This is a genomic window from Stenotrophomonas sp. STK16_22 (assembly GCF_051984505.1).
Taxonomy (GTDB): Bacteria; Pseudomonadota; Gammaproteobacteria; order Xanthomonadales; family Xanthomonadaceae; genus Stenotrophomonas; species Stenotrophomonas maltophilia_A.
The window spans coordinates 113,905-169,309 of record NZ_CP196972.1; the positions used below are offsets into that span (position 1 = coordinate 113,905).

Here is a 55,405-nt window from a genome sequence, read left to right on the forward strand (position 1 = left end):
GTCGGCGTTGAGCTGGCGCCGGCCCAGGTGCAGCCGCAGCAGTTCCACGCGCACGTCGGGCGAGGGCAGATCGACGAAGAAGATCTCGTCGAAGCGGCCCTTGCGCAGCAGCTCGGCGGGCAGCTCGTGCACCTGGTTGGCGGTGGCGACGATGAACACCGGCGCTTTGCGTTCGGCCATCCAGGTCAGCAGGTAACCGAGCACGCGGCGTGACACGCCGCCGTCCTCGCCTCCGCTGGCCAGGCCCTTCTCGATCTCATCCATCCACAGCACGCACGGCGCCAGCTGCTCGGCCGAGGCCAGTGCCTGGCGCAGGTTGGCTTCGGTCTCGCCGTGGTACTTGTTGTACAGCGCGCCCACGTCCAGGCGCAGCAGGGGCACGCCGAAGCCGGCGGCGGTGGCCTTGGCCAGCATCGACTTGCCACAGCCCTGTACGCCCAGCAGCAGCATGCCGCGCGGCGGGTCCAGCCCGGCCGGGGCGGAGCCGGCAATGAACGCCACCCGCCGCTGGTTGATCCAGCGCTTGAGCCGGTTGGCACCGGCCACATCGCCGAAGCGCGCGCTGTCATGTTCGAAGAACAGGTGGCCGCTGCGGTTGAGCAGCTCGAACTTCAGCCGCGCCAGCTGTGGCAGGTCGTCGTCGCGCAGTGCGCCATCGGCGTAGATCAGCTGGCGCGCGATGCGCCGGGCATCGACCAGGCTCAAGCCCTGCAGGTTCTTCAGGATTTTCTTCACCGCCTCGCTGTCGACTTCAACCCGGCGGCCGCCATGCTCGCGCGCATAGGCGTCGGCCTCCTCGCGCAGCATCTTCAGCAGGGCATTGGCATCGGGCAGGCGCGGGTTGAAGCGCACGGCCAGTGCTTCCAGCTCGGCCGGCAGTTCCACCTTGGCACCGATCAGCACCAGCACATGCGGCTCGCTGTGGCGGCGCTGGATCAGGTCGCGAAGGGCGCGCTGGTGGCTGGCATAGCCCAGGTAGGGATGGAAATCGAGCAGCAGGTAGACGCCGCGCTGGTCGGCTTGGCGGATCATCTGCAGGGCCGCGCTGGCATCGGGTGGCCCGACCGGCGGGTCCTCGCTGTCCAGGTCGATCCGGCGCAGGCCCTCGGTGATCGACCAGCGGTGCAGCGCCCGCCATACGTGCATCAGCGTCTGCCGGAACAGCTCGACGATGCGACCCTCGTCCTGGGTCTCGATGACGATCAGTGGGGTATTGGCGCGGATCAACGCGCTCAGATCCTGCAGTTCGCTCATGCCGGTTCGATCCTTCGGGGGCGCCACGATAGCAAAGGCGATGGCCGCTGGTTCAGCACGACGCTACCTCCCGTCACCATCACCGGTGTACGCTCGGGGCACGTACCCGGAAGCGAGGCTGGCATGAAGACGATCCTGGTGGCCGGTTCCAAGGGCGGGGTGGGCAAGACCACCGTCGCCACCCACCTGGCCGCGTACGCGGCATTGCAGGGCAAGGCCACGGTGATTGCCGATGCCGACCCGCAGGGTTCCAGCACCCGCTGGGCACAACGCCGTGCCGGGCTGGAAAGCGCGGTGCTCCCCATCGACGTGTACCGGAAGAAGCAGTGGGCGCAGAAGCTGCCCGACGGCACCGACACCGTCATCATCGATGCGCCGGCCGGTGCCCTGGCTGACGATATTCCCCATTTCCTCGACGCTGCCGACGCGGTGGTGGTACCGGTGCTGCCCTCGGCGCTGGACATCGAAGCGATCGTCGGCTTCCTCAACAGCCTGGCCCAGAACCCGCGCGTGCACAGCCGCAAGCTGCCGGTGGGGCTGGTGCTCAACCGTACCAAACCATGGACCCAGACCTCGCAGCAGGCGCTGCAGATGCTGGGTGAATGGCCGTACCCGGTGGTCGCGCAGCTGCGCGACAGCCAGAGCTATGTGGTCATGACCGGCCTGGGCCGCAGCCTGTTCGACTACCGCTCGGCCCAGGTGCGCGAGCACCAGGCCGACTGGGAGCCGCTGCTGTCCTGGCTGAAGCTTTGATGCCTGCGTCACTCTTTCTGCTGCATCCTCTTCTTCATGGAAACCCGCGATGCGTGAACTGATCCTGCTGCGCCATGCCCATGCCGAACCGGCTACCCCCGGCCAGGCCGACCTCGACCGGCCGTTGTCGCCGGTGGGGCTCGCCGAAGCCGAAGCCGCCGGCAAGTGGCTGAAGGAGAACAACCTGCTGCCGGACTGCGTGCTGTGCTCACCGGCGCGGCGCACCCGCGAGACCCTGGAAGCCGTGCTCGGCACCATCGGCTATGTCGAGAAGCGCCTGGAAGACCGCATCTACGAGGCCACCCCCGGCACCCTGGCGGCGCTGGTGGACGACCGCCGTGACCTCGACCGGGTGCTGATCGTCGGCCACAACCCCGGCCTGGAGCGCCTGGTGGCGTTGATGACGGAAGGCACCAGCAGCGACTATCGCGGCATGCCGCCGGCCGGCATTGCCGTGCTCGGCTTCCCGCGCGAGGCCTCGATCGAGCCGGGCGTGGCCAGCCTGAACGCGTTCTGGTGGCCGTGATCCAATGACCCTGGCGCGGCGCAGCCGCTTTCTGCTGCCCGTGCTGCTGGCTTCCGGCGCGGCCTGGGCTGCCGCGCCACCGCCAACGCCCTTGCCGCCGGTGGTCGCTGAAGCGCACCGGGTCCTGCACCTGGATACCCAGCGCTCGCAGATCGGTTTCGAGGTGCGCACCCGCTTCGGGCAGCGCATCGAAGGCCTGTTCCCGCACTTCGAGGGTCGCATCGAGATCCTCTCCGACGGCCGCCACCAGGTGCACCTGAAGATGTTCACGCGCTCGGTCGAGATCCCCGGCAAGGCGCGCTACACCGGCTGGATGCGTGGCGAGGAGTTCTTCGACGCAGGCCGCCACCCGGTGGTCGAGTTCGACTCGCTGCCGTACTGGCCGGAGACCGTGGAAGACGGGGGCGACATCAACGGGCGGCTGACCCTGCGCGGGATCAGCCACCCCGAGACACTGAAGGTCGAGAAAGCGGATTGCGCCCGACCCGGCTATGATTGCGACGTCGTCAGCCGCGGTACCGTGCAGCGAGGCCGGTATGGAATGGACAGCTGGCAGCTTGCCTTGAGTGACCGAGTGACCTTCGTATTGCGAGCGCGCCTGAGCGAGGCGCCGAAACCGTGAACCTCCTGCTGCGTGTACTGGCGCTGGCAACCGTGTTGCTGGGCAGCGGTTGTGCATCGCTGTCCAATGCCGAGCGCGACCGCGCCGAAGCGATCGCCGTGCAGGCGCGCTCGATCCAGGTCGACTGCCAGCGCGCCGACCGCTGCGCACAGGATTCGCCGCTGCGGGCGTTGGCCGGCCGGGCGTTCACCGAATCCACCCCGGAGCAGCCGCGCCACTACGCCACCCTGCTGGACGAGGGGGAGGGCGCCCTGGTGGCGCGCCTGAACCTGCTGCGCAGTGCCACCCGCAGCATCGACCTGCAGACCTACATCTTCGACAAGGACGACAGCGCGCGGCTGGTCATCGACGAACTGCTGGCCGCGTCGCGGCGCGGGGTGAAGGTGCGGGTGCTGATCGACCAGCTCTCGGCGATCTCCGACCTGCAGATCCTCGGCGCATTGTCCGGCGCCCACCAGAACTTCCAGCTGCGGGTCTACAACCCGACCTTCGGCAAGGCCCGGCTGAACTACTTCGATTACGCCGGCAGCGTGCTGTGCTGCTTCCGTCGCTTCAACCAGCGCATGCACAACAAGCTGCTGGTGATCGACGATGCGATCGGCGTGGTCGGCGGCCGCAACTACCAGGACGACTATTACGACTGGGATCGCGAGTACAACTTCCGCGATCGCGACGTCATGATCGCCGGCCCGGAAGCGCGGGCGATGGCGGCCAACTTCGATGCGTTCTGGCGCGCCAAGCGCAGCGTGCCGGCCGAGCGCCTGAATGACGTGGGCCGCACCCTGCTGCGCGAAGGCGTGCCGGTGCTGCCGCCCGCCACGTTCCGCCGCCCGGAGCGGGTGCAGCGGGTCAGCGCTGAAGCCAATGACATGGAGTTCGTCACCCGTTCCTTCGTGGATACCGCGCTGCCGGTGGCCTCGGTGCGCTACGTCGCCGACCTGCCGCGCAAGCACCGCCGCGAGAAGGCCGATGCCCCGCTGGCCGGCCAGCATGTGACCGAGCCGCAGCTGGATGCACTGATCGCCGGCGCGCAGAAGGAAGTGATCCTGCAGACGCCGTACCTGGTGCTGTCCAAGCCGGCGCAGAAGCTGTTCCGCGAGCTGCGCAAGCGCCCGCAGCCGCCGCGCGTGGTGGTGTCCAGCAACAGCCTGGCGGCCACCGACAACCCGATCGTGTATGCGCTGTCGTACAAGTACAAGCGGCGCAACATGCGCGAACTGGGCTTCAACATCTTCGAATACAAGCCGTTCCCGCTGGATGCACCGGTCGACTACCGCAATCTGCTGCCCGACCCGATCGCCGCGCCCGGAGGCGACGACGACGGTGGGCGCAATCCGCTGATCGGCGGCAGCGCCGCTGGCAGCAATGCCGGTGGTGGCAGCGACGGGGATCTGGCCGCGCCCCGCAAGCAGGTGGCGGTGCATCATCCGCGTACCGGCAGTGCCTACCAGAACGCGCGCGAACGTCGCCGCGCCGCCGGCAGCGAGGTGGAAACGCGCCTGCTGCGCACCGAGACGCGTCCGTCGTTCCTGGGCAGCAAGGCGGTCAACAAGCCGTTGCCGGTCACCCGCAAGGGCGCCCGCATGGGCCTGCACGCCAAGTCGCTGGTGGTCGATCGCCGCATCGGCGTGGTCGGCACCCACAACTTCGATCCGCGCAGCGAGAACTACAACACCGAAGGCGCGGTGATCATCGACGATCCGGTGTTTGCCGAGCAGCTGGCCGAGAGCATCCTGCGCGATACCCATCCGCAGAACTCGTGGACAGTGGCGCCGCGGGCCAAGCCGCCAGTGCTGTCGGGCCTGAACTACAGCGTCGGCAAAGCCTCCGAAGCGCTGCCGATCCTCGACTTCTGGCCGTGGCGCTACGCCACCGACTACGAGTTCAAGCCCGGTCCGGACTGCCCGCAGCCGCTGCCACGGCAGGACCCGGCGTTCCACAACTGCTACGTCGCCGTCGGCGACTTCCCCGAAGTCAACGTCGGCCCGAAGTGGCTGCTGGTGCGCATGCTGACTGCATTCGGCGCCGGCCTCGTTCCCATCCTCTGAAGGTGCCCGCATGACCCAGGTATTCCGCGAAGCCGTTTCCATCGAGCAGCTCAACGCGCTCAGCCGCAACACGGCGATCGAATCCCTCGGCATCGTCTTCAGCGCTGCGGGCGAAGACTGGCTGCAGGCCACCATGCCGGTGGATGAGCGCACCCGGCAGCCGTACGGCATCCTGCACGGCGGCGCCTCGGTGGTGCTGGCCGAGACCCTGGGCAGCAGCGCCGGCAACCTGTGCGTGGATACCGGCAAGCAGATCTGCGTGGGCCTGGAAATCAACGCCAACCACGTGCGCGCCGTGCGCTCGGGCACGGTCACCGGCACCGCCCGCGCGCTGCACGTCGGCCGCAGCACCCAGCTGTGGGAGATCCGCATCGAAGACGAGCAGGGCCGGCTGGTGTGCATCTCTCGGCTGACCCTGGCGGTGGTGGCCGCCGGCCACGGTTGAGCCCCCGGCGGGCGTGTTGACGGCGGCAGAACCCAGCGTTCCCCGCCGATTGCCCCGGTCAATGGCGGTTATGGCCTAAATCGGCTGGCAGCTGCTGCGGCGCTCCGGTATCGTGCGCGGATGACTTCCCCCACTCCGGCCCCCCGTGGCGGCGTGGCGCGTGTGTGCCGTTACCTGTACCGCGTACCGCTGCTGTTGGTCCACATCATCGTGTTCCTGCCGCTGATCCTGATCGGCATGCTCCCGCCGTGGGGCGAGCTGCGCGTGGGCGAGGATACCTTCGGGGCGAAGGTGGTGAACTGGTGGCAGGGCGGCCTGATGTGGATCTTCGGCTTCCGCCTGTCACGGGTGGGCCAGCCCTTGCCCGGTGCCGTGCTGTTCGTCGCCAACCACGTCAGCTGGGTCGACATCTCCATCCTGCACAGCCAGCGCATGATGGGCTTCGTCGCCAAGCGCGAAATCGCCAGCTGGCCGCTGGTCGGTTGGCTCGCCGCGCGCGGGCAGACCATCTTCCACCAGCGCGGCAATACCGAATCGCTCGGTGGCGTGATGCAGGTGATGGCCGATCGCCTGCGTGCCGGCAAGGCAGTAGGCGTGTTCCCGGAAGGGCGCACCCGCGGTGGTCATGAAGTGGGGCCGTTCCATGCCCGCATCTTCCAGGCCGCGGTCGAAACCGGTGTTCCGGTGCAGCCTGTGGCGCTGGTCTATGGGTTCAAGGGTGACGCACAGACCATCGTGGCATTCGGCCCGGGCGAGAGTTTCGCCGCCAATTTCCTGCGCCTGCTGGGTGAGCCGGCGCGGCATACCGAAGTGCATTTCCTGGAGCCGATCGGTACCCAGGACCTGGAAGGCCGTCGACGCATCGCGGAAACCTCGCGCGCGCGCATCGTGGCGGCCATGAGCACCGGCTGAGGGCACGGTGGCCCTGGTCCCGCCACCCGTCCTGGACGCCGGTACACCGACGTTGCATGCGACTGACTACCAGCCGCCGCGCTGGCTGCGCAATCCGCACCTGCAGTCGATGCTCAGCTCCAGCCGCATGCGCCTGCAGCGCGGCCTGCTGCTGCTGGCCGCCACCGGTGCGGTCAGCGAAGAGCTGATCCTCGATGGTGGTGATGGCGTGCGCCTGCAGGGCTGGCACAGCCATGTCGAAGGCCGCGAGCCCAAGGGCATCGCGCTGCTGCTGCATGGCTGGGAAGGCAGTGCCGAATCCAGCTACATGCGCATGGCCGCCGCGCGCATGATCGAGCAGGGCTTCGACGTGGTGCGGCTGAACTTCCGCGACCACGGCAACACCCATCACCTGAACCCCGGCATCTTCCACTCCAATCTCATCGATGAAGTGGTGCACGCCGCGGGCGATATCGCCCAGCGCTGGCCGCAGCTGCCGCTGGTGGCCGCCGGTTATTCGCTGGGTGGCAACTTCGTGCTGCGCCTGGCCCTGCGCGCGCCGGCGGCCGGCGTGCCGCTGCTGCGCGTCGCCTCGGTGTGCCCGGTGCTGGACCCGGCGCTGACGATGGAGAGCATCGAGAACGGCCCGGCGATGTACGACTGGTACTTCCGCCGCAAGTGGGCCGGCTCGCTGCGCCGCAAGCGCGATCTGTTCCCCGAGCTGAGCGACTGCGACGACCGCGTGCTGAAGCTGGACATCCGCGCGCTGACCGCCTGGCTGGTCGAGCGCCACACCAGCTTCGGTTCGCTGCAGGCCTATTTCGACGGCTACTCGATCGCCGGCGACCGCCTGTCGTCCCTGCAGGTACCGGCCGACATCCTGATGGCGCAGGATGACCCGGTGATTCCGTACGCGACCTTCAGCAACTGGCAGCTGCCGGGCCAGGCGCGCCTGGAAACCGCCTGCTGGGGCGGCCACTGCGGGTTCATCGAAAACTGGCGCGGCGACGGCTTCTCCGAGCGCTGGGTGGCGCAGCGCCTGCAGCGGGTGCTGGCGGGCTGAACCGGCACCGGTGCGTGGACCGCTACAATGCGGGTTTGCACTTGAACCGGACCGCCATGCAAGACCAGATCATCCAAGCGTTGCGCCAGAACCAGGCCGACCAGGCCGTGCAGCTGGCCCAGGCGTGGACCCGTGATGAACCCGGCCAGGCCGAAGCCCACCGCTGGCTGGCGCTTGCGCTGCAGCAGCAGGGCAAGGCCGAGGATGCGATGGAGGCGCTGCAGCAGGCGTTGCAGCTGGCCCCCGATGATGCCCAGCTGCACCTGCAGCACGCTGGCCTGCTGCTCGCCCTGCGCCAGTATCAGCGCGCTGACGAAGCGCTGGCACGTACCACCGGGCTTGACCCGAATTCCTTCGCCGCCTATCTGATGCAGGCGCACCTGGCGATCGGCCGCAACGACTTCGATGAAGCCCAGCGCCTGTCCACGCTGGCCTCGCGCGTAGAGCCGGACCACCCGGAACTGCTGACCATCGACGGCATGATCGCGCTGCGCCGCGACGACCCGGATCGTGCGCTGACGCTGCTGTCGGCGGCCAACCAGGCGCAGCCCAACGACACCCGCGTGCTGTACGCACTGGGCTTCGCCTACCTGGGCAAGGACATGCTTGCCTTCGCCGAGCAGGCGTTCCGCCGCGTGCTGGAACTGAACCCGGCCATCAGCTCGCTGCATGGCCTGGTAGTGCAGTTGGCGCTGCGCCAGGGCAACCTGGAGGCGGCTGCCGAAGCGATGCAGATCGCGCTTCAGCAGGAAGGCATGGATACGCCGTCGATGCGTCGCCTGGCCGGTGAACTGTCGCTGCGCGGCGGCCAGCCGCTGCAGGCGCTGGACCATCTGCTGCCGTTGCTGGAATCGATCCCCGACGACCGCCAGGTGCTGCAGCTGCTGCTGATGTCCTGGCAGCGCCTGGGCCGCGAAGACGAGGCCCGCGCGCGCCTGGACACTGCCCTGGAACAGCATCCGCAGCTGCACGACCTGTGGCTGGCACGCCTGGCCGTGGAAGAAGTCGGCAGCCCGACCGCCGCGGCGACCGTGGAGCGCTGGATGGACGCGATGCCGGGTCATCTGCCGGCACTGGAAGCACGCCTGCGCCTGCATGACATGGTGGGCGAACACGAACAGGCCGAAGCCATCGCCGAACGTATCGTCAGCCTCGAACCGGGCCGCGTCAGTGGCGAAACACGCCTGGTCGAAGGCCTGCTGCAGCGTGATCCGGTCGCCGCGATCGCGCGCGTGCAGGCGCTGATCGACAGGGCGCCGGACAGCCATCGCGCCGACCTGCGTACCTGGCTGGGTGAAATCCAGGACCGCGCTGGCCAGCCGGAACAGGCGCTGCAGACGTGGATGGCGCTGCAGGCCGACCAGGCACCGCAGCGCCTGCCGCTTCCGCCACAGGCCAAGGCGCCGCCGAGCTGGCCGGAGAAGGGCGAGATCGACAGTGATGCCAGCTCCGCGCCGATCTTCCTGTGGGGTGCGCCGGGTTCGGGTGTGGAGCGGGTTGCGACCGGCCTGGCGGCCGCCAGCCCGGTGCTGCGCAGCGACCGCTACACCAGCAATCCGCCGGATGATGCCTTCCAGAACTACCACACGCTGCAGGACCTCGCCTCCGGCGTGCTGACCCCGGAGCGGCTGGTGCAGCGCTGGCGCGAGCAGCTGCCGGCGCGTGGCCTGCAGGGCGATGCCGTCATCGACTGGCTGCTGTGGTGGGACAACGCCCTGCTGTGGGCGCTGCGCCCGCAGCTGCCGCAGGGACGACTGGTGCTCGTGCTGCGTGACCCGCGCGACATGCTGCTGGACTGGGTGGCCTACGGCGCTGCCGCTCCGCTGGCGATGACCTCGCTGGCTGAAGCCAGCGAATGGCTGGCGCGCGGGCTGGCGCAGGTTGCCACCCTGCATGAGGAAGAACTGTATCCGCACGTGCTGCTGCGCATCGACCAGATCGGCAATGATCCGCACGCGATGGCCGAGCTGCTGGGACGCCTGTTCGAGCGGCAGATGCCGCCGGCCGCACAGCTGGGCGCACCGCGCTTCCCGCCGGGCCACTGGCGCAACTACCGCGACGTGATGAGCGCCGCCTTTGCCAAGCTCACCCCGATTGCGGTGCGCCTGGGTTACCCGGAAGAGTAAGGAGAAGCCGATGCAAGTGAGCAGCCACAGCCTGACCAACGGCGCGCCGATCGACCGCGCGTTCGCCGCCGGCGATGCCACCGGCTTCGCGCCGGACCGCAATCCGCACCTGGCCTGGAACGGCGCACCGGAAGGCACGCGTTCGTTCCTGCTGGTGTGCGTGGACCCGGATGTGCCGACCGTTGCGGAAACGGTCGGCCGCAGCGACATGACCGTGCCGCGCGACCAGCCGCGCTGCGACTTCGTGCACTGGGTGATGGTCGATATTCCGGCCTCGGTGCAGGAGATCGCCGCCGGCAGCTGCAGCGATGGCTTCGTGGTGAAGGGCAAGACCGCACCGGCTGGCCCGGCGGGCAGCCGCCAGGGCCTGAATGACTTCACCGGCTGGTTTGCGGGCAACCCGGACATGGCCGGCGATTACCTGGGCTATGACGGCCCGTATCCGCCGTTCAACGACGAACGCGTGCACCGCTATTTCTTCCGCGTGTTCGCGCTGGATGTGGCCTCGCTGGCGCTTCCGGCGCGCTTCACTGCCGCCGACGCATATCGCGCCATGCACGGCCACGTGCTGGCCGAAGCCGCACTGCATGGCACCTACACGTTGAACCCGGCGCTGGGCTGAGCGGCGCGATGGGGGAGAGCCGGCCGCTGGCCGGCTTTGCTTCTGTAGTGTCGAGCCACCATGAAAAGGGGCAGCCGGCCAGCGGCCGGCTCTACCCACCACGAAGAAGGGCGACCTCGCGGCCGCCCTTCTGTCGTCTTACTTCTTCTCGATGGCCGACTCGACCACCATGTCCAGCACGTACGCCTGCGACGGCGCATCGGCCGGCGGGTTCTTCACTTCGTAGCGCTTCACGCGCACCACGTTGCGCACGCCGTCCTCGTGGGTGTAACCCTCGATGTTGCCGTAGAAGTTCTCGAACTTGCCCGGCTCACCCTGCTTCAGGCCCTTGTCGTCGAACTTCACTTCACGCACCTGCAGGCACTGGTAGTCCGGGATCAGCGGGTGCGAGCACTTCTCGGTCTTGGCGGCCACTTCCAGGAATACGGTTTCGCCGGCGCCGCCGTAGCGGGTTTCAGCGGTCGGTTCCGGGTTGAACACCAGCACGTCGCCCTTCGCGTTGGTCAGGGTCAGCTTGCCATCGGCATCCTGCTCGGCCTTCAGCTCGCCCTGCAGGCGGCTCGACACGGCCTCGTCCAGCGCCATCAGCGCCTTGTCGGTGCAGGCCATCATGGTCGAGGCCATCGCACTGACCGTCAGCTTGCCGTCGGCCAGGGTGTAGCCGCCACCCATGTGGTTGCAGGCGTTGCTGACCGACAGGCGGCCATCAGCGAAGTCCAGGGTGACCGGCTTGTCTTCGCGGGCGAACAGCGCGTCGATGCGCTTGCCGTCGGCGGCAGTGGCCTGCTGCAGCAGCCAGTGCTGGCTCTGCAGGCGCTGCGCGTCCAGGTGCGCCAGCGTCTGCTGGTCTGCTGCCTTGGCCGCGGCCGGGGCCACGTCGTCGCCGCCGGTGCCGGCCGGGGCCGGGGTCTGGCTGCAGGCGGCCAGCAGGGCCAGCGGGAGGAGCAGGGTGAGCTTGCGGTTCATGGTGATTCTCCTTGGGGAACCGTGGGGGAAACGGGGTGGGGCCGGCAACGGGGTTACCGTGCCCCGGCGCTGTTCAGCTGCCGGACGGCAACCACAGCAGCAGCGCGGCGCCCAGCGCGATTCGGTAAAGCGCGAACGCGGTGAACCTGTGCGATTTGATGTAGCCCATCAGCCACTTCACTACGACGAAGCCGGTGACGGCCGCGGCAAGGAAGGCCACGCCCACCTCGGTCCAGTTCTCGCTGCCCAGCTGTCCGGCCTTGGCCATTTCCAGGAAGGTGTAGGCGCTGGCGGCGAACATGGTGGGAATGCCAACCAGGAACACGAACTCGGCGGCGGCCGCGCGGCGGCTCAGGCCCAGCAGCATGGCCAGGAAGATCGCCGAGGCCGAACGCGAGGTGCCGGGGAACACGCCGGCCACCACCTGCGCCAGGCCGACGCCGATCGCCACGGTCCAGGTCACCTGGTCGCGGTCGGGCAGGCGCGCGGTGTAGGCCTCCACCAGCAGCATCCAGATGCCACCGATGATCAGTGCCCAGGCCACCGGGCTGACCGTCTCGGGCAGCGACCAGCCGGCTTTGCGCACCACCAGGCCGACCACGGCGGTGACCAGGAAGGCCGCGCCCAGCTTGAAAACGTACTCGCGGTTCTCGCGCTGCCCGAAACCGGTGGCCAACTGCAGCAGGCGCTGGCGGAACACCAGTACCACCGCCACGATCGCGCCGGCCTGGATGACGATGTTGAAGAAGTCCGAACGGGCACCCAGCCAGTGCTGGGCGATGAGCAGGTGGCCGGTGCTGGAGATCGGCAGGAACTCGGTCAAGCCTTCGAGGATGCCCAGCAACAGGGCGGAGAGCAGGTCGGACATGGACGGTGCGGGCACGCGCGGCAGGAAGGAAGAAGGTCGAGAGGATAGACGATCACTGCCGCACCAAACGGGTGCGTCCGCTGTCGGCTGCACCCATTTGGTGCGCACGGTTCTGCACCGCTGCGGGGCGGCCTTTTTGAAATCAATGACTTGCAGCCTGCGAAAAGTTGGCACGGTCGTTGCTGTACCTCAGCAGGCATTCATCCCCATCCGAGGTCGTACCGATGTCCGTGGAAAACGTTGAGAAGCTGATCAAGGACAACCAGATCGAGTTCGTCGACCTGCGCTTTGTCGACATGCGTGGTGTCGAGCAGCACGTGACCTTCCCGGTCAGCATCGTCGAGCCGTCGCTGTTCGAAGAAGGCAAGATGTTCGATGGCAGCTCGATCGCCGGCTGGAAGGGCATCGCCGAATCGGACATGGTGCTGCTGCCGGATACCGCCAGCGCCTACGTCGACCCGTTCTACGCCGATCCGACCATCGTGATCAGCTGCGACATCCTCGATCCGGCCACCATGCAGCCGTATGGCCGTTGCCCGCGCGGCATCGCCAAGCGCGCCGAGGCCTACCTGAAGTCCTCCGGCATCGCCGAAACCGCGTTCTTCGGCCCGGAGCCGGAATTCTTCATCTTCGATTCGGTCCGCTTCGCCAATGAAATGGGCCACACCTTCTTCCAGGTCGACTCGGAAGAAGCGGCGTGGAACAGCGGCGCCAAGTACGACGGCGCCAACAGCGGCTACCGTCCGGGCGTGAAGGGCGGTTACTTCCCGGTGCCGCCGACCGACACCCTGCACGACCTGCGCGCCGAGATGTGCAAGACCCTGGAACAGGTCGGCATCGAAGTGGAAGTGCAGCACCACGAAGTGGCCACCGCCGGCCAGTGCGAAATCGGCACCAAGTTCAGCACCCTGGTGCAGAAGGCCGACGAACTGCTGCGCATGAAGTACGTGATCAAGAACGTCGCGCACCGCAACGGCAAGACCGTCACCTTCATGCCCAAGCCGATCGTCGGCGACAACGGCAGCGGCATGCACGTGCACCAGTCGCTGTCCAAGGGCGGCACCAACCTGTTCTCCGGTGACGGCTACGGCGGCCTGAGCCAGCTGGCGCTGTGGTACATCGGCGGCATCTTCAAGCACGCCAAGGCCATCAACGCCTTCGCCAACTCGGGCACCAACAGCTACAAGCGCCTGGTGCCGGGCTACGAAGCACCGGTGATGCTGGCCTACTCGGCCCGCAACCGTTCGGCTTCGTGCCGCATTCCGTGGGTGTCCAACCCGAAGGCACGCCGCATCGAAATGCGCTTCCCGGATCCGATCCAGTCCGGCTACCTCACCTTCACCGCGCTGATGATGGCCGGCCTGGACGGCATCAAGAACCAGATCGACCCGGGCGCACCGAGCGACAAGGACCTGTACGACCTGCCGCCGGAAGAAGAGAAGCTGATCCCGCAGGTCTGCTCCTCGCTGGACCAGGCGCTGGAAGCGCTGGACAAGGACCGCGAGTTCCTGAAGGCCGGCGGCGTGATGAGCGATGACTTCATCGACGGCTACATCGCGCTGAAGATGCAGGAAGTGACCAAGTTCCGCGCGGCCACCCACCCGCTGGAATACCAGCTGTACTACGCCAGCTGACCGGTGGCGATGGCGGTGGGCTTCCCCCTCCCACCCGCCGCCATCGCTTCCGTCTTCGCGGCTGGGGAGCCGCAGGGCGGGCCCCGGTCCGCCGTGGTAGAGCGGACCCCGACCCGCCGTGGCAGAGTGGGCCGCTGGCCCGCCGTGGTAGAGCGGGCCGCTGGCCCGCTGCAGTAGAGCGGACTGTTAGTCCGCTGAAACAGGGGCAAGAGAGACCGGATACGCGACCAGGGCCGCCCTCCCTCCCGCGTCGGTCGTGCAAGGAGAGAGGCACGGCCGTCCCGGCCCTGTACGTGTCCGGTGCAACAGCCACGGCCATCATCCTGATGGCCGCTGGTTGCCTGATGCCAACGCGCGCTGGCGCGCTGGCCCCATCCACCCTCGGGACATGCGCATGAAACTGATCTCCGCCATCATCCGGCCGTTCAAGCTCGACGAGGTCCGCGAGGCCCTCTCCGACGCAGGCGTGTCGGGCATCACCGTGACCGAAGTGAAAGGCTTCGGCCGCCAGAAGGGCCACACCGAGCTGTATCGCGGCGCCGAGTACGTCGTCGACTTCCTGCCCAAGATCAAGATCGAAACCGTGGTCACCGACGAGCGTGCCGACGCGGTGATCGAAGCGATCCAGTCGTCGGCAGGCACCGGCAAGATCGGTGACGGCAAGATCTTCGTCACCGCCGTCGAACAGGTCATCCGCATCCGCACCGGCGAAATCGGTGCCGACGCGCTGTAACCCCTTTCCGGAGACTCCCCCATGAAGATGCGCCTTCTCACCGGGTGGCAAGCCCGGTTCCACTTCGTGTGCCTGTTGATGCTGCTCAGCGCGCTGGCCGCCGGTGCGTGGCCGGGCAGTGCCCACGCTCAGGCCCAGATCTCGCCGCTGCCGAGCGAAAGCGTGGCGGTCGAACCACTGCAGGACCCGGTCGCTCCGGCCGCCGCACCGGCCGCGGCTGAAGCCGCCGCGACCTACGACCATGGCGACGTGGCCTGGATGCTGACGTCCACCCTGCTGGTGCTGCTGATGGTGGTGCCGGGCCTGGCCTTGTTCTATGGCGGCCTCGTGCGTTCGAAGAACGTGCTGTCGGTGCTCAGCCAGATCCTGGTGGTGTTCTCGCTGGTGCTGCTGCTGTGGGTGGCCTATGGCTACAGCGCGGTGTTCAGCACGGGCAACCCGTTCTTCGGCTCGTTCACCGAATTCGCCTTCCTCAAGGGCTTCACTCCGGAGTCGGTCGGCAACACCCCGATCAAGGGCCTGCCGGACTACCTGTTCGTCGCCTTCCAGTCGACGTTTGCTGGCATCACCACCGCGCTGATCGTCGGCGCGTTCGCCGAGCGCATCAAGTTCCGTGCGGTGCTGCTGTTCTCGGCGCTGTGGTTCACCCTCAGCTACATCCCGATGGCGCACATCGTCTGGGGTGGCGGCTACCTGGGTGAGATGGGCGCGATCGATTTCGCCGGTGGCACCGTGGTCCACATCAATGCGGGCGTTGCCGGCCTAGTGGCTGCCTGGTTTGTCGGCAAGCGCCTGGGCTACGGCCAGACCGCGCTGAAGCCGCACAACGTACCGTTCACCTACATCGGCGCGATGCTGCTGTGGGTGGGCTGGTTCGGCTTCAATGCCGGTTCCGCCGCCGCCGCCGATACCGTGGCCTCGCTGGCCTTCCTCAATACCGTGCTGGCCACCGCCGCAGCGGTGCTCGGCTGGACGCTGGTGGAAGCGATCAGCAAGGGCAAGCCGTCGGCACTGGGCGCGGCCTCGGGCGCAGTGGCCGGCCTGGTCGGCATCACCCCGGCCTGCGGCACCGTCGGCCCGCTCGGCGCGATCATCATCGGTTTCGTCGCCGGCGTGGTCTGCGTGTGGGGTGTGACTGGTTTGAAGCGCCTGCTGAAGGTGGACGACACCGCCGACGTGTTCGGTGTGCATGGTGTCGGCGGCATCGTCGGCGCGATTCTCACCGGTGTGTTCAGCGCGCAGTCGCTGGGCGGCACCAAGGCCGATCTGGATATCGCCCATCAGGTCTGGGTGCAGGTGGTCAGCGTCGGCTTGACCGTGGTCTGGTCGGCGGTAGTGACCACGCTGATCCTGCTGGTGGTGCGCAGCGTGGTCGGCCTGCGCGTGACCGAGGAAGCAGAGCGCACCGGCCTGGATGTGACCTCGCACGGCGAGTCCGCGTACGAGGCCTGATGCATGGCGGGCGGCCCTGTGGGGCCGCCTTTGCATTTGGTGGGTGCCAGGCTTGCCTGGCACTGCTCCTGCTCTGGTGGGTGCCGACCGTTGGTCGGCACAGCGGGTAGACCATCCACGCATGGCGTGGATCTACCGCATCCTCTCTGGTGGGTGCCAAGCTTGCTCGGCACGGCGGCATGCATCATCGCGCCTGATCGCGCACAATCGGGCCATGCACCCGATCCGCACCGCCCTGATGCTCTCGGCCTGCCTGCTGCTGGCCGCCTGTGCCTCCGCGCCGCAGGAAACCCACAACCCGCTCGCCACCTGGGTGCCGTCACCCAACCAGAACGCGCGCACGCCCGTCATCATCGTCATTCACCACACCGAACAGAAATCGGTGCAGCAGAGCCTGCGTACGTTGCGCACGGCCAACAGCGGTGGACCGGTCAGCGCGCACTACCTGATCGGTGCCGATGGCCATCGCTATCAGCTGGTTGCCGATGAGCGCCGCGCCTGGCACGCCGGCGCCGGGCGTTGGGGCACCATCACCGACCTCAACTCGGCATCGATCGGCATCGAGCTCGACAACGATGGCCGCAGCCCGTTCAGTGCGGCGCAGATCGAATCGCTGATTGTGCTGCTGCGCGATCTCACCGCCCGCCTGAACATTCCGCCGCGGCAGGTGATTGGCCACGCCGACCTGGCGCCGACGCGCAAGCAGGATCCGAGCCGGTTCTTCCCGTGGCAGCAGCTGGCCGAGGCCGGTTTCGGCGTCTGGCCGCGCGCGGCCGACGGTGCGGCACCGGAAGGCTTTGACGCGTGGAGTGCGCTGGCCCGCTTTGGCTATCCGCTCGACAACCGGGACGCCACCGTCGCAGCCTTCCACCGCCGTTTCCGTGGCCGCGACGACCTGCCGAAGACACTGGATGCCGAAGACGCCCGCATCCTGCATTCCCTGCTGCTGCAGACGCCGTGAACCATGCCTGGCGCGTTCCAGCGCAGGCATCTCCATGCGGCTCCCGCTCCCCGGTAGTGCCAGGCCGTGCGTGGCATCCTCTGGCGATCACCCCAGTCCCAACGCATCGCGTAGCGCCACGATGTGCGCGCGGCCAACAACCAGCTCGCTACCGTCGCTCAGCACCAGCCAGTAGCGGCTGCCGGAACCGGCATGCAACGTACGCACGTGCCGCAGGTTGACCAGGTGCGAGCGATGGCAGCGCACGAAATCCTGAGGCAGTACTGAGGCCAGTGCAGTCAGGGATTTGTCATGCAGTTCGCTGCGGCCATCGCGCATGCGCACCTGGCTGTAGTCGCCATCTGCCGCGATCCACATCACTTCCGAGAGCTCGACGGTTGCCGTTCCCTGCGCACGCCAGATGCCCAGGTAGCGCGCCCGGCCTGAACGCATACCGCCGGTATCGAACAAGCGTTCCAGCGCCTGACCAAGGCGTTCGCGCGAAAAGGGCTTGGGAACGAAGTCGAGCACGCCGTGTTCAAATGCCTGCAGCGCACGATCACGGTGGGCCGACACCACTACGCACTGGTAGCGGCCGGCTACCGCACGCCGCAGCAGTTCGAAACCGTCCTCGCCCCCAAGGTTGAGGTCCAGCAGCAGGCCGTCGTAGACATTGCGCTGCAGGCGGTCGCCGGCTGCCTCCAGATCGGCCACGGCATCGAAGCGTGCGCGCGTTCCTGCCAGCTCGGCGCACAGCCGCTGCAGGCGTTGGCGTATCAGCGGTTCGTCTTCAACGATCAGGATGCGCATGTCAGTTCGATCCGTCCGCACCATTGGTTGCCGTCGATGCCTTGCACGAAGCTCCATCCGCCGGGGCTGGCGGCCGCCAGACTGGCTTCGATGTAGCGCGTGCCCGTGCCGCGACCGCGATGCGAGGACGAGCCGTGCGCGCTGTGCAGTTCCAGCACCCAGCGTCCACCGCCGCGCTGCACGCGCAGACGGAACGGGTGCTGCGCGCATGCCAGCGCACCGGCATGCGTCAGCGCGTTTTCCACCTGTGCATGCAGGATGCCGGGCGGCAGCATCAGCGGCGCATCCTCGCCATCCACGTCCAGCACCAGGGGCTGGCCCAGTGCCTGGCCAACGATGTCCAGGTGGCTGCGGCACAGGGCCAGCTCGTCCTGCAACGGAATGCTCTGCCGGCTGCTGCTGTCACGCAGCCGATCGAACTGATCGGCCAACGACTCCACCAGGCGGCTGGCACGTGAAGGTGCCTGCTCGATCAGTTCCTGCAGACTTGTGAGGGTGTTCATCAGCCAATGTGGCTGGATGCCTCGCTGCAACAGCTGCAATGAAAGCCGTGCGCGCTCTTCACGCAGCAACGCATTGTGCCGGTCCAGTGCCTGCAGCTGTGCCGCATGACGCAGCAGCAGGAACACCATCAGCACCGCCAGCAGCAGGAAGTACGGCCCATCAAGGAAAGCGCCGCGCGCGACCAGCAACGCCAGCAGGCCGGCCAGCAGCAGGACCAGGATCGGCCATCGATCCTCTGTGTCGCTGCGCGCACGCAACAGCAGCCACACTGAAGCGAGCAGGCTCAACAACAGCACCGTGGCCGAGCGGGTGTCAAAGCCAGGCAGGACGATGGCGAGCACCGCGATCACGGACAGATAGACGAAGCACCCGGCACGCGGAACCGCCACCTGGAATCGCCGCGCCAGATAGGCTGGCAGGAGCATGGCCGCGGCTACGTGCAATGCCAGCAGTGCAATCAGGCGCGGGACATGCCACGGGTAGTCATACCCCAGCAGGGAGCGCCACGCTTCCACTGCAGGCAACGCCAGTCCCACCACGCCCAGTGCCAGCAGAAGGCGAGCGCCGGGCGTGCGGGTCTGGCCACGCAGTACCGCCAGGAAATACAGGCTGGCTGCCGCCAGTGCGCCGATGGCGAAGGCCGCAACCAGCCATGGCAGGATGATCTGGCCATACAGCACAGCTGCGGGCGCGATCAGTGCCATCGCGTCGGCGCCATGCAGGGTGAAATGTTGTCGCTGGCTGGATGCAAGCACGACCAGCTCATCGGTGGCATTGCCAGAAGCGGGGGGAAGCACGTGGACAAGGTCGATGCGTCCTGGTTGTTCTTCTTCAGCGGTGCGGCCCACGACGCCATTGCTGATCCAGGGCGTGCCGTTCCAGTACAGCTGGCTGGCAGCGCGCAGCGACAGCCGCAACGTGCGGTCATGATCGTCGGTGCCGGTTGGCGCCGGCACCTGCCAGCGCAGCCAGTACGGGCCGCGCCACTGCGCCAGCTGCTGCTGATCCAGCGGACGCCAGGCCAGGTCCTGCGGCGGCCGCGCAGGCAGGGGGCTGGATGCCCCGGCGTCCGCAGGTGCCATCTGCGCCCCCTGCACGAACACCACGCCGGCGGGTGGCGTCGACACGACCAGCCATGCGGCCACCGCCGCAAGCAGCAGAGCAAGAACAGCCAGGGTACGTGGGATCTGCATGGCGGCCATCGTATCGGTTGCGTGGAGCCATTGGACCGCCTTTTGGAGACGTTCGGCAGGCGGGTGCCCCCACAGCCCTGTGATCGAGCCGATGCTGACCGCGCACGTCCCTCCTTTGGAGTCCACCATGAGCCGCAACGCCTGCACATCGTCCAGCAGTCTCCATCCTCGTCGCTCTGCCCTGGTCGCCACGGTGGCCACGTTCTGTCTGGCGCTCGCTGCGGCCATGCCGGCGCAGGCCACGCCTAGGGCATTGGTGTTCGAGCCGTACACGCTGCAGACCAAAGCACATGGCGCCATCCCTGCAGAGATCGCCGTGCTGGAGGTGCCGCGCCGACACAGCGAGCCAGACGGACCGCGCATGGGGCTGAAGGTGGTACGCCTGCGTGCAACCGGTGGCAATGGCCGCAGCGCCCCCGTGGTTTATCTGGCCGGTGGCCCGGGTGGTTCCGGCATCGATACCGCGCGCGGCCCGCGCTGGCCGGTGTTCGACCAGGTCCGACGCGAAGCCGACGTGCTGCTGCTCGACCAGCGAGGTGCCGGTCTGTCTGAACCACCGCCGGAGTGTCCGCATGAAACCCGCTTCGACGATGGCCAACCACTGCAGCGCGATGCGGCCCTGGCCGCATTGCAGGCGACGGCTGCCAAGTGCGTGGAATTCTGGCGTCAGGCTGGCGTCGATCTGGGCGCCTATACGACCGCCGAGAGTGCCGATGACCTGGATGATCTGCGGCGCGCACTGGGTGTGCCCAGGATCAGCTTGTGGGGCATGAGCTACGGCACCCACCTGGCGCTTGCGACGGTGCGCCTGCACGGCAAAGATCTGGAACGCGTCGTGCTGATGGGCACCGAAGGCCCCGATGACACACTGAAGCTGCCGCTCAGCAGCGATGCGCTGCTACAGGAACTGACGCCACTGGCCCGCAGGGACGGCTTCGATGATCTGGCCGGATCGGCAAAGCGCGTGCTGCAGGCATTGCGTGAGCAGCCGCGACAGGGTCGCAGCCGCATGCATGACGGTCGCCAGGTGACCATCGGTGAATTCGATGCGCAGATCCTGATTGCCAATACTCTTGGCCAGCGGCATACCCAGCAGTGGCTGCCGTTGATACTCCGCGAGGCCGAGCGCGGCAACTACGACCCGCTGGCCGATCTGGTGCTGATCGTGCGCGCACAGTTCGCCCAGTACCCGGCGATGGGGCTGGCCATGGACGTTGCTTCCGGGCAGAGCCCGCAGCGCCTGGCGCGGGTGGAGGCGCAGGCACGCGAAAGCCTGTTCGGCGACGCCCTGAACTTCCCGTTCCCCGCCATCGGCAACGGCCTGGGCCTGGCCGATCTGGGCGAATCCTTCCGCGGGCCGCTGCGCAGCGACGTGCCGGTGCTGTTCATCAGCGGCACGCTGGATGGGCGCACGCCACCGGCCAATGCAGATGCGCTGCGTCCAGGCTTCAGCCATGGCCGCTCGCTACTGGTGCGCAACGCCAGCCATCACCACGAGCTGTGGACCGGCAATCCTGCCATTGCCCGCAGCATCGTCGACTTCCTGGCCGGTCGCATCGTGAACGATGCCGAGCTGGACGTACCGCCGCCGGTGTTCGCCACCAGCAACAGTGGCCTGCTGGGCAGTGGCGGACGCTGAAGGGAGAGCGTGGTGCCGGGCACCCGGCGCGTCCGGCACCGTGCTGTTTCCTCTACATTGGGGCAATGAAAGACATCATTGCCCCCCTGAACCGCACGAGCCTGGGCCTTGTTGCGCTGGCCGTGCTCGCCGGCTGCTCCACCACCGCTCCCCGCACCGGAACCGCAGTGCCGACGCCGGTCACGCCGCCCGCGGCCACCTATGCCAAGGCCGCATGGAGTGCACTGCCACCGGTCTCCGACAGCGACCTGCAGGCCGGTTTCGTCGCCTGGCGCAGCAGCTGCACCCGCCTGAAGAACGATGCGGTCTGGGCCAAACCCTGCGCCACCGCCGCGACGGTTTCGGACAAGGACCCCGCGGCGATCCGCCAGTTCCTGCAGCGCGATCTGGATGTCTATGCATTGCGTGCCGGCGGCCACCAGGCCGACGGGCTGATTACCGGCTACTACGAGCCGATCTACCCCGGCAGCCTCACCCGCACGGCTGCTGCCACCGTACCGGTGTACGGCACGCCCGATGATCTGGTGGTGGTGCAGCTGGACAGCCTCTACCCGGAACTGAAGGGCAAGCGCCTGCGCGGGCGCGTCGAGGGCAAGGTGCTCAAGCCCTATGACGACGCCGGCACCATCGCGTCCAAGGGCGCCAACGCCCCGGTGCTGGCCTGGCTGACCGACCCGATGGACCTGCAGCTGCTGCAGATCCAAGGCTCCGGCCGGGTGCGCCTGGCCGATGGCAAGCAGGTGCGGCTGGCCTACGCCGAGCAGAACGGCCACCCCTACCGCGCGATCGGTCGCTGGCTGGTCGACCAGGGCCAGCTGAAGAAGGAAGACGTCACCATGGATGCGATCCGCGCCTGGGCCCGGGCCAATCCCGCGCGCGTGCCGGAACTGCTGCGCAGCAACCCCAGCTACGTGTTCTTCGTGCGCAACCCGGACAGCCCGGAAGGCCCGCGTGGTTCACTGAACGTGCCGCTCACCGCCGGCTACAGCGTCGCAGTGGATCGCACCGTGGTGCCGCTGGGTAGCCTGCTGTGGCTGTCCACCACGCGCCCGGACGGCACCCCGGTGGTGCGCCCGGTGGCCGCGCAGGACACCGGCGGCGCCATTGCCGGCGAAGTGCGCGCGGACCTGTACTGGGGCAGTGGCGATGCCGCCGGCAAGCTGGCCGGCGACATGAAGCAGAAGGGCAACATCTGGATGCTGTGGCCGAAGGGCGTGGCGCTGCCGAACTGAACCGGCAGGGGTCGGATCCCTTTCCGCAGGAAAGGGTTCTGACCCCGGATGCCTGATAATGGCGCCATTCCGAACTCTCCGGCCGCGCCTGCGGCCAGGACCCCTGCAATGAAGAACATCAAGAACAACAACGCAAAGAAGTACTACAAGCACTGGGCCGAATCGGGCCTGGGCAAGGGCAACGTGCTGATGGAAGCCCGTGGCGAGAAGATCGTGCGCCAGGTGGAGATCTACGGCACCAAGATGGTCTGGGCCGACGAGCATGCCCACAGCGATGACCGCTTCCTGCTGGCCGACCAGCCGGTGTCGTTCCTGGATTTCGACGAAGACGACGAGATCAGCGCGCGCGAATTCGAAAGCGCCTGGAAGAAGGCCCGGGAAGCCACCGGCTACCCGGTGTAACGCTGCCCGCCCGGGCTCGGGTCCCTTTCCGCAGGGAAAGGGCTCTGCCCCCGGGCCAAGGCTCGGGCAGCCGCGTTGTAGGGTTCGATCCGGGCAAGCACGTCGGCCAGCTTTTCCTTGGTCATCGCGGCATCGAAGTCGGCCTGCAGGCCGATCCAGAACTTGTCGGAAACGCCGAAGTAGCGGGACAGGCGCAGCCCGGTGTCCGCAGTGACTGCGCGATCACCGGAGACAATCTCGCCGATACGGCGTTGTGAGACGCCAATTGCCTTGGCCAGCCGGTATTGGGTGATGCCCAGAGGCTCCAGGAATTCATGCAACAGGATCTCGCCGGGAGCGGGGTAGGGGGCGGTTCGCATGGGGTGGATCGCTCAGAAGATTGACGCTGGGAGCAGTGTGGCAATCCCGTGTGCCTGCGGAAATTGGGTTATGCGACCACGTACGACGCATTCGGCCTGAGGGGTCAGGGCCCTTTCCTGACGGAAAGGGATCCGACCCCGGACCCGCGTTTTGCACTACATTGGTGCAATGTCCGACCTCGCACCCCCGCCGTCCCTCGATGCCCTGGGCACGCCGTTGGCCTGGGCCGGGGCCGATGGCTGCATTGCCGGCTGCAACCCGGCCTTCGCCCGCTGGCTGGGCGTCAGCGTCCGGCGCCTGCTGGGGCGGCCGCTGGCCGCACTGGAAGTGCAGGGCGAAGCACTGGCCCATTTCCTGGCTCGCGATGAGCGCGACAGCCTGCGCCTGAACCGGTTGGCGCTGGCGGTGCCCGGCGAGGCCCCGCGCTTCGCCGAGGGCTGGATGAGCCGCCGCGACGATGGCGGTTGGCTGCTGGAGGCGCATCCGGTCGATGAATTCCCCGGGCTCGACCCGACCCAGGCCCTGCCCAGTGCGCTCAGTGCGGCGCTGAAGGGACTGGCCCACGAGTTGCGCAACCCACTGGCCGGGCTGAAGGGCGCGGCCCAGCTGCTGGCCCGCCGCGCGGCCCAGCGCGATGCCAGCGAACGTGAGCTGATCGAATTGATCGGGTCCGAGATCGAGCGCCTCAACGGCCTGCTCGACCAGCTGCTGTCGCCGGCCCCGGCCGCACCGCATGCCGAACTGAACATCCATGCCGCGCTGGAGCGCGTGCTGCGCCTGGCCGAGAACGAGGCCGGCTGGGCGGTACGCCTGCAGCGCGACTACGACCCCAGCATTCCCGAATTCCACGGCGACGCCGACCGCCTCACCCAGGCGGTGTGGAACCTGGTGCGCAACGCGATCCAGGCCGGTGCCGGCAACATCACCCTGCGCACCCGCGTGGAGCATGGCGTGCGCATCGCCGAGCAGCTGCACACGCTGGCGCTGCGCCTGGAGATCGCCGACGACGGCCGTGGCGTGCCCGAGGAACTGGCCGAGCACCTGTTCCTGCCCCTGGTCAGTGGCCGAGCCGAAGGCACTGGCTTGGGCCTGGCGCTGGCCCAGCAGGTCGCACGCGAACATCGCGGCACACTGACCTACCGCTCGCGCCCGGGCCATACCGTGTTCACCCTGCTGCTGCCGATCGGCAACGGCGCCGCCCCGGCCGAGGAGGCCCCACGCGATGTCTGAGTCCTCTTCGTCCCCGCAGCGCATCTGGGTGGTCGATGACGATCGGGCCGTGCGTTTCGTGCTGTGCACCGCGCTGCGCGAGGCGGGCTACCAGGTCGTCGATTTCGACAGCGCCGCCCCCGCCCTGCAGGCGTTGAGCGAAGGCCCGCCGCCGGCGCTGCTGTTCACCGATGTGCGCATGCCGGGTGACGATGGCCTGGTGCTGTTGGACAAGCTCAAGGCCGCGCTGCCGCAGCTGCCGGTGGTGGTGATGTCGGCCTACACCGACGTGGCCAGCACGGCCGGTGCGTTCCGCGGTGGCGCGCATGAATTCCTGTCCAAGCCGTTCGATCTGGACGACGCCGTGGCGCTGGCGCAGCGTGTGCTGCCGGCCGTTGCACCGGCACTGGCGGCGCCCACACCTGCGGCGGAAGCGCATGGCGACCAGCCACCGCAACTGGTGGGCGATACCCCGCCGATGCGCGCGCTGTTCCGTGCCATCGGCCGCCTGGCGCAGGCGCCGCTGGCGGTGCTGATCACCGGCGAAACCGGCACCGGCAAGGAGCTGGTGGCCAATGCGCTGCATCGCGAATCGCCGCGCGCGCAGGGGCCGTTCGTCGCGCTCAATACTGCTGCAATCCCGTCCGAGCTGCTGGAAAGCGAGTTGTTCGGCCACGAAGCCGGCGCCTTCACCGGTGCCCAGCGCCGCCATATCGGTCGCTTCGAGCAGGCCAACGGCGGCACCCTGTTCCTGGATGAGATCGGCGACATGCCGTTGCCGCTGCAGACCCGCCTGCTGCGCGTGCTGGCACAGGGCGAGTTCTTCCGCGTCGGTGGCCGCGAGTTGATCCGCGTCGACGTGCGGGTGATTGCCGCCACCCACCAGGATCTGGAAGGACTGGTCGCGCAGGGGAAGTTCCGTGCCGATCTGCTGCATCGCCTGGACGTGGTGCGCCTGCAGCTGCCGCCGCTGCGCGAGCGTCGCGAGGACATCGCACAACTGGCAAGTACGTTCCTGGGCGCCGCCGCACGCAAGTTGGATACGCCGCCGAAGCGCCTGACCGCTGCCGCACTGCAGGCGCTGCGCGAACACGACTGGCCGGGCAACGTGCGCGAACTGGAAAACGTGTGCTGGCGGATGGCGGCGCTGGCCGCCGCTGACACCATTGGCGTGGCCGACGTCGATACCGCGCTCAACCGTACGCGCGGTCGTCGCAGCAGCACCACCAACGCCGATCCGGGGCAGTGGGAGGCGCTGCTGGCCGAATGGGCACGCCGTCAGCTGGCCGAAGGCGTGGAAGGGCTGCACGCGCAGGTGCGTGAGCGGGTCGACCATGCCCTGCTGGAGGCCGCGCTGCAGATCACCCATGGCCGCCGTGCCGAAGCCGCGGCCCGCCTGGGCCTTGGCCGCAATACCCTTACCCGCAAGCTGGGCGCCGGGCGCCGTCGCGGGGGCCATTGAACGGTCCCTGCACGCGATCCTCGCGCCCGCTTGCCGAACCGTTGATCGTTCATGGACGATGCCGTCCGTAGTGTCACCTGCAAGGAGTCTTCGATGCGTCTGTCCTTTGCCATCCTGCCGTTGTCCGCCGCCGTGCTGCTGTCTGCCTGTGGCAGCGCACCGAAGAAGGCCGAACCCACCCCGCCACCGCCGACCGTGGTCAGCGCCGCCAAGCAGGCCGAGGCCAATCTGTCGCCGGCCTCGGCCAGCATCGTCAGTGGCCGCATCGCGCTGATGGTGGAGCCCGGTGGCATCCACATCACCGGGCTGATCGGTGGCCTGCAGCCGATGCAGCAGGCCGGTTTCCACATCCACGAGCGCGGTGACTGCAGCGCGGTGGATGCCAGCAGTGCCGGCAATCACTTCAATCCCGGTGGCGCTGCGCATGGCCGCGCCGGCACCGGCAAGCACCACCTGGGCGACATGGACAATCTGCGTGCCGACGCCCAGGGCCGCGCCAACGTCGATATCCACCTCAAGGGCGTTACCCTTGGCGGAGGCGCCGCCACCGATATCGCCGGACGTGCACTGGTCGTGCATGCCAACGCCGACGACTATCGCAGCCAGCCCGCCGGCAATGCCGGCGTCCGCATCGCCTGTGGCGTGATCCGGGTTGTCCGCTGATCACTGCAGGCATCATCCAGGGAGAGATTCCATGCGTTTGATCCACACTTCGCTGTTCGCAGCCATTGCTGCACTGGGCCTGGCGGCCTGCAACCAGCAGCCGGCCGCGCCGCAGGCTGAAACCGCGCCGGCCGCTCCGGCCGACGGCGCCACCGCCGAACCGGCCGCAGCACCTGCACCGGCTGCCGATGCCTCGGCCACGGCCGAGCTGGCGCCGACCCAGGGCAATGAGACCAAGGGCAGCGTCACCTTCAAGGTGGTTGACGGCAAGGTCCACGTGACCGGCCAGATCAGCGGCCTGAAGCCGGGCAGCGAGCACGGCTTCCACATCCACGAGAAGGGCGACTGCAGCGCGCCGGACGGCATGAGCGCCGGTGGCCACTTCAACCCGGGCAAGCAGGATCACGGCAGCGTGTCCGCCGATCCGCACCACGGTGGCGACATGCCCAACATCAAGGCCGACGACAAGGGCGTGGCCACCATCGACGGCCCGGTGTCGAGCAACGTCAACATCGGCAAGGGCGATGACTTCGACATCATCGGCCGCGGCCTGATCGTCCATGCCGATGCGGATGACTACAAGACCCAGCCGACCGGCAACGCCGGTGCGCGCCTGGCCTGCGCAGTGATCCAGAAGGCGCAGTAAGCCATCAGAAAACGCCGGCGCAAGCCGGCGTTTTTTCTTTATCGGTAGTGCCGGCCGCTGGCCGGCAATCGCAGATCCGGAGGTCGCCGGCCAGCGGCCGGCACTACCAACACCCGCATCAGCGCGCCAGCAACTCGCGCGCGTCCTGACCGGCCTCGCAGTGCACGAACAGCACCGGCACGCCGTGCGCTTCCAGCACCGCGGCCATCTGCCGCTGGCGCATCAGGAACTGCTCGTAGATGCCCTTCAGGCGGTCGCAGTCGTTCTTGCCGTGGTTGTAGTGCGCGCACCAGCCGGCCGGATCGAACAGCGCCATGCGTGCCTCGCCATGGGTATAGCGCAGCAGCGGCTCCGGCGCGGCATTGAGCCACTCGTCCTCGCCCGGCGCCATGATCGCGGTCTCGATCAGCGGCCACAGCGCGGCCAGGCCCTGGTTGTCGTACTGCATCGACATCATCGCGGCCAGATCATTCACGGTGAAATAGCGCGCATGCTCGATGCGGGCACCGAAGGTGTTCTGCGCCATCAACGCGGTGTCGGCATGCGCCATGCCGTTGGCCAGCAGCGTGTCTTCCAGCGCCTCGGCCACTGCATTGGTCGTCGCCACGTCGCTGCCGGTCAGCAGGAACGGCACCACGCGCAGGCCACCGCCCACCAGGCTGGCATCGGCCTGGAACGGCAGCGGCACATCACCAGTGGCGTCGGTACCGAAGGCCAGCAGGCGCGGGCCCTGGTTACGGCCCGGCGCACGCATCTGCAGTTCTTCCAGGCGGCGATGGATCGGCCAGCCCGGACGCAGTACTTCGGCCGGGTCGAAATGGGCGGCGGCGAACACCAGGTCCAGCTCGGCCACCTGCGGCACCAGCTTGGACAGGTCGCGGCCGACGCGATCGGCCAGTTCACCGGCCTGTTCGGCGCTGAGCACCGCCTGGCGGGGGATTTCGCCGCCGGCCAGTTCCAGGGCCAGCACGCCAAGGGCATTCATCGCGGGGTCGGGTTTGCTCATGGTTCCACGGTTGGCCCATCACAGGGCGGCAGCTACACTTGGCTCCATTATGCCTGCTCCGTCGTGCAGGCCATGTTGCAGACACCCTCATCCATGCCAGGTATCTCCATGCCCAACGCTCGTCCCGTCGCCATCCTCGGTGGCGTCCGCATTCCGTTCTGCCGCCAGAACACCGCGTATTCGGATGTCGGCAACCTCGGCATGTCGGTCCGTACGCTGGGCGCGCTGGTTGAACGTTTCGGCCTGCATGGCCAGCAGCTGGGTGAAGTGGCGATGGGTGCGGTGATCAAGCACTCCAGCGACTGGAACCTGGGCCGCGAAGCCACGCTGTCCTCCGGCCTGTCGCCCTTGACCCCGGGCATCACCCTGCAGCGCGCCTGCGGCACTTCGCTGGACAGCATCATCACGGTTGCCAACAAGATCGCGCTGGGCCAGATCGAATCGGGTATCGGTGGCGGTTCGGATACCACCTCCGACGTGCCGATCGTCTACGGCAAGAAGCTGCGCGCGCGCCTGCTGGCCGCCAACCGTGCCAAGAGCACTGGCGACAAGATCCGCGCGCTGACCGCTGGCTTCAAGTTCTCCGAGCTCAAGCCCGAGTTCCCGGGCGTGGCCGAGCCGCGCACCGGCAAGAGCATGGGCGACCACTGCGAGGACATGGCCAAGGAATGGAACATCTCGCGTGACTCGCAGGACGAGTGGGCGGTGTCGTCGCACAAGAAGCTGGCTGCCGCCTATGAGCGCGGTTTCTTCAACGACCTGATCGCACCGTTCCGTGGTGTCGAGCGTGACAACATCCTGCGCCCGGATACTTCGCTGGAGAAGCTGGCCACGCTGAAGCCGGCGTTCGACAAGGTTTCCGGCCGCGGCACGCTCACCGCCGCCAACTCCACGCCGCTGACCGACGGCGCCGCCGCCGTGCTGCTGGCCAGCGAAGAGTGGGCGCGTGCCCACGGCCATGAGCCGCAGGCCTATCTGCGTGACGCGCACGTCTCGGCGGTGGACTTCGTGCATGGCGAAGGCCTGCTGATGGCGCCGACCGTGGCCGTGCCGGAGATGCTCAAGCGCAACGGCCTGACCCTGCAGGACTTCGACATCTACGAGATCCACGAAGCTTTTGCCGCGCAGGTGCTGTGCACCCTGCGTGCGTGGGAGAGCGAGGATTACTGCCGCAATCGCCTGGGCCTGGATGCACCGCTGGGTCGCATCGACCCGGACAAGATCAACTTGCTGGGCTCGTCGCTGGCCACTGGCCACCCGTTCGCGGCGACTGGCGCACGCGTCATCGCCACCGCAGCCAAGCAGCTGGCCGAACGCGGCGGTGGCCGCGCGCTGGTGTCGATCTGCACCGCCGGCGGCATGGGCGTAGTGGCGATCGTCGAGCGCTGATCGTTGCGACCGCGCGCCAACCAAGGTTGGCGACTACCGGGTTCCATAGATGAAAACGCCGCCCATCGGGCGGCGTTTTTTCTTGCTCAAGTGGGTGCCGACCGTGGGTCGGCACGCTTCACGGCAACCGTGGATTGCCGAATTCGTCGCGCTCTTCGTTGGCGTCATACACCGGCGGCTGCACCGTAACCGGCTGCTCCTCCACCGTGGCACGCAGCGGCGCTTCGGTGCCGCGCACCAGTTCCACGCTGTCCTCGCCACGCTGCAGTCGCAGCGCATTGGCCAGGCACTGCGCGGCCAGCGCGTGCTCGCCACGCTGTGCGAACAGCTCACCCAGTGCCTCCCACGCCGGGGCACCGGCGCCCGCGGCGATGGCCTCGTGCAGGAACGCATCGGCGGCATCCCACTGCTGCTGGGCCAGGGCCACGCGGCCCTGTGCCAGGCGCAGCGCAGCCGAGCTGTCGTGCACGTTGCGCCAGCGCGCGAGGTTGGCCTGACGCGTGGCCAGGCGCTCGGCCGGCAGGCGGCCATACAGCGCCACCAGTTCGTCATCCCAACGCTGGTCCAGTGCCTGTTCCAACGCCAGCAGCGCCGGTTCGTCCCAGTTCAATGCAACCGCACGGCTGGCATACGCACCCACCACGTCCGGGGTTGGCCGCAGCGCCTTCGGCGTGGCTTCCCACTGCGCGGCCAGCGCATTGACGTCGGCTGCTTCCAGCAGCGCCTGTGCGGCCAGGCGTGCTTCCAGTTCGCTGTTGGCGTCGGCCGGCAGCACCTTGCTCTGGCGCAGTGCACCCAGCTGGCCATACGCCTCGTGGGCGCGGCCGGCCTGTGCCAGCGCTTCGGTACGCAGCCACAGGCCGCGCGGCGGCAGCGGCTGGATCGTCGCCACATCCAACGCGTTGATCGCATCCACCGGCAGATCGCGCGCCAGCAGCTGTTCGGCGCGCAGAAGCGCCTGCAGGGTGGCATCGCTCTCGCCCAGGCGCTGCAGCAGGGCTTCACCGGCGGGGCCGTCGGCACGTGCCTGCGCACTGCGCACGGCGTTGGCCAGCGCCACCGCGCTCACTTCCGGATCCTTGGCGGCACCGTCCAGCAGCTTTTCGGCACGCTGCCACTGACCGTGCTCATAGGCCTGCAGGCCGTCGATCAGGCGCACCCGGCCCTGCTTGCGGCGGTAGCGGCCCCAGGCGCGGAACGGTGCTGCGATCAGGCTCCACAGCAGCCACAGCACCAGCACCGCGATCACCGACAGCAGTGCCACCTTGGGCAGGTTGCTGTGGTAGTCGTAGCCGCCGTAGCGCAGGGTCACTTCGCCGAAGCGGTTGAGGTCATCGGCGCCGAGCCATTGCGCGGCCACCACGCCGATGGCCACGGCCAGCAACAGCACGACCAGGGATTGCAGGGGTTTCATGGGGGATTACCTCCGGTCGGTCTGGGTGCGCAGTTGCTGCAGGGTGCTGCCAAGAACGCTGTTGCTGGCCTGCAGCGGAAGCTCGCGCAAGGCCTTCAGTTCAGCACGTTGCGCGCGCAGGGCCGGTGAATCCGGCCAACGCCGCTGTGCCCAGTGTTCCACGCGCGCCAACGCGGTATCGCGACCGGTGCGGTCGCCACGTTCGATTGCGGCACGCGCCAGGGTCAGTTCCAGCTGCAGCGCATCGTCGGCATTGCGGCGTTCGGCGGCGGTCAGCGGGCCATTCTGGCGGCTAGGGGTGATATCCACGAACGGTGCCAGCGTGGCCTGCCACCAGGGCTTGCCGGCGCCGGGCGCGGTGCCACCCGTCACCTGCGAGGGCAGGCCCTGCAGGGCCTTGGCCAGGGCATCCAGGCGTTGCAGCGATTGCACGCGCGGGCCGGTGCCCAGCGCATCCAGTGCATCGCGTTCCTGTACCAGTGCCTGGCGCAGGTTCAGGCCGTCGCTGTCGGGCAGATCGGCCAGCGCGGTGGCGGCCTGTGCATACAGGCGGCGTGCGCCTTCCACGTCGTCGGCGTAGTTCAGGCGTTGCGCCGCCTGGGTCAGCAGCAGTTCGGCCTCATCGCGCTGTACCGCCTGACGGCCCTGGTTGGCGCTGTCGGCCAGCTTGGCCAGGTTCTCTTCCAGCAGCGCACTGCGCTGGGAAAGGCCCAGCATCTCGTCGCGCAGCACGCGGTTGGTGGTCGCCGCATCCTGCAGGCGCTGGCTGGTTGCGCGCTGGTCGCGGCGCAATGCATCCAGCGTCGCCTGCAGGCCCTGCAGTTGTACGGCCGTGGTCTGCGCCTGGGCTTCCTGTTCGTGCTGTTGCTGCTGCCAGACGTACCAGCCGGCATAGCCGCCCACGCCAAGCACGACCACCCCGGCCAGCGGCAGCAGCCAGCGCACGGGTCGACGGGGCGGGGAAACGGGCGGAGTCTCGTTCATGGGGCTTCCTTGTCGGCACCGTCGCCGGTCAGGTTCCGGCAGGCCGCGTTGTGCACAGCATCACTGTTGCCGACCACAGCGGCAAGCGTGACCCACGTCCCTGTTCAGTTCGCTGCCGGGACGGTGAGCGTGGCGTGTGCAGCCGCCACCAGCTGCGCGGTGGTGGGCCCGGCCGCGCGCACCACGCGCTGCAGCCCCAATGCGTGCGCCTGTTCGCCCAGCCGTTCGCTGGCCACGACGGCGGTGGCATGTGCCTGACAGCGTTGCTGCAATGCCGGCGGAAGCTGCTGCCAGAAATGCAGCAACGCCTCACCACTGCTGACCGCCAGCACCCACGGATACGCTGAATGCGCCAATCGAGCCAGCGTGCGTGGCGACAGGCGCAGCAGGCGACGCTGATAGACATCGGCGCGCTCGATGCTGCCGCCGGCCGCCTGCAGTTGCGCAGCAATCAGGCCGCGCCCGCCGGGGGCGGTCACCAGCCCGATGCGCAGGCCGCGTACGTCCGCCAGTACCGGCAGCGCCAGCAGGCCCTCGCTGTCCATCCGCTGCGGCGCATGCACCTCGGCGACACCCTGCGCCCGCAGCGCGCGCGCGGTGCCTTCGCCCACGGTCAGCCACGGGCTGCGTTGTGCCTCGGCCAGTGGCAACAGGGTGGCGGCTGCGGTAACGGCGGCCGGGCTGGTGAACACCACCCGATCGCAGTTCAGCGCGCGTTGCAGCTGGTGCACCACTGGCGTGCCGTTCAGGCGCTGCAGGCGCCAGGGTGGCAGGGCCAGCACATGCCCGCCCAGCCCAGCAACGGCGCGGCGCAGCGCGGAATTCTGGCCCTGCGGTCGCAGCGAAATGAAGGTCCAGCCCGGCTCGGAACCGGCGGCGCCAGTGGGTATCGTATGGTCGGCCATTGCCTGCATTATGCGGGCCCTTCGTTGTCGTGGTCCCTGCTCCGATGTCCGTTGATGCTCTGACTTCCTCGCTGGCCGCCCTGCAGGACGTGCTTGACTGCATGCCGGCGGTCCGCGCCATGCAGATCCAGCTCGACGGCTATGCCGATGGCGTGCTGCGCATCACCGCGCCGCTGGCCGCCAACGTCAACGACAAGGGCAACGCCTTCGGTGGCAGCCTGGCCTCGGTGCTGACCCTGTCCGGCTGGGCGCTGGTCAGCCTGCGCCTGCGCCTGGCCGGCCACGATGCCGAGGTCTACGTGGCCGACAGCAACCTGCGCTACCTGGCACCGGTCTACGAAGACCTGCACGCCCATGCCGAAGCGGCCGAGGCCACTGGCTGGGATGCCTTCCTGAACACCTTCCGCCAGCGCCGCAAGGCCCGCATCAGCATCATCGCCACCCAGCCCGGTGCCGATGGCAAGCCCGCCGCCGAGTTCAGCGGTCGCTTCGTTGCCTTCGCCAAAGGGTAGGATGGCAGGCTGACGTTCTGGGGAAACCACCGATGCGCCGCCTCATCCAGTTCCTGATGTGTTCCCTGCTGCTGGCCAGCGCCGTGGCTTCGGCCGACGACCTGAGCCGCAAGCAGCGCAAGCTGCTGGAAGAGACCCAGATCGCCTACGGCGCCACCATCCGCTGGGGCAGCATGGACGATGCCATCGGCTATCTGGACCCCAAGCTGCGCAAGGAAAAGCCGCCCACCGAGTTCGAGCTCAACCGCTACGCGCAGCTGCGCGTGTCGTCCTACCGCGAGCGCAGCAGCGCCGCGCTGGAAGGCGGCCTGGTCGAGCGCCGGGTCGAAATCGGGGTGATCAACCAGAACACCCAGGCCGAACGCACCGTGGTGGTGGTCGAGCGCTGGCGCTGGGATCCGGAGGCCAAGCGCTGGTGGCAGACCGCCGGCCTGCCGGACCTGTGGAAGGGGCAGTGACGGGCCGCGTCCGGCTTGTGCGACAATCGGCGCCCGCTTAATCGACCCGTGACCTGAGTGAATTACGAAGAGTTGCTGGCCTTTGCAGGCCGAAACCCGATGCTGTCCGCGGCCCTGGTCGGCCTGACCGTGGCCATCATCGTCACCGAGATCCGCCGCCTGTTCCGGGGCTTCAAGGGCATCAAGCCCGTCGAACTGACCCAGCTGATCAACGCGGGTGGCACGGTGGTGGTCGACCTGTCGGCCAGCGGTGACTTCGAGAAGGGCCATATTGCCGGCAGCCGCAATGCCCAGGCCAGTGCCTTCGGCCCGGACAACAAGCTGGTGGCCAACGCCAAGCAGTCGCCGGTGGTGCTGGTGTGCCGCAGCGGCAACGCCTCGGAAACCGCCGCCAAGGCGCTGAAGAAGGCCGGCTTCGAAAAGGTCTACGTGCTCGACGGCGGCATTCCCGCCTGGCAGCAGGCCGAGCTGCCGCTGGTCAAGGGCCGCAACTGATTGCCGCAGGTGGCGGATCCGGCCTTGTATGGGCCTGATCCCGCCCCCATCGCAGTAGTTCGACCATCGTTTTCATTGCATTCACCTGGAGTTACTGGAAATGTCCGAAGAGATCACCAACGGCGCCGCTGCGCCGGTCGATGCCGCTACCGGCCCTGCTTTCACCGTCGAGAAGATCTACGTCAAGGACGTCTCCTTCGAGTCGCCGAACGCTCCGACCATCTTCAATGACCAGGTGCAGCCGGAACTGCAGCTCAACCTGAACCAGCAGGTGCAGCGCCTGGGCGAGAACGCCTTCGAAGTGGTGCTGGCCGTGACCCTGACCTGCCAGGCCGGTGAGCGCACCGCCTACGTGGCCGAAGTGAAGCAGGCCGGCGTGTTCGGCCTGGTCGGCCTGGACCCGCAGTCGATCGACGTGCTGCTCGGCACCCAGTGCCCGAACATCCTGTTCCCGTACGTGCGTCAGCTGATCAGCGACCTGATCCAGGCCGGCGGCTTCCCGCCGTTCTTCCTGCAGCCGATCAACTTCGAAGGCCTGTACGCAGAAACCCTGCGCCAGCGCCAGGAGCAGGGCGACGCACCGTCGCTGGCTGACTCCGAGCCGGCTGGCAACGCCTGATTCCTGCCGCGATGTCACGGATGAGCACTACCGCTGACAAGATCGCCGTGCTTGGCGCCGGTTCCTGGGGAACCGCGCTGGCCAGCCTGCTCGCACGGCACGGTCACCCGACCGTGCTGTGGGGGCGCGACGCTGCCGTGGTCGAGGCCATCGACCAGCGCCACGAGAACCCGCGCTACCTGCCGGGCATCCCGCTGCCGGACAGCCTGCGTGCCACCACCGACCTGGCGTCGGCAGTGGAGGGCGCCGCCTGGATCCTGGTGGTCACCCCGTCGCATGCCTTCGGTGAAACCGTGCGTGCGCTGGCGCCGCTGCGTCCGGCCGGTGCCGGCGTGGCCTGGGCCACCAAGGGCTTCGAACCTGGTTCGGGCCGCTTCCTGCATGAAGTGGCGCGCGAAGTGCTGGGTGAGGACGTGCCGCTGGCCGTCGTCACCGGTCCGTCGTTCGCCAAGGAAGTGACCCAGGGCCTGCCGACCGCGATCACCGTGCACGGCGACGTGCCCGAGTTCGCGCAGACGGTGGCCGAGGCAATGCATGGCCCGGCGTTCCGCGCCTACACCGGCGACGACATGGTCGGTGCCGAGCTGGGCGGCGCGATGAAGAACGTGCTGGCCGTGGCTACTGGTGTGGCCGACGGCATGCAGCTGGGCCTCAACGCCCGTGCCGGCCTGATCACCCGTGGCCTCAACGAGATGCTGCGCCTGGCCGCGGCGATCGGCGCCAAGCCGGAAACGCTGATGGGCCTGGCGGGCCTGGGCGATCTGGTGCTGACCTGCACCGGCGACCTGTCGCGCAACCGCCGCCTGGGCCTGGCCCTGGGCCGTGGCCAGACGCTGCAGGATGCCGTGCGCGAAATCGGCCAGGTGGTCGAGTCGGTGCAGACCGCCGACGAAGTGATGCGACAGGCACGCCGTCATGGCATCGACCTGCCGATCTCGGACCGCGTGCGTGCCGTGCTGCACGGCGAGCAGACGCCTGAGGAAGGCCTGCGCGCGCTGCTGGCGCGGGAACAGAAACCGGAGTATCCGGATACGCTGTTCAAGTGAATCGAAAAACCCCGGCTACGTGCCGGGGTTTTTTTATGTGTGCGCCCCATCCACGCATGGCGTGGATCTACTCCGGAATCCGCTTCTGGTAGCAGCCAACCTTGATTGGCGCCCGGTAGCGCCGGGCCATGCCCGGCGGAATCCATCACCGCGCCCGCGGCGGTGCGTTGCCGTTGTCCATGTCCGAGAAGATCAACCACGGCCCGTCGCCCACGCGCTTCAGCGTCAGCGTGAACTTGCCGGTGTCCCCCACGTTGTTGCCGTAGCGGTAGGCACCAATGATGTAGCCCGTGCTGCCCTCCACCGAGTACGCCAGCGCGCACAGCCGCAACGGGCTGCCGCCCTGGCCGGCATACGCGACTTCGATCGCGCTGCGCCCACGCACCGGTAGCTGGTTGCTCTGCAGCACAAAACCATCCTCGGCGAACAGCGCAGCCAGTGCCCTGGCATCGCCCGTGCGCCAGGCCTGCTCGTAGTCGCGCAGTACGCGATCCAGTGTCGCGGGCAGGGCCGCATCGGGAAGCGGCTGTGCCGCCTTCGTGCTTTCGGCATCGTGGGCGATTGCCGGAATTGCCAGCAGCAGGGCACTGCAGAAAATCACGGCGAGTCGTGTGCGGCGCATGCGTCCAGGCCCTTGGGATGACAGGAAGTCGACGAACGCATCCTAGCGCGGCGCTGGTTAGAATCACGGAGGCGCCCGCGCAGCTGCATGCACCGCAGATCAGACAAGGACACGGAATGAAGATTCGAATCACAGGGATGGTACTGACGGTCGCACTGCTGGCCGCCTGCGGGCAGGCACCGGCACCCGATGCAGCACCAGCCGCACCGGCACCGGCCACCGAAGCACCGGCCGCCACGGCAACGGTGGTCGAGAAGGAACCGTCCATCGAAGACGGCGTAGACCCTTCGGTGTGGGACAACGAAGGCGAACCGGAAGACCCGAGCGCCGGCGGAGAACTCACCTGTGCGGACAACCCGCTGGCGACCCACTTCTTCACCCTGGTGGGCGGCAACACCGTGGACGACTGCGGCCGCAAGGACCCGAAGGTGCTGGCCGCGTTCAACGCCCTGATGAAGAACACAGCCGCGGCCGAATCTGCTGACAAGGAGATTCCGTCGCTGCGCGAACGCCTGTTGAGCGGGCCCAGCGGGCCCGGCGAGCTGGTGGTGCTGCAGGGCGAGCCATGGTGGTTCTACACCGCCTGCCAGGCCCACGACTGCCCCGGCACCGCGCTGGCGATGCTGTACTCGCCCGATCAGTCGAAGATGGTCGGCCGTCTTACCGCGCGCTGCAGAATCTGGTGGCTGGGTGAACCCAGCGACGAGCAGCGCGCGCTGATCGAGCGCGAGCAGCCGGTGGACAAAGCGATGCTGAAGGAAGAAGGCGAGTCCTGCGAGTAATCGGTGGTGACGCCGGATGATGTTCCGGCGGCCGCATCATGCGGGTGAAAGCTGCCTCACCATGTCGGCGATGATCACGTGGACCAGCGTTCTCAGGAAATGCACCTCGCCTTCCAGGGTTGGGCCGATGTCGAAACGGGTCAACCATTGCTGGTTTTCCTGCAGCACCTCCGCGTAAAGCGCCTGGGCTTCGCCTGCGATGCGGTCGATCTGATGGCGCAGCTGCCGGGTGGCGGCTGGTCTTCCCAGGCCCAGGGCTTCACCGGCAGAAACCAGATGCTCGAAACGAAGGTCGTGGAAGCGCGCGACACCGAGAATGGGCCACGACAGTTCCGAGCGTTCTGGCCAACGTGCGCCCTCGTCGGCATACGCGCGGGTCTCGTAACATGCGGTGGACAGCAGGTCGTAGTGGGGGGCCAGTTCGATGCCCCTGCTGTCGACCAGGAAGCTCAGGTTCTTCAGGTGCGCATCGTTGTTGCCGGTGAGTACATTGAAGATCAACCAGTCGAACAGGCGGACGCGCGTCTTGAGCTTGCTTCTGCATTGCTCGACGATGACCTTCAGGGTGTCGATGCTGCCGAGCGTGTACTTGAACTGCCGGTCGAGGTTGAGCAGCTGGCAGGCGTCGATGGCATGACGGCGATGGATGGCATCGGCGGTGATTTCGCGATCAAAGCGCTCGATGATGAAGACCGGCTCCGGTACGTAGCGGCGCTCGATCTTCGGCACCTGCAGCCCCAAGCGCTGTGCAAGGCGCATCACGAACCACTCGTTGGCCACGCTGTGGGGATAACTGCTGCTGGTGCTGTCAGGCTTGAGGATGTGGGTCGAGGGCTCGGCGCCCAGAGGTTGGTAGAGTTCTCCCCCTGTCTCGATGATTGCCAGCTTGTGCTGGGCACCTGCCAGTGACATGCGCTTGGCGGCACCCGCCGCAAGCGACGTGCGTGGCAGGCCTTGGATACGCGTGGAGAGTTCCGCATCGGGTAGTGGTTTTCTGCCGCCGGGTGGCAGGCGCTCGCCTGGAGGCAGCAGCGTCAACGAGCCTGCCGATTCCGCGCCATAGGCGGCCAGCAATGCGAACGCGTCCGCGCCATCCACCCTGGCATCGGTTGCCATCAGCGTGCGTTGCTGCTCTTCCGGCAGCAGATTGTCGAAGTACCACTGCACGGGGCGTTGGCTGGAGCCATCGAGGATGGCGGTGTCTTGCAGTGGCAACGCAGGCGCCAGTGGAAACCGATGTGCGCTGCCGAGCCACTCCGGCGTATAGGTGAAGCGCCACAGGTTTGCTGCTTCGGTCAGGCGGCCCACCGGCGCTTCGTCGATGCTGACCTGCAGTTCGCGTGGTGGAAGCGGATAGTGCAGTCCAGACAGGACGGTCGTTGTAATGACGTCCTTGAGATCGATACGGGGGGCGCTCATGGCACCTTCCCGTTGGCACGTTTGGCCAGCAGGGCCATCGCTTCGTCCGGCACGTCGATTTCGACATGCAGCCCCAGCTCGTCAAGCACGGTGAACAACTTGCCCCATTGCACCGTGGTACCGCCGCGTTCGACCTTGGCCAGGAAATTCTCGCTGACCCCGATGCCTTCGGCGGTTGCATCCTGGCGCAGTCCCTGATGCTTGCGGGCGGCTCTCACCAGTGGTCCCAAGGCCTCAGCCTTCTCAAGCCTGATCTTCAATGGGAACTCCCCCAGCAGAGCCTGACGCTCTGGATTCGACCCATCGTCTATACCATACAATCCTCACTGCAGTGAGGATTCTTCGCGCAAAGCCCAGGATTCCTTAGAATCCTTTCGGTCTTGAGGATTTCTTGGCAAAAGAGCTGGATGCAAGAAAATCCTCATTGAAATAAGGATTTATCTGCAAAGGCGTCCAGCGCCCAAAAAATCCTCATGAACTCAAGGATTCTTTGACGTCGTGGGAGCGCGATGCCTCATCCGGTCCATATGGGCAGCGCCACGAGGGTGGGACGTCCGCGATGAGTGGGGTCCAGGTGGGGCCTGCCAGGAGCGTGCCCGGGAACCTCTGCCTGCAGCGCAGGCTCGCAACGTCAACAGGCCTGGCCGCACCCCGGCCACAACCAGCCATGGCCGCAGGCAAAGCGTCTGTTACTTGCTCGCGCGCCGCGCGCCTTTCTCGTCTTCGTCCTTTGCATCGCCCCGGCTCTGCGCGAACTCCGGGAACGTCTTCGCGATCGAATCCTTGTCCGGAAGGATGTAGAACACGCCGCCCTTTTCGAACGTGGATTGCACGATCTGCTCGTAGAACGCAGGCGTGACGTTGATGCAGCCGTGCGTAACGCGGTTGTCGTCCGGCGAAGGTGATGCCAGCCGTTCGGCGCGCTTCTCTTTCGGAGTGCCTGGCGGCAGCGGGTGCATCGACACGGCGGAATCGTAGTCCACCCACAGCACGCGACCGGCATCGTCGGAGGGGCCATAGCCACCAATGAAACGGCCCGCCGGGGTAGTGCGGTCATGGCCTGGAATCGCACTCAGCGCGAGCTTGGCAACGCCGGGTGCGGAGTGATCGCCGATGGCCGAACCGAACAGCGCCGGTGCGGCACCGCGCAGCTTGCCGTCTCCACCGAAGACCAGTACCTGCGCAGCCGCCTTGTCCATGATCGCGAACGGATAACCCTGGTTGTCCTTGCTGGCGACTACCCAGCCGGCCAGTTCGATCACCGTCTCGGACACGCTCTGGTCAGCGGGCAGTTCATCGACTGCGGCGACCGGGGGTGCAGGTGCGTCCTTGTCCCTGGCGTTGGCTACGCCGCTGCACGCAACGGCCAGTGCCATGGCCAGTGCGGCATGGAGGGCGCGGCGCGCAGGGGAGGAGGAGGTACGAATGGGACGGCTCCTTGCAGTGCAATCTTGGTGGAAGGATGCCAGTGGCCGGCGAAGGCCACTGGTTCCCGATACAGAGATGGATCAGTTCAAACGGTGAGGGAGGATCAGCCGCGCGGCTTGCGGCCCGCTGGTGCCCTTTCAAGCTGCTGCACGCGACCTTCGATCTGGTCCAGACGCTGGTTGGCCTGCTGCGCCGACTGGTTGGCGGACTCGGCACTCTGGGCGGCGCCCTGCACCTTTACATCGAGCTGGTCGAGACGCGAGTTGATCGTTGCAAACTCGTTCTTGTAAGAGGCGCAAGCGCCAAGGCTCACGGTGGCGATGAGCGCCACGCTGAGTGCACGGGCCATCTTCATGTGTTGCGAGGTCAGTTTCATTCCACTCCCTCCTTCGTCTGGGGAAGCTGGAATATAGCGGCGTTTGTTCCCGGCGCTACCAAGCGCTTTCAGCTGGAATTTGAGTACGTGGATGGGCTGTGAAGGCCTGTAAATCAACGAACCTTAACAAGCGGGATCAAGCGGGCTGATCTGCACCGGCGTATCGCCTTGTGCCTGTTCAATATCACCCATTCACCTGCATGAAGCCGGCATCACGGCATGTGCGTCTGTGTGCTTTCGCCTGCTCCACACGCAGGCTGCCATCCACTTGCTTCCAGCAGCGCTGCAGCGTTTCCAGGCTGGACATCCAGCAGTTCGGCGATGGCGTTGGGCGTGTCGGGCGCGCGCGCAACATAGGCGTGGGCAATGCGGTAGCCGATCCAGTAGCCGAGATCTCCGCGGCGCGTATCGTCGCCGGGGCCGTTGTACAGCCACCTCGAAAGATCGGTACCCATGCTGTCCTGCAGGAACGCGCGCTCCAGCGCACACTCGCGACCCTGCGCCCAACGCTGCAGATGCGCGTTGGCCGGTTGCCCGGAGATCCGTTCGGCCACGTATTCGGCGCCGCCTTCCAGCAGCGTCTGATAGAGCAGGTTGGGCTGCTCGACATCAACGCGCGCGCCGGGCTGTTGCACGTGCACGTACTCATGGGCGATCAGGTGCACGAAGCGGTCGCTTGCATCGGCCTGCATCCAGTCGGCATTGCACAGCGCTTCCAGTCCAATGACCACACCTGCTTCGGTGGTAACGCCACCACTGTTGCCGCGGCCCACCAGTACGGTGACCGGAGGAAAGCGCGCAGACGGCAACAAGGCGCCGAGCTGATCGACGGCAGCGGCGACGCGCGTGCGGATCGATGGCAATGCGGTCGCGCAGGTTCTCGCTTTCGCAAACAATGCCGGCTTGTCCTGGATGGCCCTGGCCAGCCGCTCCATCGAGCCGATACGGCTGTCGGTGAAGCTGCGCAGGGCATCCGTACCCGCATCCAGATAGCCGTGCTGCAGATCATCGGCGCTTGGGCGCCCATGGTTGGCGTCCAGCACCTTGAAGAAGCGCGTGACATCGTCTGTCTGTACGACGATGTGCCCGGCAGGACCGACACGCTCAGCCGCCTGTGCCTGCAGCAGCGCGATCGGCGAGGCGATCAGGATCAGTGCCCGCATCAGGCATCGAGCGTGATGCGCGTAAGAAGCCGACAGTAGACGGGCAACCAAAGGTTTGTCGCCATCCGCAACCATAGGTTGAGCAAATTTCCTGCATCCATTGGCGCAACTATGGTTGCCAAGCACTCATAGTCTCCCCGCTGACCGGCAGGAACCCAGTTCCATCAAGGGAAACGTATTCAAGTCCGATCTAGCGAAAACCTATGCTTGCTCCCATTCAGCTTCATCTCCTGCGCTGACGTTGATTCCAGTGCCGCGTTGGGTTGCTATCCAATGCGCCCATTCAGGGGGAACCGTTGCCCTGTCCGGCCGTTGGGGCTGCAGCCGTAGCGGTTGCGTCCTTGAAGCCCTTTGCATGGAGATCGGCACGAAGGCTCTTCAAAGCTGTTACAGGGACAGCCAACCACAGCAGATCCCTTGCCCGGGTCACAGCCACGTACCCGATTCGCCCGTCCTCGGTGGAACCTCCGCCTAGCAGTGCAGATACATGCGGTTTCGTTGCCATGTAGAGGACGGCATCCAGGCTTTCGCCCTTGACCTGATGCACGGTACTGATTCTGACCCGCAAGGGCTGATCGGCACCTAGGTCAGGCGGGCTCATTAGCGGTGAGCCGGGCAAACTCCTCTTCGAGAGCCGAGCACCGAGCGTGGACGATGTATGGTTGAGACCGTGGGCTGTGCTCAGATTGGTCATCAGGACCCTTACACGTTGCAACATTGCCGGCTGCCAATCGCTAATAGCGGGCAGCGCCGCGCTGGGCAGGCCCGAGACCGGATCTCGCGTAAAAGCCCAGATGACACGACGAAGTGCTCGTTCCTCTGGGTACCTGACAGGCTGAGTCAGGCGAGCAACGATGCCCTTGGGCGCGTTGTCGATCAAACCCATGATGGCAGTTGCCACGAGTCTGAATGCTGTTGAGTAGTCGGAGTGGATATCGCGCGCCATCGCTGCCTGGGCAAGGATCTTGGTCGTTCCCACGCCAGGCGCACCCCCATGCCCAGCCAGCTCGTTGGCCCACTTGCGTGCGCGGCAGAGCACGGCGGAGCGTGCTGGGTCCAACCCAGCGGAGACCAGTGTTGCCTGGAAGGCCGCCACGACCTTTTTCGTATCGGCAGTCGTGTACGGAACGAAGTAGGCCCCGTGGAGCGTAGGTGGCGCTGTCCTATCCGGATCGTCCGTGCGCGCCGAGATTGCGTTGGCGAGATCGAGTACGGCCGGTACGGACCGATAGTTCCTCGTCAGGGCGGCCGCAGAAACACCGGGTTTGCTGTGGTAGCTGGACAGGAACGAGCCGGTCGCGCCCATGAACTCGTAGATGCCTTGATTGGGATCCCCAATAAGGGAAATCTGAGAGCCTGCTTGGCTGAGCCTCTCAATGATCACCTGGTGCAGGATGCCGATATCCTGGGCTTCATCAATGAGGATATGGGGATAGCGACGCGCAAGGACTCGGAGGATCTCGGGTTGTTCGCGGAGGGTAAGGTCGACCCAGTAGCGGGCCAGCTCATGGGTGTAAGCCCCCAGTTTTCCCAAGGCTGCGGCAACCTTTGGGCCATTGTTGATCCTCGCCAGCATGCCGGAGTTCTGATAGAAAAAGCCCGTTTCAGCCCCAGAAGGGCCTATGACAACGCGATGGATATGCCCTTGGGGCACTGGGTAGTTATCGGTTCTCGGCGATTCCACCCAGAAGCGATAGTCCTTTCCTAAAAGGAATGACTCGCTCCCTGATAGCAAGAACGGGGTCGTGGTACACCCCATCGTCCGATGGGCGTGGGGTCGCAGAATATTTGTCGTAATGAACCCGTCCAATGTGTCGATCTCGACACGCTGGTGGGACGGGATCTTGAGCGATCCCATTGCGAGTGCCTGGTACTCGCGCCTGAAGGTCTCCACGGCGATGTTCGAGAAGGACAGGAGCGCAACCCGGCCCCGGTGATCACCGAGGCATTGACGTATGTGGGCCAGCCTGCGTACAGCCGTGAAGGTCTTCCCACTTCCCGCGCAAGCGATGACCGACATCGGATGCAATGGTGCCGTGATGATCTCACGCTGTTCAGCTGAAGGAGTAGTATCCGTGCTCATTCGTCTTCAGCCTTCTTCGGGCCAAGCTGACAAGCGTGTTCGACTGCAGACTGGATGTACTCCGGAACAGTGAATTCTTCCTTTTTCGCCTTGGCGATCAGGTACGCCAAAGCTTGTGCAAAGCGCCCCTTCTGGACGTTTCCGTTCTTCCGCTCGAACATTCCGCTGAACAGTACGCGAGCCTTCTCTGCATCTCCCGTAGCGGCGTCTACCTTCTTCTCCAGGTTCGCAGAGATCTTCGGGTGTAGCTCCTTAAGCGCCGCAAGCATGATCTTGCGATTGCTGGCGTACAAGGCCAAGTCATACTCAAGCGTCTTTAGCCCATGGAAGATCTTGAGATATGAATCCTCGAACTTGAGCATACTCAAGGTATTGGCGGACACCTGCACCTTGTCGCCGATCGAAGGGTAGACAGGAGCCGCCTTCTTCTTTCCACTAGAGGTCCCATCTTCCGGCGCATGGTCGTCCGCTTCTGCGCTGCCATCGCCCTCTTCCTCTTCATCCTCTTCACTCGGACCTGTTGGGTCTGCATCCGTAAGCACGGAAACAGGAATCTTCAGCGCCTTCTCGCCGAACAGTGGAATGAATGAGTCGAAGTTGAGGCCTTCAACGCTGATGAGGCTTACCCCATGCTTACGTAGATCGCGACCGCACTTCTCGGCGAGCACACTGACAAGGACCAATTCCGCAGCGCCCTCGACCAGGATTGCGCGGCGTGCAAAGAAGAGCTCAGCCCGAGTGACGTCCAAATAGCGCTCAAGCTTCTCACGCTTTCCGACAGAAAACTTGATGTCTCGGGGAAAAAAAGTCTCCACCCTGATTCCGGTGTCGACAAGACAGGTGAGACTGTCGAGGTTGGCGATGCTGGCAAAGTTGGGTGAGTGGCTGGTAACGAACAGCTGGACAGGCTTCTCTTTGTCCACTGCCTTGATGGTCTCAAAGTATCCCAGGAGCACAGCCTGCAATTGGGGATGCAGATGTGCCTCGGGCTCCTCAATGATCAGGCCTCGATAGCTGGCTTGCGGGTTCTTGGTCAGCTCGCTGAGAACGACCGCCATGAAGATCAGATTGTTGAATCCGAGCCCGTTTTGCTCAAGCTCGAACAGATCAACGGTAAGGGAGAGACGCGAAGCCAGGCGTTGGAAATCGCTGACGCTAACCCCCAGCTCGAGCAGCTGGGACAGCTGTGGCCCCAACATCTCGGAATGGCGAGTGGTTATCGCCTTATGGGTGCTCACAATCGGCGCTTTCGTCTTGAGCTCATCATCCAGCAGCTTCAGTGCCTTATTGATCTCGATCTTGCCATCGTCATCAACGAGCAGCTGAAACAGTCGGGACAGCTGGCTTGTGCGGCCGGGTCTAAGAGCCTGAGAAGCATCGCGCAGGGGCTGTAGATAGACGCCACGAAGGTTCTCCATCATGTCCGTTGTCAAGCCGACATCATCATGGTCTCCGCACCAGCGCTTCGCTCTAAGTCGCCCCGTCTTATCCGCCTCGGAGAAGCTGATGGTGATATGCGCCTCCATCTGCCCGTCCTTGGCAGGTTTCAGGGCAGTCATGAAGTCAGCTTCATCATCGGGGCTCAACCCTCGGAAGATGTACTTGAACACGATGTTGCCGCTAGGCGATCCTGTCTTCGGCCGATGAATATCGTCCGAGTCCAACCGCGGGTACGGTTCATCGTGCCCGGCAAGGAGAGACCTCAACGCATCGACAATGGCGGTCTTGCCCGCGTTATTCGCACCAACCAGAACGTTCAGTCCACTTTGGAAGTGCAGTACTGCGTTGTTGATCTTGCGGAAGTTCGAGATAGACAGCTCTGCCAAGTACACCCTGATGTCTCCTTGTGCTCATGGCGGCGTAGCCGCCTCCTGTCCCTAGCTGCAGCACGACGATGGCCGGCTGACAGCCCCTATCTACCTGGGCAGATTCTAATCAAATCAGGGGAATTGGACGTTCCGGCAACACTCGTACGCGCATCGCCTTTTGGTTCCCCGGCCCCTCAGGCAAGTAAGGGGCGACGTCGGATCCGTCCCCCAAGCGAAGGCAGGGGGGTACGTCTGGTAGCAGTGCCTTTCAGCGCACCGACGCGCGATGAAGTGGCAGGCCCTATTCGGTCAATGCAGTGATGGCGCTTGTACATGGTGGCGGAGTTTGATTGGCGACGGCCCTCATGAAGGACAACAGTTTGTTATTGCAATTCGTAACACTGATGTCCCCGGATCGCCAATTCTTTCGGGAACGGCCTGGCGTAGCCTTCTCTTCCAGCGGTGCTGCCCATCGGCTGCCCTGAGTCAATCAACTTCTCATATCTGGAAACTGGGCTGTGGCCACCAATCGAATTTGCAGTGTTCTCGGAATTTCAAAGCCTGTCATTCAGGCCACGCTCTCATGACTGACGGATGCGCGCCTGATGGCCGCCGACGGCCTGCAGGGCTGGCCCCAGCGCAAGCGTCGCGGGCGGTGCGCAACTCCGGCCATGACAGCGCCGGGCGTGGTCAAACTGCTTGAACGCGATTTTCTCGCGCTGGAGCCGGAAACCGAGTGGGTGACAGATATTACCGAGATCAAGACCCGACAGGGCAAGCTGCATCTGTACGACCAGCGCATCGTGGGCTGGTCAATACACGATCGACAGGATCGCCAGATGGTGACCCGGGCTGTGCAGATGGCGGTGTGGCAGCGTCAAGGAAGCGATGAGGTAATCCTGCATTCGGGTTGAGGCAGCCAGTTCCGCAGCCCGACTACCAAGGGCATCTAGCGGCTAACGGGCTGATCTGCTCGATGAGCGCTGTGGGTCATTGTGGCGACAACGCGGCCTGCGAAGCCCTCTTTGGGCCACTCAAGCGTGAGCGGATCTATCGAACGAACTGCGCCACAAAGTATGCAGCACGAGCGGATGCGTTTGACTACATAGAGCGACGCCATAACCCAAGGATGCGACGAAGGGTCGCCAGGCAGGACCAGAAGGTTGCAGCTCTTTTAGAACCGTCCGTGATATCGGGGTAGAACCCCGCGGTTGAACAACCCGCTCGGCTGCGCAGGGAAGTGATGTCTTCTTCTGGCCTTCTTCAGCGGCACGGGAAGGGATCACCGGAAGCTCGGAAGGCCGGAGAGCGCATGGCCTTTGTAATAACAACTGCGGTCCGGGCGCACTCTCTAGCGATCTCTGCCGAAATGGCGAATCTCTTCAGAACTTCACTTGCTACGCCCCGCTCGCGCATGCCGCTCTTAAGCAGGGTCATGGACAGGGCCATAATTCTGCTCGCCATGTTCCGACCCGCAAGAAGGTCCTGGCCAGGTTGCCTCTGAAGATCTAGGTAGACGCTGAATGACGGCGCACGGTGGATAGAACTTTTTCGTTTAGAAACCAACAATAAGCTAAGGAACTGCTGGCTAGGGAAGACACGCGTATTGGCCTTGCAGAGCGCGTGGAGCACGACTTCGAATTTCCTCGCCTGAGCCCCCCAGTCCTCTAGATCAAAGGCGATCTCACCGTCCACCTCATGGCTTGGAAACAATGAAGTCGATGAGGCCGGAACTGGTTCGGTCAAAATTCCGATAATGTCAACAGATTTGATGGCGGATAGGTTGAGTAGCGTTCTGAAAGTGGTAGTAGTTCGTCTGAAGCGAATTGCATCCCTCCAGAACCTGTTATGAACGATCTTCAGCCTATCCAATGTCCCATCTTGAAGGAGCCCATCAAAGAAACGTTGATAGTTCTCCGCAGGAATAACCACATCAGGGTTGGTTGCGGTCCAGCGTACGACGTCCTCGATCGAGGCGTTGGCCCAGGACTGAAGTGCGCTCGGCCTCTCGTGCGTGGTTGCGCGCGCTAGGCTGCAACCGCAATAGGCGCACGAGGCCGCGTTGCCCCTTCGCAACTGTTGACTGTTGCCGCATTCTTGGCAGCGATCAATGATTCTGACTGAGTGCAAGGAGCAATGCGAGTAGTGAAGGAAGTTCCAGATGAGCCTCTCACTTAGACCGTTACTCTCGCCAGCCTCCAGCAGGCACTCAGGACACCAGCGGCGATTGATGCCAGCAAGGCCGCCATCCCGCATCTGCAGGACATTAATGAAAGGCGAGAGCGTGCAGCCGACCAGGCGTTGGTTAGTCAGCTGCTCTAGCGCGCGCGCGCGGTTAAGGCTCACCTGCCCTGGTCCCACGAAGCTATTTCGCTCACTCAGTCCATTTCTTGGCTGACCCGCAACTTTGTCAAGCACTCCTGCGAGGTGTGTCTTTGTAAACCCGGTCGTTTCGCACATCCTCTGGAAGTACCCTCCAAGTGACTCAGTCTGGGCGGTGGCTCCGTCGATCGGTGCAATTGGCGGCAGTGCTGTCCACCGATACCGCATGTGTGCCGTAGTCATTTTCGCTCTACTCCCCCGTACCCATGCGCTTCAGGAAGTCAGCAATTCTCTTCTCACCATTCAAGGGCCTCTGATCCGCAAGCTTGTTGAAGGCCAGCACGCTGCTCCACACGGTTCCAAGCTCCTTCTCGCTTGAGGAGCTGGCGTGCAAGTGCGCTTCAGTGATGCTGTTCGCTCCCTCATTCTTTCGGCGGAGCTCAGCCCTATGGACGACGTCGATAGTGGGGCCGAACACGCCAGCACCATTGGCGTACATCAAATCAGTATTCTTAACGAGGAGCTTGGGATCGGACAGGTTGAAGCTCTGCCCGATACCCTTCAGCACTGCAACGAAATCCCGCTCGTCTTGGGAATTCTTCAGGTTATACGGCCGGATGTAGACGAACCGGGATCGATTCCAGACGTCGGGGTGTCCCGCCCACAAACTCTCCGCAGTGTGGGTAGCCAGCATCACTATGACGCAGCCGATTTCTTCAATCAGTCGCACAAGGTTCGACATGTACCCATAGCTGGTTTGATGAAGATGCACCATCGTCAAGGTTGCCGCTTCTTCCAGGAAGATGTACTTAAGTTGACGTTGTTTCGCCACAGATTCGAAGCTGTGCTGCAATCTCGGCTGCGACTGCGTTGCCCTCACTCTCTTCCACAGCTGATTGTTTACCTCTGCCTCCGCCTGGACATGGTGCGCATCAGTACTGACCGATCGGTCCTTGTTCTCCAGCCAGCCGAAGTCTGGTTCCACCACAGCGTGATGGAGGCGCAGCGTGAGATCCTTGGAGTTGAACTTTCCCCGATCATTGGCCATTGCACGCACCGATATCAAAGGAAGCGTGCCAGCTGGCCAGAGGCTCTGCTTCCCGGCAAGGACGGGAAGAATAGCTTGTCTGATCTCACTCTTGCCCGAGCCAGAAGGAGCCAATGCCCAGACGAACGTACCTGGGCGCGCACCTTGGATGGCATTCAAGAGTTCGGAGTAAGCCGTCCTCATGCGGCTATGATTCACAAAAGGAATTCCAGAGTTGCTGTCCACTATCGGTTCCTGTGAATTTGAATGACTGGCGCGGGCTTGCCCCCAATTGCACAAGCTACGGCGACTCAATATCGTCAAAGTCATCCATCGCTCGCTTCTTGATTCCGCGCAGAGCGATCTCGTCAAGAGCGTCATTTGATTGAGAAGGGAGGCTACTGGAGTCCGCCTCCCCCGGCTTGGGTTGAGCCGCGGTGTTGGGCTTCGCGTTCGCGGCTGCCGTACGCATCGCCTGAGCGTGCCTCGCGCTCTGCTTTGCTTCGCGGAGCGATGGCGCGTAGAGCTGGTCATACATACCTCTGAATGACCGCTCAATCAGGGTGGAATTAGCTAGAGGCCCGATCAAGTTGCAGAACGCCTTGAACAGTCCACGATTCGTCCTAACCCAGATGAAGCTCGGGTCCTCCGGGTCTGTTCGAAGCTGCTCAACATCGAATGACGCGTCGAGCTCCCTCAGTTCATTGGAGTGAAAGTACCGACCATTCACCTCGAACCCTCGTCCGGGTACATACTTGTTATTGCTGTGCGGGATCGCGGTTCTGAAGAGGAATTCTTCGTCAACCAATGCGTGCAGGCCGGCACTAGGAAAGAGAAGATCTGCGTGGGCTGCCCGTTCGGCCGGACTTGCGAAGCCTTGTACAGGGACGCTCGGGAAGTGCTCATAAAGCGTTTCCCTGGCAACCGTATGAACGGTTTCAAAGCGGTGCTTGGCAGTTTTGTAGCTCTTGAACTTCCCATCCACGCCTCGGCCCGCCTTGTCGGGATCGGTGCTACCGACAAGCTCATGGCTGACCTGGGAATTGAACCTTCCAAAGTAGCGTTCTACGTCCGAGTTGAACCTCGAACCTGCCGTTGGGCAGATATGGATTGAGAACTGATATCGCAAAGCCAGAGCAATGAGAAAGTGTGACTGATTCTCCGTTCCTCGATCGACAAAGATGCTGTTGAACAGTCGTCCATGTCTGCGGACGTAGTCACGTATCAGGATGGCCAAACCATCGCGCCGTGCTGGCCCGAAGACAATGGAATGCGCCATCGGCAGATCAGTCGCCTCATCTGTCCCTAGATAAATCAGAGGGGACTCTGCGCTTGCTTCCATTCCATCGTCGCTCACCACCCTCACGTCGACTTTGGTACTGTCCACGTGCAGGACTGCATGTTTAGCTAAGGCTGTACCCGACCGGTCGCGCGCGTCCGAGCGCGGCCTTTGCTTTTGGTAGCCACGCATTCCCTGCGTTGCAAGGACCTTACGCAGCTCCAGGCGCGGATCAGCGAGCCTGCGTTCGAAGGCCTGGCGGCTCTGTGGCGACTCGCCGTCAGATTCACAGGCCTCCTTGAGCGCAGCGTATGCGTCCTTCTTCTGTGAATACTTGCCTGCGGCGTATGCGCGAATTGCCTCAGCCGTCCGCTTCTCCTGAACGGGGGTAAGCCGGCTCATTCGGTTTCCGCTTGCATGAAACCTGGTAAGGCACTGCTCGAGTTCGTTGTCACCTCTGCTTCGCGCCTCGATCACCTTCCGCGCTATCTCACGCAGGTGTTTGGGGACGGCTGTACCCTTCGCATGCGCGGATTGAATCAATGCGAGCCGCTTTTCGGCGTTGGTGGCGTCGACTAGCGTCGCCGTTGCGAACGCAGAGTTCAGTTGATTGCGAGAGTGCCTGGCAACCTCAAAGAAGTTGCTTCCTATCTCAATAGCCTGAGCCTGACTCAAGGTCAAAAAGAAGTTGCTCGTGTCCGTGAGCGGAACATGCTCAACTGGACCGAAGGCCCAGCGGGTTCCAAGCAGAAGCGCCGCTTGGCTCACGTTGAATCCCTCGATAGTCTCGATCATCCAATCGAGGCTCTTGGGGCCGTCGGCGAGATGCGCATGGATGCGTCTGCCCAAGGCTTGAGCCTCGTTGGCGGGTACCATACGCACCTCGTTATAGATGACCTGTAGGTTCCGGAGTGGCGTGTCGACGCGGGAGGGACTGAGCCACAGGACGTGCTCCATGCCGCGCTGCCTTGCCCAAGGGCCATAGGCAAGGTTCTGAAGATTTCCATCGACGTCGACCCATTCACCGGACTTTGCCGCAAGCAAGCTGTCACGAGCGGAGCCGGCCTTGCATTCGACCAGCTCAATGCGACGGGTGCGGACGACCAGAAAATCCAAGGTGCCGCTCCTTACATGATTGCCAAGTCTCACTCCCTTACAGGCAACCTGCGGGAAGTAGCCAAGCACATCCGGATCCAGCTCCAGAGTCAGCGCGAACATATGTTCAACGGTATGACTCTCCAGCGTGATGAGCTGGCCACACTTGACTGAGTTGAAGTGGGTCACAACGTTGTTCAGCGCGCCTTTTCCTGGCTTCCGCGCTGGACTCGAGCTAGCCATCTCAAGGATGTGCTGTCGCTGTTCGACAGTTAGGCCCTCATGCTCCCGCAGACGCTGGGCCAGTTCTTCTTGATTCATGGAACCCTGCCTATCTACTGGGAGGCGGGCAGCCGCCTCCCTCCCGGAATGCCTAGGGGTTGATTCTTATCGGGGTAAGGGGGTAGATTCGGCATAGCGGTTCTCATCGCTGCGCCTTAAACAGACCCCGGCCTGCCAGCCGGGGTTTGTCTTTTCTGCCCCAGAGAGTCTTCTTAGCTCATCTGGAGGACCTCCATGGGCAGATTGGGATCATTGAGCGGTCCGCCGACTGGTTACGGGATCTGCGCCGCGTGATGCATTGAACAACCATTGGGCGAGATCCCTGGATCGGATCATGCGCCCCTTCCTGCCGGGAATGGTCGAGGTTGCTATTCCCAGGCGGTTGTCATACGCCGCGCGCCTGGCCGCGCTGATGCTGTTGTAGCCAAGCAGCATCCACACTTCTGAGAGCCGGACATAGAGCCCGTACTCCTCCGCCACCTGCTCGGCGAGCTGGTCAGGAGTCGTTGCGCGAAGTGCTAGCGTTTGTATCGACAAGGGCACCATGTAGGCGAGCATCACTCACTCTCTTTCATATTGCAAACAGCGAGCACATCTTCTTGCTTGTGGGGCGCAGATTATCTGATCACGTATCAGATCATCTGATATGCATGCTGCTACAGCGGCTGGCATGTCAGATGATTTAGTACGCAATACAGTTTGTGGATTGCGCTAGCATGGGCATGCTGCCGACTGTTGAAAGAGATGTCGGCGCACCTGTAGGCGTGGGGTTGTGCTGCGCCACGATGTGCCTCTAAGGGAGGTTGATTGGAAGATGAGTACATGATGACCATCCCTACAGATGAGCTCAGTCGCGAAGAGCTTTCAGGCTCAGCATTGAGAGCGTTCTTCAACCTCGCTGCGCGATGGCAACTGTCCGGACCTCAGCAGAGAGCTTTGCTTGGAAGCCCACCCGATGCTTTTTATGAGGCATGGGCGCGAGGGGCCTACGAGCATATCGATGCCGAGGTCCTGGTGCGGATTAGCTATCTACTCGGCATTTACAAAGCTCTTCATATCCTTCTGCCTGACCCCATTCAGGCGGATGGCTGGATAAGGCGACCTAACATGGCGCCCATGTTTGCTGGTAACACCGTGCTGGATTTTATTTGTCGCGGAGGCTTGCGCGAACTTCGGGATGTGCGATCTTACTTGGATGGGCAGCACGTCAGCACCTAGGCAAGGGGTGCCATTTACCATGGACGCTGGAATACGGTCGTACTGCTGACTGTTGTTCATGCGCACCTGAAGCGGTCTGACTTTCGTGCAGGTCTGGCTAAAGATCAGAGGGATGTATGAGACCAACCATTCTTGCAATGGACCTAGAAGGAACGCTGATCTCAAATGCGGTCAGCCAGATCCCACGCCCTGGCCTGTTCGCGTTCCTGGAAGCGATGCGGATCAAGTTCAGTCAGCTAGTACTCTTTACGACTGTTCCGGAGTCAAGAGTGCGAGAAATCTGTAGGCTTCTCGTAGCGGAGGGTGTGGCCCCGAGCTGGTTTGGGAAGCTTCACTACGTTTCATGGTACGGACCAACTAAGGACCTGCGATTTGTTACATCTCACGCCGGGGAGGCCCTTCTGCTAGACGATCATGCGCCTTACGTACACCCCGGTCAGGAATGCTGGTGGGTAGAGGTCCCGTTGTTTGGCTCACCCTACGCCAACGATGACACGGGGTTGGATCTGGCGCGGTTAAGAATCGATGAGCGACTAGCTCAGCTCTCGCTTGGGGGAGGGCATTGAAGCAGCTCGGGAAGACTTCAAAGTTGAAAGGTTTCGCTTGGGGTGCAGTCAATTCGAATGCTATGACAGTGTCGCGCTCTCCCCCAATGACATACAGAACTTCCTTCTTGCGCCGCGCATGTGCCCGATGCAGCCGACACTAAACCGGCCTTGAAACGGCGCTAACAATGCGCGATGTGGAGGCTTAGGCAAAGGCATAGCGCTTCGCTGCGAAAGGGAGCGCTTGCAGCGGACATCGGCTTTTCGTCAAGCGGGGATAAGGTGGCTCGGTCGTCGACAAGGTCTCAACCATGTCTCAACCCAGTCGTTTGCAGGACTTTATGCCCGCTACAACGCCCGGACAGATAAGCGGGAGATTGATATGCAGCAGAACAGTGCGATGGAGGGGGTTGCCGCGCGGTGGCCAGAGCGGATCTGGGTGGTACGGCATGGCCAAAGCGCCGGAAACGTTGCGCGAGACCACGCTGAGGCAAATAACATCACCTTAATCGAGTTGGAACACCGCGACGCGGACGTGCCTCTCTCCTCGCTGGGGGAGCGCCAGTCGCAAGCACTGGGTGCTTGGGTACTGGGACTTGCCGAGCACCAACGCCCGCAAATCGTGCTGACTTCTCCATACATGCGTGCAAGGCAGACCGCCCAAGCCGTGGCCGACGCGCTTGGCCCTGGCCACCGTCTAATCATTGATGAGCGCCTGCGTGAGAAGGAGTTCGGCGTTCTGGACCGCTACACCTCCAGTGGCATCGTCGCTACCTTCCCGGAACTGGCCGCGCAGAGACGGCTGGTCGGAAAGTTCTACTTTCGCCCACCGGGCGGAGAAAGCTGGTGTGATGTCATCTTGCGGCTACGCGGCGTTGTCGGGGATCTCCAACGGAACCACGCCGGTGCACGCGTGATGATCGTCGCGCACCAAGTGATTGTGAATTGCATGCGATACCTTCTAGAAGGCATGGACGAGGATGCCATCCTCGACCTTGACCGCGAAGGCGATGTGCCCAACTGCGGGGTCACCGAGTACTACGCTGCTGAAGGTGGGCAGCTTGCCTTGGTGCATGCCAACTTCATTTCGCCTGAACTGGCCGAGGCCCCAACCACCGCTTCGTCGGATCAGCCCGCTGGAGCCAAGTAAGGTACAGCGTCGGGACCCGACCACCTAACCGCCATCTCTCTGCAGACATGCTCGCTACTCGTGCAGAACGTCCGGTTCTGGCCAGAAGCGGGCACTGAGGCAGGTTTCGGCCCGAGCGATGCTAGCCTCCAGTTTCGACTCCAGGGAGACCTCCGCTGAAGGGCTCGCTCCCGCCCTGTTCGTGGTGGGGGTATGCATGTGCTTGATACCCGGACGCAGCGGACATAAGATCGAGCGGTATCAGGGGATAGCCTGCCACAAGGTGCGCTGTGAATAATTCATTTGACCGGACTCTAGGGTCCGGCTACTAGGTAGTCAGGGTCTATGGCAGTAACTAATCCTCTGACAGAATAAGAGCTGGTCGCGCATAGGCGAGGCAAGTGGTCTGTAGCCGGAGTGCCGCATCGCGGCTGGACTTGCGTAGATATTGAGGATCTTGGAGAGCCGCAGATCGATTGCGAGATGTGCGAGTCGCAAACCATCCGCTACGTCCATCACATGGAGCACCCAGATTACCCGAACGTTCTCGAGGTTGGGTGTGTATGTGCCGGCCACATGGAAGGCGACCTGGCGGCCTCGCGAGCCCGTGAAGCCTCTATGAAAAGCAGCGCAGCAAAGCGCAAGCGTTGGACTGCGCGTGCGTGGAAAGTTTCGGCAAAGGGGAATCCGCATATCACTTCGGATGGATTCCGCATTACCGTTTACCCGCGCGGCGGAGAATGGGCCTGTACCTTGGCTGCGCTAGACGACTCAACTGTCCTGCACGCTCGCCGCAACTACAAGTCTCAAGCGGAGGCGAAACTCGCTGCCTTCGACCACATCACTCGTCTTCAATCCAAAGCTGGCGCATAGCAGTTCATTCAAGTTGAATCGCCACAAGGTTTTGTGGACTGTGATTGCTAGCATACGCGTAGG

At 64.9% G+C, this 55,405-nt stretch carries 50 protein-coding genes and 2 pseudogenes (1 of these 52 cut by a window edge); 30 read left to right on the forward strand and 22 right to left on the reverse strand.

Annotated features, from left to right (window positions below; genetic code table 11):
• Positions 1 to 1,254, reverse strand: the 5' portion of a protein-coding gene (locus ACSYAO_RS00475) for an AAA family ATPase (protein WP_049398189.1). It extends 231 nt beyond the left edge of the window; only the first 1,254 of its 1,485 coding nucleotides appear in the window; it begins with the start codon at positions 1,252 to 1,254; the stop codon falls past the left edge of the window.
• Between the two features lie 123 nt (positions 1,255 to 1,377).
• On the opposite strand from ACSYAO_RS00475, the gene ACSYAO_RS00480 reads away from it, so the two are divergent.
• From ACSYAO_RS00480 to ACSYAO_RS00520, 9 genes are all read left to right on the forward strand, one after another.
• Positions 1,378 to 2,007 carry a ParA family protein gene (locus ACSYAO_RS00480; RefSeq protein WP_010487235.1) on the forward strand — a complete coding sequence of 210 codons (630 nt, stop codon included), beginning with the start codon at positions 1,378 to 1,380 and terminating at the stop codon, positions 2,005 to 2,007.
• Between the two features lie 49 nt (positions 2,008 to 2,056).
• Positions 2,057 to 2,533 (forward strand): SixA phosphatase family protein, encoded by a 477-nt coding sequence (locus ACSYAO_RS00485; protein ID WP_005407539.1) that lies wholly within the window; start codon positions 2,057 to 2,059, stop codon positions 2,531 to 2,533.
• 4 nt (positions 2,534 to 2,537) lie between these two features.
• Positions 2,538 to 3,155, forward strand: a complete 618-nt coding sequence (locus tag ACSYAO_RS00490) for a YceI family protein (RefSeq protein WP_049462235.1) — start codon at positions 2,538 to 2,540, stop codon at positions 3,153 to 3,155.
• Positions 3,152 to 5,203, forward strand: coding sequence for a phospholipase D family protein (locus ACSYAO_RS00495; protein WP_049462234.1), 2,052 nt, complete (start codon positions 3,152 to 3,154; stop codon positions 5,201 to 5,203). The genes ACSYAO_RS00490 and ACSYAO_RS00495 overlap by 4 nt, the downstream gene beginning before the upstream one ends.
• A gap of 10 nt (positions 5,204 to 5,213) precedes the next feature.
• The gene (locus tag ACSYAO_RS00500; protein ID WP_032128719.1) at positions 5,214 to 5,648 is read left to right on the forward strand and encodes a hotdog fold thioesterase; all 435 of its coding nucleotides are present in this window, start codon (positions 5,214 to 5,216) and stop codon (positions 5,646 to 5,648) included.
• 120 nt (positions 5,649 to 5,768) lie between these two features.
• On the forward strand, positions 5,769 to 6,560 hold the full coding sequence (locus ACSYAO_RS00505; RefSeq protein ID WP_049398187.1) for a lysophospholipid acyltransferase family protein: 792 nt from the start codon (positions 5,769 to 5,771) through the stop codon (positions 6,558 to 6,560).
• A 52-nt stretch (positions 6,561 to 6,612) separates the two neighbouring features.
• Positions 6,613 to 7,602 carry a YheT family hydrolase gene (locus ACSYAO_RS00510; RefSeq protein WP_049462242.1) on the forward strand — a complete coding sequence of 330 codons (990 nt, stop codon included), beginning with the start codon at positions 6,613 to 6,615 and terminating at the stop codon, positions 7,600 to 7,602.
• Positions 7,603 to 7,658: 56 nt separating this feature from the next.
• On the forward strand, positions 7,659 to 9,728 hold the full coding sequence (locus ACSYAO_RS00515; RefSeq protein WP_049462233.1) for a tetratricopeptide repeat protein: 2,070 nt from the start codon (positions 7,659 to 7,661) through the stop codon (positions 9,726 to 9,728).
• 10 nt (positions 9,729 to 9,738) lie between these two features.
• Positions 9,739 to 10,350: a YbhB/YbcL family Raf kinase inhibitor-like protein gene (locus tag ACSYAO_RS00520; protein ID WP_049462232.1), complete on the forward strand. Its 612-nt coding sequence runs from the start codon at positions 9,739 to 9,741 to the stop codon at positions 10,348 to 10,350.
• Between the two features lie 138 nt (positions 10,351 to 10,488).
• On the opposite strand, the gene ACSYAO_RS00525 is transcribed toward ACSYAO_RS00520, so the two are convergent.
• Together ACSYAO_RS00525 and ACSYAO_RS00530 are read right to left on the reverse strand one after the other, a co-directional pair.
• Positions 10,489 to 11,316, reverse strand: a complete 828-nt coding sequence (locus ACSYAO_RS00525; protein WP_012509681.1) for an META and DUF4377 domain-containing protein — start codon at positions 11,314 to 11,316, stop codon at positions 10,489 to 10,491.
• 73 nt (positions 11,317 to 11,389) lie between these two features.
• Complete coding sequence (locus tag ACSYAO_RS00530) at positions 11,390 to 12,184, reverse strand: undecaprenyl-diphosphate phosphatase (protein ID WP_032130149.1); 795 nt, start codon at positions 12,182 to 12,184, stop codon at positions 11,390 to 11,392.
• Positions 12,185 to 12,408: 224 nt separating this feature from the next.
• On the opposite strand from ACSYAO_RS00530, the gene glnA reads away from it, so the two are divergent.
• From glnA to ACSYAO_RS00550, 4 genes are all read left to right on the forward strand, one after another.
• Positions 12,409 to 13,818 (forward strand): type I glutamate--ammonia ligase, encoded by a 1,410-nt coding sequence (glnA, locus tag ACSYAO_RS00535; RefSeq protein ID WP_004153533.1) that lies wholly within the window; start codon positions 12,409 to 12,411, stop codon positions 13,816 to 13,818.
• A 394-nt stretch (positions 13,819 to 14,212) separates the two neighbouring features.
• Complete coding sequence (locus tag ACSYAO_RS00540) at positions 14,213 to 14,551, forward strand: P-II family nitrogen regulator (RefSeq protein ID WP_004134334.1); 339 nt, start codon at positions 14,213 to 14,215, stop codon at positions 14,549 to 14,551.
• A 21-nt stretch (positions 14,552 to 14,572) separates the two neighbouring features.
• Positions 14,573 to 16,003, forward strand: a complete 1,431-nt coding sequence (locus ACSYAO_RS00545) for an ammonium transporter (protein ID WP_049462231.1) — start codon at positions 14,573 to 14,575, stop codon at positions 16,001 to 16,003.
• 214 nt (positions 16,004 to 16,217) lie between these two features.
• Positions 16,218 to 16,964, forward strand: coding sequence for an N-acetylmuramoyl-L-alanine amidase (locus ACSYAO_RS00550; RefSeq protein ID WP_049462230.1), 747 nt, complete (start codon positions 16,218 to 16,220; stop codon positions 16,962 to 16,964).
• Positions 16,965 to 17,051: 87 nt separating this feature from the next.
• On the opposite strand, the gene ACSYAO_RS00555 is transcribed toward ACSYAO_RS00550, so the two are convergent.
• Positions 17,052 to 17,753, reverse strand: coding sequence for a LytR/AlgR family response regulator transcription factor (locus tag ACSYAO_RS00555; RefSeq protein WP_049462229.1), 702 nt, complete (start codon positions 17,751 to 17,753; stop codon positions 17,052 to 17,054).
• Positions 17,741 to 19,450, reverse strand: coding sequence for a histidine kinase (locus ACSYAO_RS00560; RefSeq protein ID WP_049462241.1), 1,710 nt, complete (start codon positions 19,448 to 19,450; stop codon positions 17,741 to 17,743). The genes ACSYAO_RS00555 and ACSYAO_RS00560 overlap by 13 nt, the downstream gene beginning before the upstream one ends.
• A gap of 127 nt (positions 19,451 to 19,577) precedes the next feature.
• Between ACSYAO_RS00560 and ACSYAO_RS00565 the strand changes: the two genes are divergently transcribed.
• The 3 genes from ACSYAO_RS00565 to ACSYAO_RS00575 all read left to right on the forward strand — a co-directional run bounded on the left by ACSYAO_RS00565 (position 19,578) and on the right by ACSYAO_RS00575 (position 22,723).
• A complete protein-coding gene (locus ACSYAO_RS00565) occupies positions 19,578 to 21,089 on the forward strand; it encodes an alpha/beta hydrolase (RefSeq protein WP_049462228.1) in 1,512 nt (503 codons plus the stop codon).
• Between the two features lie 65 nt (positions 21,090 to 21,154).
• Positions 21,155 to 22,321 (forward strand): murein transglycosylase A, encoded by a 1,167-nt coding sequence (gene mltA, locus ACSYAO_RS00570; protein WP_049462227.1) that lies wholly within the window; start codon positions 21,155 to 21,157, stop codon positions 22,319 to 22,321.
• Between the two features lie 108 nt (positions 22,322 to 22,429).
• A complete protein-coding gene (locus tag ACSYAO_RS00575) occupies positions 22,430 to 22,723 on the forward strand; it encodes a hypothetical protein (RefSeq protein WP_014035514.1) in 294 nt (97 codons plus the stop codon).
• Positions 22,724 to 22,806: 83 nt separating this feature from the next.
• Here ACSYAO_RS00575 and ACSYAO_RS00580 read toward each other — a convergent pair.
• Positions 22,807 to 23,082 (reverse strand): annotated as a pseudogene (locus ACSYAO_RS00580) (HigA family addiction module antitoxin); the annotation flags it as partial.
• Between the two features lie 169 nt (positions 23,083 to 23,251).
• On the opposite strand from ACSYAO_RS00580, the gene ACSYAO_RS00585 reads away from it, so the two are divergent.
• From ACSYAO_RS00585 to ACSYAO_RS00600, 4 genes are all read left to right on the forward strand, one after another.
• Entirely contained in the window at positions 23,252 to 24,313 is a 1,062-nt protein-coding gene (locus tag ACSYAO_RS00585) for a two-component system sensor histidine kinase NtrB (protein WP_049462239.1), read from the forward strand.
• Positions 24,306 to 25,754 carry a nitrogen regulation protein NR(I) gene (gene ntrC, locus ACSYAO_RS00590; RefSeq protein WP_049462225.1) on the forward strand — a complete coding sequence of 483 codons (1,449 nt, stop codon included), beginning with the start codon at positions 24,306 to 24,308 and terminating at the stop codon, positions 25,752 to 25,754. The genes ACSYAO_RS00585 and ntrC overlap by 8 nt, the downstream gene beginning before the upstream one ends.
• Before the next feature lie 93 nt (positions 25,755 to 25,847).
• Positions 25,848 to 26,417: a superoxide dismutase family protein gene (locus ACSYAO_RS00595; protein WP_014035519.1), complete on the forward strand. Its 570-nt coding sequence runs from the start codon at positions 25,848 to 25,850 to the stop codon at positions 26,415 to 26,417.
• A 31-nt stretch (positions 26,418 to 26,448) separates the two neighbouring features.
• Positions 26,449 to 27,063, forward strand: a complete 615-nt coding sequence (locus tag ACSYAO_RS00600) for a superoxide dismutase family protein (protein ID WP_049462224.1) — start codon at positions 26,449 to 26,451, stop codon at positions 27,061 to 27,063.
• Positions 27,064 to 27,181: 118 nt separating this feature from the next.
• Here ACSYAO_RS00600 and ACSYAO_RS00605 read toward each other — a convergent pair whose 3' ends face one another.
• Positions 27,182 to 28,069, reverse strand: coding sequence for a hypothetical protein (locus ACSYAO_RS00605; RefSeq protein WP_032130160.1), 888 nt, complete (start codon positions 28,067 to 28,069; stop codon positions 27,182 to 27,184).
• A 93-nt stretch (positions 28,070 to 28,162) separates the two neighbouring features.
• Here ACSYAO_RS00605 and ACSYAO_RS00610 point away from each other — a divergent pair, with 93 nt between their 5' ends.
• Positions 28,163 to 29,458 (forward strand): acetyl-CoA C-acetyltransferase, encoded by a 1,296-nt coding sequence (locus tag ACSYAO_RS00610; RefSeq protein WP_099551602.1) that lies wholly within the window; start codon positions 28,163 to 28,165, stop codon positions 29,456 to 29,458.
• 118 nt (positions 29,459 to 29,576) lie between these two features.
• Here the strand turns inward: ACSYAO_RS00610 and ACSYAO_RS00615 are convergent, their stop codons facing one another.
• The 3 genes from ACSYAO_RS00615 to ACSYAO_RS00625 form a co-directional block, all read right to left on the reverse strand.
• The gene (locus ACSYAO_RS00615) at positions 29,577 to 30,872 is read right to left on the reverse strand and encodes a heme biosynthesis HemY N-terminal domain-containing protein (RefSeq protein ID WP_032130162.1); all 1,296 of its coding nucleotides are present in this window, start codon (positions 30,870 to 30,872) and stop codon (positions 29,577 to 29,579) included.
• A gap of 6 nt (positions 30,873 to 30,878) precedes the next feature.
• Positions 30,879 to 31,856, reverse strand: coding sequence for a uroporphyrinogen-III C-methyltransferase (locus ACSYAO_RS00620; RefSeq protein ID WP_049462222.1), 978 nt, complete (start codon positions 31,854 to 31,856; stop codon positions 30,879 to 30,881).
• Between the two features lie 104 nt (positions 31,857 to 31,960).
• A complete protein-coding gene (locus tag ACSYAO_RS00625) occupies positions 31,961 to 32,770 on the reverse strand; it encodes a uroporphyrinogen-III synthase (RefSeq protein WP_049462221.1) in 810 nt (269 codons plus the stop codon).
• A 35-nt stretch (positions 32,771 to 32,805) separates the two neighbouring features.
• Between ACSYAO_RS00625 and ACSYAO_RS00630 the strand changes: the two genes are divergently transcribed.
• From ACSYAO_RS00630 to ACSYAO_RS00650, 5 genes are all read left to right on the forward strand, one after another.
• A complete protein-coding gene (locus tag ACSYAO_RS00630) occupies positions 32,806 to 33,273 on the forward strand; it encodes a YiiD C-terminal domain-containing protein (protein WP_005407593.1) in 468 nt (155 codons plus the stop codon).
• A gap of 32 nt (positions 33,274 to 33,305) precedes the next feature.
• The gene (locus tag ACSYAO_RS00635; protein WP_049462220.1) at positions 33,306 to 33,731 is read left to right on the forward strand and encodes a hypothetical protein; all 426 of its coding nucleotides are present in this window, start codon (positions 33,306 to 33,308) and stop codon (positions 33,729 to 33,731) included.
• Positions 33,732 to 33,788: 57 nt separating this feature from the next.
• A complete protein-coding gene (locus ACSYAO_RS00640; RefSeq protein WP_049462219.1) occupies positions 33,789 to 34,226 on the forward strand; it encodes a rhodanese-like domain-containing protein in 438 nt (145 codons plus the stop codon).
• A gap of 100 nt (positions 34,227 to 34,326) precedes the next feature.
• The gene (gene secB, locus ACSYAO_RS00645) at positions 34,327 to 34,845 is read left to right on the forward strand and encodes a protein-export chaperone SecB (protein WP_005407596.1); all 519 of its coding nucleotides are present in this window, start codon (positions 34,327 to 34,329) and stop codon (positions 34,843 to 34,845) included.
• Positions 34,846 to 34,865: 20 nt separating this feature from the next.
• Positions 34,866 to 35,891 (forward strand): NAD(P)H-dependent glycerol-3-phosphate dehydrogenase, encoded by a 1,026-nt coding sequence (locus ACSYAO_RS00650; protein ID WP_005407597.1) that lies wholly within the window; start codon positions 34,866 to 34,868, stop codon positions 35,889 to 35,891.
• A gap of 145 nt (positions 35,892 to 36,036) precedes the next feature.
• Here the strand turns inward: ACSYAO_RS00650 and ACSYAO_RS00655 are convergent, their stop codons facing one another.
• A complete protein-coding gene (locus ACSYAO_RS00655) occupies positions 36,037 to 36,513 on the reverse strand; it encodes a YybH family protein (RefSeq protein ID WP_440566369.1) in 477 nt (158 codons plus the stop codon).
• Between the two features lie 116 nt (positions 36,514 to 36,629).
• Here ACSYAO_RS00655 and ACSYAO_RS00660 point away from each other — a divergent pair, with 116 nt between their 5' ends.
• The gene (locus tag ACSYAO_RS00660) at positions 36,630 to 37,295 is read left to right on the forward strand and encodes an Ivy family c-type lysozyme inhibitor (protein ID WP_049462217.1); all 666 of its coding nucleotides are present in this window, start codon (positions 36,630 to 36,632) and stop codon (positions 37,293 to 37,295) included.
• 36 nt (positions 37,296 to 37,331) lie between these two features.
• Here ACSYAO_RS00660 and ACSYAO_RS00665 read toward each other — a convergent pair whose 3' ends face one another.
• From ACSYAO_RS00665 to ACSYAO_RS00695, 7 genes are all read right to left on the reverse strand, one after another.
• On the reverse strand, positions 37,332 to 38,714 hold the full coding sequence (locus ACSYAO_RS00665; protein ID WP_080356542.1) for a HipA domain-containing protein: 1,383 nt from the start codon (positions 38,712 to 38,714) through the stop codon (positions 37,332 to 37,334).
• Complete coding sequence (locus ACSYAO_RS00670; protein ID WP_200881082.1) at positions 38,711 to 38,932, reverse strand: helix-turn-helix domain-containing protein; 222 nt, start codon at positions 38,930 to 38,932, stop codon at positions 38,711 to 38,713. The genes ACSYAO_RS00665 and ACSYAO_RS00670 overlap by 4 nt, the downstream gene beginning before the upstream one ends.
• Before the next feature lie 471 nt (positions 38,933 to 39,403).
• On the reverse strand, positions 39,404 to 40,090 hold the full coding sequence (locus tag ACSYAO_RS00675; protein WP_032130168.1) for a L,D-transpeptidase: 687 nt from the start codon (positions 40,088 to 40,090) through the stop codon (positions 39,404 to 39,406).
• A gap of 155 nt (positions 40,091 to 40,245) precedes the next feature.
• Positions 40,246 to 40,518 carry a hypothetical protein gene (locus tag ACSYAO_RS00680; RefSeq protein WP_012509703.1) on the reverse strand — a complete coding sequence of 91 codons (273 nt, stop codon included), beginning with the start codon at positions 40,516 to 40,518 and terminating at the stop codon, positions 40,246 to 40,248.
• Positions 40,519 to 40,730: 212 nt separating this feature from the next.
• Positions 40,731 to 41,681, reverse strand: a complete 951-nt coding sequence (locus ACSYAO_RS00685; protein WP_049462216.1) for a DUF2268 domain-containing putative Zn-dependent protease — start codon at positions 41,679 to 41,681, stop codon at positions 40,731 to 40,733.
• 283 nt (positions 41,682 to 41,964) lie between these two features.
• Positions 41,965 to 43,764 (reverse strand): UvrD-helicase domain-containing protein, encoded by a 1,800-nt coding sequence (locus ACSYAO_RS00690; protein ID WP_049462215.1) that lies wholly within the window; start codon positions 43,762 to 43,764, stop codon positions 41,965 to 41,967.
• Positions 43,761 to 45,596 (reverse strand): ATP-dependent nuclease, encoded by a 1,836-nt coding sequence (locus tag ACSYAO_RS00695; RefSeq protein ID WP_049462214.1) that lies wholly within the window; start codon positions 45,594 to 45,596, stop codon positions 43,761 to 43,763. Before ACSYAO_RS00695 ends, ACSYAO_RS00690 begins: the two co-directional genes overlap by 4 nt.
• Before the next feature lie 572 nt (positions 45,597 to 46,168).
• Here ACSYAO_RS00695 and ACSYAO_RS00700 point away from each other — a divergent pair.
• A pseudogene (locus ACSYAO_RS00700) lies at positions 46,169 to 46,773 on the forward strand (IS3 family transposase); the annotation flags it as partial.
• Positions 46,774 to 46,835: 62 nt separating this feature from the next.
• Here the strand turns inward: ACSYAO_RS00700 and ACSYAO_RS00705 are convergent.
• The 4 genes from ACSYAO_RS00705 to ACSYAO_RS00720 form a co-directional block, all read right to left on the reverse strand.
• The gene (locus ACSYAO_RS00705; protein ID WP_080356541.1) at positions 46,836 to 48,137 is read right to left on the reverse strand and encodes a TniQ family protein; all 1,302 of its coding nucleotides are present in this window, start codon (positions 48,135 to 48,137) and stop codon (positions 46,836 to 46,838) included.
• Positions 48,138 to 48,144: 7 nt separating this feature from the next.
• Positions 48,145 to 49,167, reverse strand: coding sequence for a transposition helper protein (locus ACSYAO_RS00710; RefSeq protein ID WP_223224734.1), 1,023 nt, complete (start codon positions 49,165 to 49,167; stop codon positions 48,145 to 48,147).
• Between the two features lie 55 nt (positions 49,168 to 49,222).
• Complete coding sequence (locus ACSYAO_RS00715) at positions 49,223 to 51,616, reverse strand: transposase (protein WP_239684304.1); 2,394 nt, start codon at positions 51,614 to 51,616, stop codon at positions 49,223 to 49,225.
• Between the two features lie 210 nt (positions 51,617 to 51,826).
• Positions 51,827 to 52,135, reverse strand: coding sequence for a hypothetical protein (locus ACSYAO_RS00720; RefSeq protein ID WP_049462213.1), 309 nt, complete (start codon positions 52,133 to 52,135; stop codon positions 51,827 to 51,829).
• Between the two features lie 264 nt (positions 52,136 to 52,399).
• On the opposite strand from ACSYAO_RS00720, the gene ACSYAO_RS00725 reads away from it, so the two are divergent.
• Together ACSYAO_RS00725 and ACSYAO_RS00730 are read left to right on the forward strand one after the other, a co-directional pair.
• Positions 52,400 to 52,795, forward strand: a complete 396-nt coding sequence (locus ACSYAO_RS00725; protein ID WP_080356540.1) for a hypothetical protein — start codon at positions 52,400 to 52,402, stop codon at positions 52,793 to 52,795.
• Positions 52,796 to 53,722: 927 nt separating this feature from the next.
• On the forward strand, positions 53,723 to 54,490 hold the full coding sequence (locus tag ACSYAO_RS00730) for a histidine phosphatase family protein (RefSeq protein WP_134950774.1): 768 nt from the start codon (positions 53,723 to 53,725) through the stop codon (positions 54,488 to 54,490).
• Positions 54,491 to 55,405 lie beyond the last annotated feature (915 nt).

What these genes read in the sequence shown, in the direction of transcription:
- ACSYAO_RS00575 (WP_014035514.1), top strand. Translation starts at nt 22,430, where the DNA reads ATGAAGAACATCAAGAACAACAACGCAAAGAAGTACTACAAGCACTGG.
- ACSYAO_RS00600 (WP_049462224.1), top strand. Translation starts at nt 26,449, where the DNA reads ATGCGTTTGATCCACACTTCGCTGTTCGCAGCCATTGCTGCACTGGGC.
- ACSYAO_RS00530 (WP_032130149.1), bottom strand. Translation starts at nt 12,184, where the DNA reads ATGTCCGACCTGCTCTCCGCCCTGTTGCTGGGCATCCTCGAAGGCTTG.
- ACSYAO_RS00650 (WP_005407597.1), top strand. Translation starts at nt 34,866, where the DNA reads ATGAGCACTACCGCTGACAAGATCGCCGTGCTTGGCGCCGGTTCCTGG.
- glnA (WP_004153533.1), top strand. Translation starts at nt 12,409, where the DNA reads ATGTCCGTGGAAAACGTTGAGAAGCTGATCAAGGACAACCAGATCGAG.
- ACSYAO_RS00705 (WP_080356541.1), bottom strand. Translation starts at nt 48,137, where the DNA reads ATGACTACGGCACACATGCGGTATCGGTGGACAGCACTGCCGCCAATT.
- ACSYAO_RS00485 (WP_005407539.1), top strand. Translation starts at nt 2,057, where the DNA reads ATGCGTGAACTGATCCTGCTGCGCCATGCCCATGCCGAACCGGCTACC.
- ACSYAO_RS00715 (WP_239684304.1), bottom strand. Translation starts at nt 51,616, where the DNA reads ATGAATCAAGAAGAACTGGCCCAGCGTCTGCGGGAGCATGAGGGCCTA.
- ACSYAO_RS00550 (WP_049462230.1), top strand. Translation starts at nt 16,218, where the DNA reads ATGCACCCGATCCGCACCGCCCTGATGCTCTCGGCCTGCCTGCTGCTG.
- ACSYAO_RS00490 (WP_049462235.1), top strand. Translation starts at nt 2,538, where the DNA reads ATGACCCTGGCGCGGCGCAGCCGCTTTCTGCTGCCCGTGCTGCTGGCT.
- ACSYAO_RS00665 (WP_080356542.1), bottom strand. Translation starts at nt 38,714, where the DNA reads ATGAGCGCCCCCCGTATCGATCTCAAGGACGTCATTACAACGACCGTC.
- mltA (WP_049462227.1), top strand. Translation starts at nt 21,155, where the DNA reads ATGAAAGACATCATTGCCCCCCTGAACCGCACGAGCCTGGGCCTTGTT.
- ACSYAO_RS00565 (WP_049462228.1), top strand. Translation starts at nt 19,578, where the DNA reads ATGAGCCGCAACGCCTGCACATCGTCCAGCAGTCTCCATCCTCGTCGC.
- ACSYAO_RS00625 (WP_049462221.1), bottom strand. Translation starts at nt 32,770, where the DNA reads ATGCAGGCAATGGCCGACCATACGATACCCACTGGCGCCGCCGGTTCC.
- ACSYAO_RS00505 (WP_049398187.1), top strand. Translation starts at nt 5,769, where the DNA reads ATGACTTCCCCCACTCCGGCCCCCCGTGGCGGCGTGGCGCGTGTGTGC.
- ACSYAO_RS00675 (WP_032130168.1), bottom strand. Translation starts at nt 40,090, where the DNA reads ATGGCACTGGCCGTTGCGTGCAGCGGCGTAGCCAACGCCAGGGACAAG.
- ACSYAO_RS00630 (WP_005407593.1), top strand. Translation starts at nt 32,806, where the DNA reads ATGTCCGTTGATGCTCTGACTTCCTCGCTGGCCGCCCTGCAGGACGTG.
- ACSYAO_RS00525 (WP_012509681.1), bottom strand. Translation starts at nt 11,316, where the DNA reads ATGAACCGCAAGCTCACCCTGCTCCTCCCGCTGGCCCTGCTGGCCGCC.
- ACSYAO_RS00480 (WP_010487235.1), top strand. Translation starts at nt 1,378, where the DNA reads ATGAAGACGATCCTGGTGGCCGGTTCCAAGGGCGGGGTGGGCAAGACC.
- ACSYAO_RS00540 (WP_004134334.1), top strand. Translation starts at nt 14,213, where the DNA reads ATGAAACTGATCTCCGCCATCATCCGGCCGTTCAAGCTCGACGAGGTC.
- ACSYAO_RS00660 (WP_049462217.1), top strand. Translation starts at nt 36,630, where the DNA reads ATGAAGATTCGAATCACAGGGATGGTACTGACGGTCGCACTGCTGGCC.
- ACSYAO_RS00725 (WP_080356540.1), top strand. Translation starts at nt 52,400, where the DNA reads ATGATGACCATCCCTACAGATGAGCTCAGTCGCGAAGAGCTTTCAGGC.
- ACSYAO_RS00680 (WP_012509703.1), bottom strand. Translation starts at nt 40,518, where the DNA reads ATGAAACTGACCTCGCAACACATGAAGATGGCCCGTGCACTCAGCGTG.
- ACSYAO_RS00730 (WP_134950774.1), top strand. Translation starts at nt 53,723, where the DNA reads ATGCAGCAGAACAGTGCGATGGAGGGGGTTGCCGCGCGGTGGCCAGAG.
- ACSYAO_RS00560 (WP_049462241.1), bottom strand. Translation starts at nt 19,450, where the DNA reads ATGCAGATCCCACGTACCCTGGCTGTTCTTGCTCTGCTGCTTGCGGCG.
- ACSYAO_RS00685 (WP_049462216.1), bottom strand. Translation starts at nt 41,681, where the DNA reads ATGCGGGCACTGATCCTGATCGCCTCGCCGATCGCGCTGCTGCAGGCA.
- ACSYAO_RS00635 (WP_049462220.1), top strand. Translation starts at nt 33,306, where the DNA reads ATGCGCCGCCTCATCCAGTTCCTGATGTGTTCCCTGCTGCTGGCCAGC.
- ACSYAO_RS00610 (WP_099551602.1), top strand. Translation starts at nt 28,163, where the DNA reads ATGCCAGGTATCTCCATGCCCAACGCTCGTCCCGTCGCCATCCTCGGT.
- ACSYAO_RS00690 (WP_049462215.1), bottom strand. Translation starts at nt 43,764, where the DNA reads ATGAGCACGGATACTACTCCTTCAGCTGAACAGCGTGAGATCATCACG.
- ACSYAO_RS00585 (WP_049462239.1), top strand. Translation starts at nt 23,252, where the DNA reads ATGTCCGACCTCGCACCCCCGCCGTCCCTCGATGCCCTGGGCACGCCG.
- ACSYAO_RS00655 (WP_440566369.1), bottom strand. Translation starts at nt 36,513, where the DNA reads ATGCGCCGCACACGACTCGCCGTGATTTTCTGCAGTGCCCTGCTGCTG.
- ACSYAO_RS00605 (WP_032130160.1), bottom strand. Translation starts at nt 28,069, where the DNA reads ATGAGCAAACCCGACCCCGCGATGAATGCCCTTGGCGTGCTGGCCCTG.
- ACSYAO_RS00515 (WP_049462233.1), top strand. Translation starts at nt 7,659, where the DNA reads ATGCAAGACCAGATCATCCAAGCGTTGCGCCAGAACCAGGCCGACCAG.
- secB (WP_005407596.1), top strand. Translation starts at nt 34,327, where the DNA reads ATGTCCGAAGAGATCACCAACGGCGCCGCTGCGCCGGTCGATGCCGCT.
- ntrC (WP_049462225.1), top strand. Translation starts at nt 24,306, where the DNA reads ATGTCTGAGTCCTCTTCGTCCCCGCAGCGCATCTGGGTGGTCGATGAC.
- ACSYAO_RS00615 (WP_032130162.1), bottom strand. Translation starts at nt 30,872, where the DNA reads ATGAAACCCCTGCAATCCCTGGTCGTGCTGTTGCTGGCCGTGGCCATC.
- ACSYAO_RS00520 (WP_049462232.1), top strand. Translation starts at nt 9,739, where the DNA reads ATGCAAGTGAGCAGCCACAGCCTGACCAACGGCGCGCCGATCGACCGC.
- ACSYAO_RS00555 (WP_049462229.1), bottom strand. Translation starts at nt 17,753, where the DNA reads ATGCGCATCCTGATCGTTGAAGACGAACCGCTGATACGCCAACGCCTG.
- ACSYAO_RS00720 (WP_049462213.1), bottom strand. Translation starts at nt 52,135, where the DNA reads ATGCTCGCCTACATGGTGCCCTTGTCGATACAAACGCTAGCACTTCGC.
- ACSYAO_RS00620 (WP_049462222.1), bottom strand. Translation starts at nt 31,856, where the DNA reads ATGAACGAGACTCCGCCCGTTTCCCCGCCCCGTCGACCCGTGCGCTGG.
- ACSYAO_RS00500 (WP_032128719.1), top strand. Translation starts at nt 5,214, where the DNA reads ATGACCCAGGTATTCCGCGAAGCCGTTTCCATCGAGCAGCTCAACGCG.
- ACSYAO_RS00545 (WP_049462231.1), top strand. Translation starts at nt 14,573, where the DNA reads ATGAAGATGCGCCTTCTCACCGGGTGGCAAGCCCGGTTCCACTTCGTG.
- ACSYAO_RS00595 (WP_014035519.1), top strand. Translation starts at nt 25,848, where the DNA reads ATGCGTCTGTCCTTTGCCATCCTGCCGTTGTCCGCCGCCGTGCTGCTG.